Annotated in this window: 52 protein-coding genes and 1 tRNA gene (2 of these 53 only partly in view); 25 read left to right on the top strand and 28 right to left on the bottom strand. The window is 60.5% G+C overall.

Going from position 1 to position 57,147, the window contains the following annotated elements; all coding sequences use genetic code 11:
• The 6 genes from AC07VV_RS16990 to hutC all read right to left on the bottom strand — a co-directional run.
• Window positions 1–111 carry the beginning of an ABC transporter permease gene (locus AC07VV_RS16990; RefSeq protein ID WP_096819948.1) on the bottom strand. The gene continues 741 nt to the left of window position 1, outside the view, so only the first 111 of its 852 coding nucleotides appear in the window; its start codon is at window positions 109–111; its stop codon lies off the left edge, out of view.
• Between the two features lie 70 nt (window positions 112–181).
• Window positions 182–1,150 carry an ABC transporter substrate-binding protein gene (locus AC07VV_RS16985; RefSeq protein ID WP_495036882.1) on the bottom strand — a complete coding sequence of 323 codons (969 nt, stop codon included), beginning with the start codon at window positions 1,148–1,150 and terminating at the stop codon, window positions 182–184.
• 70 nt (window positions 1,151–1,220) lie between these two features.
• A complete protein-coding gene (locus AC07VV_RS16980; RefSeq protein ID WP_495036881.1) occupies window positions 1,221–2,693 on the bottom strand; it encodes a purine-cytosine permease family protein in 1,473 nt (490 codons plus the stop codon).
• Between the two features lie 81 nt (window positions 2,694–2,774).
• The gene (hutU, locus tag AC07VV_RS16975) at window positions 2,775–4,457 is read right to left on the bottom strand and encodes a urocanate hydratase (RefSeq protein WP_495036880.1); all 1,683 of its coding nucleotides are present in this window, start codon (window positions 4,455–4,457) and stop codon (window positions 2,775–2,777) included.
• A 494-nt stretch (window positions 4,458–4,951) separates the two neighbouring features.
• Entirely contained in the window at window positions 4,952–5,521 is a 570-nt protein-coding gene (locus tag AC07VV_RS16970) for a HutD/Ves family protein (protein ID WP_495036879.1), read from the bottom strand.
• Between the two features lie 22 nt (window positions 5,522–5,543).
• The gene (hutC, locus tag AC07VV_RS16965) at window positions 5,544–6,254 is read right to left on the bottom strand and encodes a histidine utilization transcriptional repressor HutC (protein WP_173861404.1); all 711 of its coding nucleotides are present in this window, start codon (window positions 6,252–6,254) and stop codon (window positions 5,544–5,546) included.
• 145 nt (window positions 6,255–6,399) lie between these two features.
• Between hutC and AC07VV_RS16960 the strand changes: the two genes are divergently transcribed.
• The gene (locus tag AC07VV_RS16960) at window positions 6,400–7,764 is read left to right on the top strand and encodes a formimidoylglutamate deiminase (RefSeq protein WP_495036878.1); all 1,365 of its coding nucleotides are present in this window, start codon (window positions 6,400–6,402) and stop codon (window positions 7,762–7,764) included.
• Between the two features lie 48 nt (window positions 7,765–7,812).
• On the opposite strand, the gene AC07VV_RS16955 is transcribed toward AC07VV_RS16960, so the two are convergent.
• Entirely contained in the window at window positions 7,813–8,382 is a 570-nt protein-coding gene (locus tag AC07VV_RS16955; RefSeq protein ID WP_102622652.1) for a lipocalin family protein, read from the bottom strand.
• A 31-nt stretch (window positions 8,383–8,413) separates the two neighbouring features.
• Window positions 8,414–8,668 (bottom strand): hypothetical protein, encoded by a 255-nt coding sequence (locus AC07VV_RS16950; protein WP_007952486.1) that lies wholly within the window; start codon window positions 8,666–8,668, stop codon window positions 8,414–8,416.
• Between the two features lie 282 nt (window positions 8,669–8,950).
• On the opposite strand from AC07VV_RS16950, the gene AC07VV_RS16945 reads away from it, so the two are divergent.
• Together AC07VV_RS16945 and AC07VV_RS16940 are read left to right on the top strand one after the other, a co-directional pair.
• Window positions 8,951–10,843, top strand: coding sequence for a methyl-accepting chemotaxis protein (locus AC07VV_RS16945; protein ID WP_495036877.1), 1,893 nt, complete (start codon window positions 8,951–8,953; stop codon window positions 10,841–10,843).
• 184 nt (window positions 10,844–11,027) lie between these two features.
• The gene (locus AC07VV_RS16940; protein ID WP_493065859.1) at window positions 11,028–11,183 is read left to right on the top strand and encodes a hypothetical protein; all 156 of its coding nucleotides are present in this window, start codon (window positions 11,028–11,030) and stop codon (window positions 11,181–11,183) included.
• Here AC07VV_RS16940 and AC07VV_RS16935 read toward each other — a convergent pair.
• From AC07VV_RS16935 to AC07VV_RS16915, 5 genes are all read right to left on the bottom strand, one after another.
• Complete coding sequence (locus AC07VV_RS16935; RefSeq protein WP_495036876.1) at window positions 11,172–11,774, bottom strand: DUF924 family protein; 603 nt, start codon at window positions 11,772–11,774, stop codon at window positions 11,172–11,174. The genes AC07VV_RS16940 and AC07VV_RS16935 overlap by 12 nt on opposite strands.
• Before the next feature lie 3 nt (window positions 11,775–11,777).
• Complete coding sequence (locus AC07VV_RS16930; RefSeq protein WP_495036875.1) at window positions 11,778–12,788, bottom strand: class 1 fructose-bisphosphatase; 1,011 nt, start codon at window positions 12,786–12,788, stop codon at window positions 11,778–11,780.
• 195 nt (window positions 12,789–12,983) lie between these two features.
• On the bottom strand, window positions 12,984–14,348 hold the full coding sequence (locus tag AC07VV_RS16925) for a DUF3999 domain-containing protein (RefSeq protein WP_495036874.1): 1,365 nt from the start codon (window positions 14,346–14,348) through the stop codon (window positions 12,984–12,986).
• On the bottom strand, window positions 14,345–17,938 hold the full coding sequence (locus tag AC07VV_RS16920; protein ID WP_495036873.1) for a DUF2339 domain-containing protein: 3,594 nt from the start codon (window positions 17,936–17,938) through the stop codon (window positions 14,345–14,347). The genes AC07VV_RS16925 and AC07VV_RS16920 overlap by 4 nt, the downstream gene beginning before the upstream one ends.
• 103 nt (window positions 17,939–18,041) lie before the next feature.
• Window positions 18,042–20,492 (bottom strand): glycogen/starch/alpha-glucan phosphorylase, encoded by a 2,451-nt coding sequence (locus AC07VV_RS16915; RefSeq protein WP_495036872.1) that lies wholly within the window; start codon window positions 20,490–20,492, stop codon window positions 18,042–18,044.
• Between the two features lie 258 nt (window positions 20,493–20,750).
• On the opposite strand from AC07VV_RS16915, the gene AC07VV_RS16910 reads away from it, so the two are divergent.
• Window positions 20,751–21,188, top strand: coding sequence for a YkgJ family cysteine cluster protein (locus AC07VV_RS16910; protein WP_025110918.1), 438 nt, complete (start codon window positions 20,751–20,753; stop codon window positions 21,186–21,188).
• Between the two features lie 113 nt (window positions 21,189–21,301).
• Here the strand turns inward: AC07VV_RS16910 and typA are convergent, their stop codons facing one another.
• Together typA and thiI are read right to left on the bottom strand one after the other, a co-directional pair.
• Window positions 21,302–23,122 (bottom strand): translational GTPase TypA, encoded by a 1,821-nt coding sequence (typA, locus tag AC07VV_RS16905; RefSeq protein ID WP_096821971.1) that lies wholly within the window; start codon window positions 23,120–23,122, stop codon window positions 21,302–21,304.
• 139 nt (window positions 23,123–23,261) lie between these two features.
• On the bottom strand, window positions 23,262–24,716 hold the full coding sequence (gene thiI / locus AC07VV_RS16900) for a tRNA uracil 4-sulfurtransferase ThiI (protein WP_096821970.1): 1,455 nt from the start codon (window positions 24,714–24,716) through the stop codon (window positions 23,262–23,264).
• Window positions 24,717–25,044: 328 nt separating this feature from the next.
• Here thiI and glnA point away from each other — a divergent pair, with 328 nt between their 5' ends.
• From glnA to ntrC, 6 genes are all read left to right on the top strand, one after another.
• A complete protein-coding gene (gene glnA, locus AC07VV_RS16895; RefSeq protein WP_085712782.1) occupies window positions 25,045–26,451 on the top strand; it encodes a glutamate--ammonia ligase in 1,407 nt (468 codons plus the stop codon).
• Window positions 26,452–26,526: 75 nt separating this feature from the next.
• On the top strand, window positions 26,527–28,641 hold the full coding sequence (locus AC07VV_RS16890) for a toxin-antitoxin system YwqK family antitoxin (protein ID WP_495036871.1): 2,115 nt from the start codon (window positions 26,527–26,529) through the stop codon (window positions 28,639–28,641).
• Between the two features lie 109 nt (window positions 28,642–28,750).
• Entirely contained in the window at window positions 28,751–29,260 is a 510-nt protein-coding gene (locus AC07VV_RS16885) for a DUF4124 domain-containing protein (RefSeq protein ID WP_495036870.1), read from the top strand.
• Window positions 29,257–29,880: a DUF4124 domain-containing protein gene (locus tag AC07VV_RS16880; protein WP_495036869.1), complete on the top strand. Its 624-nt coding sequence runs from the start codon at window positions 29,257–29,259 to the stop codon at window positions 29,878–29,880. Before AC07VV_RS16885 ends, AC07VV_RS16880 begins: the two co-directional genes overlap by 4 nt.
• Window positions 29,881–30,111: 231 nt before the next feature.
• Complete coding sequence (gene glnL, locus AC07VV_RS16875) at window positions 30,112–31,197, top strand: nitrogen regulation protein NR(II) (protein ID WP_096821967.1); 1,086 nt, start codon at window positions 30,112–30,114, stop codon at window positions 31,195–31,197.
• Window positions 31,194–32,630 carry a nitrogen regulation protein NR(I) gene (gene ntrC, locus AC07VV_RS16870; RefSeq protein ID WP_096821966.1) on the top strand — a complete coding sequence of 479 codons (1,437 nt, stop codon included), beginning with the start codon at window positions 31,194–31,196 and terminating at the stop codon, window positions 32,628–32,630. The genes glnL and ntrC overlap by 4 nt, the downstream gene beginning before the upstream one ends.
• 409 nt (window positions 32,631–33,039) lie before the next feature.
• Here the strand turns inward: ntrC and AC07VV_RS16865 are convergent, their stop codons facing one another.
• Complete coding sequence (locus AC07VV_RS16865) at window positions 33,040–33,480, bottom strand: hypothetical protein (protein WP_457380955.1); 441 nt, start codon at window positions 33,478–33,480, stop codon at window positions 33,040–33,042.
• Here AC07VV_RS16865 and trmL point away from each other — a divergent pair.
• A complete protein-coding gene (gene trmL, locus AC07VV_RS16860) occupies window positions 33,479–33,934 on the top strand; it encodes a tRNA (uridine(34)/cytosine(34)/5-carboxymethylaminomethyluridine(34)-2'-O)-methyltransferase TrmL (RefSeq protein ID WP_027611265.1) in 456 nt (151 codons plus the stop codon). The genes AC07VV_RS16865 and trmL overlap by 2 nt on opposite strands.
• Window positions 33,935–33,999: 65 nt before the next feature.
• Here the strand turns inward: trmL and secB are convergent, their stop codons facing one another.
• Genes secB through AC07VV_RS16845 form a run of 3 tightly spaced genes read right to left on the bottom strand, consistent with a single transcriptional unit; the run spans window position 34,000 to window position 35,212 of the window.
• Window positions 34,000–34,485 (bottom strand): protein-export chaperone SecB, encoded by a 486-nt coding sequence (gene secB / locus AC07VV_RS16855; RefSeq protein WP_085733279.1) that lies wholly within the window; start codon window positions 34,483–34,485, stop codon window positions 34,000–34,002.
• Window positions 34,486–34,542: 57 nt separating this feature from the next.
• A complete protein-coding gene (gene grxC, locus AC07VV_RS16850; protein WP_096821963.1) occupies window positions 34,543–34,797 on the bottom strand; it encodes a glutaredoxin 3 in 255 nt (84 codons plus the stop codon).
• Window position 34,798: 1 nt separating this feature from the next.
• Entirely contained in the window at window positions 34,799–35,212 is a 414-nt protein-coding gene (locus AC07VV_RS16845; RefSeq protein ID WP_096821962.1) for a rhodanese-like domain-containing protein, read from the bottom strand.
• Window positions 35,213–35,365: 153 nt separating this feature from the next.
• Here AC07VV_RS16845 and gpmI point away from each other — a divergent pair, with 153 nt between their 5' ends.
• The 5 genes from gpmI (at window position 35,366) to AC07VV_RS16820 (ending at window position 41,981) form a co-directional block, all read left to right on the top strand.
• Window positions 35,366–36,892 (top strand): 2,3-bisphosphoglycerate-independent phosphoglycerate mutase, encoded by a 1,527-nt coding sequence (gene gpmI, locus AC07VV_RS16840; RefSeq protein WP_495036868.1) that lies wholly within the window; start codon window positions 35,366–35,368, stop codon window positions 36,890–36,892.
• A gap of 136 nt (window positions 36,893–37,028) precedes the next feature.
• On the top strand, window positions 37,029–38,333 hold the full coding sequence (locus AC07VV_RS16835; protein ID WP_102622641.1) for a murein hydrolase activator EnvC family protein: 1,305 nt from the start codon (window positions 37,029–37,031) through the stop codon (window positions 38,331–38,333).
• A gap of 34 nt (window positions 38,334–38,367) precedes the next feature.
• The gene (locus AC07VV_RS16830; RefSeq protein ID WP_096821959.1) at window positions 38,368–39,687 is read left to right on the top strand and encodes a S41 family peptidase; all 1,320 of its coding nucleotides are present in this window, start codon (window positions 38,368–38,370) and stop codon (window positions 39,685–39,687) included.
• 2 nt (window positions 39,688–39,689) lie between these two features.
• Window positions 39,690–40,466, top strand: coding sequence for a divergent polysaccharide deacetylase family protein (locus AC07VV_RS16825; RefSeq protein WP_495036867.1), 777 nt, complete (start codon window positions 39,690–39,692; stop codon window positions 40,464–40,466).
• 108 nt (window positions 40,467–40,574) lie between these two features.
• Entirely contained in the window at window positions 40,575–41,981 is a 1,407-nt protein-coding gene (locus AC07VV_RS16820; protein WP_495036866.1) for a Vps62-related protein, read from the top strand.
• On the opposite strand, the gene AC07VV_RS16815 is transcribed toward AC07VV_RS16820, so the two are convergent.
• The 7 genes from AC07VV_RS16815 to AC07VV_RS16785 all read right to left on the bottom strand — a co-directional run bounded on the left by AC07VV_RS16815 (window position 41,962) and on the right by AC07VV_RS16785 (window position 47,774).
• On the bottom strand, window positions 41,962–42,717 hold the full coding sequence (locus tag AC07VV_RS16815) for a substrate-binding periplasmic protein (protein ID WP_495036865.1): 756 nt from the start codon (window positions 42,715–42,717) through the stop codon (window positions 41,962–41,964). The genes AC07VV_RS16820 and AC07VV_RS16815 overlap by 20 nt on opposite strands.
• A gap of 76 nt (window positions 42,718–42,793) precedes the next feature.
• The gene (gene hisF, locus AC07VV_RS16810; protein WP_007909211.1) at window positions 42,794–43,564 is read right to left on the bottom strand and encodes an imidazole glycerol phosphate synthase subunit HisF; all 771 of its coding nucleotides are present in this window, start codon (window positions 43,562–43,564) and stop codon (window positions 42,794–42,796) included.
• A 9-nt stretch (window positions 43,565–43,573) separates the two neighbouring features.
• A complete protein-coding gene (gene hisA, locus AC07VV_RS16805) occupies window positions 43,574–44,311 on the bottom strand; it encodes a 1-(5-phosphoribosyl)-5-[(5-phosphoribosylamino)methylideneamino]imidazole-4-carboxamide isomerase (RefSeq protein ID WP_003220753.1) in 738 nt (245 codons plus the stop codon).
• Between the two features lie 42 nt (window positions 44,312–44,353).
• A complete protein-coding gene (locus AC07VV_RS16800) occupies window positions 44,354–44,614 on the bottom strand; it encodes a DUF2164 domain-containing protein (RefSeq protein ID WP_096821955.1) in 261 nt (86 codons plus the stop codon).
• On the bottom strand, window positions 44,615–45,253 hold the full coding sequence (hisH, locus tag AC07VV_RS16795; protein WP_495036864.1) for an imidazole glycerol phosphate synthase subunit HisH: 639 nt from the start codon (window positions 45,251–45,253) through the stop codon (window positions 44,615–44,617).
• Complete coding sequence (gene hisB, locus AC07VV_RS16790; RefSeq protein WP_192563168.1) at window positions 45,253–45,846, bottom strand: imidazoleglycerol-phosphate dehydratase HisB; 594 nt, start codon at window positions 45,844–45,846, stop codon at window positions 45,253–45,255. Before hisB ends, hisH begins: the two co-directional genes overlap by 1 nt.
• 263 nt (window positions 45,847–46,109) lie before the next feature.
• Complete coding sequence (locus AC07VV_RS16785) at window positions 46,110–47,774, bottom strand: OFA family MFS transporter (protein WP_495036863.1); 1,665 nt, start codon at window positions 47,772–47,774, stop codon at window positions 46,110–46,112.
• Between the two features lie 353 nt (window positions 47,775–48,127).
• On the opposite strand from AC07VV_RS16785, the gene AC07VV_RS16780 reads away from it, so the two are divergent.
• The 5 genes from AC07VV_RS16780 to AC07VV_RS16760 all read left to right on the top strand — a co-directional run bounded on the left by AC07VV_RS16780 (window position 48,128) and on the right by AC07VV_RS16760 (window position 52,319).
• Window positions 48,128–50,359, top strand: a complete 2,232-nt coding sequence (locus tag AC07VV_RS16780) for an AsmA family protein (RefSeq protein ID WP_495036862.1) — start codon at window positions 48,128–48,130, stop codon at window positions 50,357–50,359.
• On the top strand, window positions 50,356–51,423 hold the full coding sequence (gene mutY / locus AC07VV_RS16775; RefSeq protein ID WP_007952550.1) for an A/G-specific adenine glycosylase: 1,068 nt from the start codon (window positions 50,356–50,358) through the stop codon (window positions 51,421–51,423). The genes AC07VV_RS16780 and mutY overlap by 4 nt, the downstream gene beginning before the upstream one ends.
• On the top strand, window positions 51,420–51,692 hold the full coding sequence (locus tag AC07VV_RS16770) for an oxidative damage protection protein (RefSeq protein ID WP_007952551.1): 273 nt from the start codon (window positions 51,420–51,422) through the stop codon (window positions 51,690–51,692). The genes mutY and AC07VV_RS16770 overlap by 4 nt, the downstream gene beginning before the upstream one ends.
• Before the next feature lie 103 nt (window positions 51,693–51,795).
• Window positions 51,796–51,871: transfer RNA gene (locus AC07VV_RS16765), tRNA-Phe, on the top strand.
• Window positions 51,872–52,007: 136 nt separating this feature from the next.
• Entirely contained in the window at window positions 52,008–52,319 is a 312-nt protein-coding gene (locus tag AC07VV_RS16760; RefSeq protein WP_495036861.1) for a hypothetical protein, read from the top strand.
• A gap of 43 nt (window positions 52,320–52,362) precedes the next feature.
• Here the strand turns inward: AC07VV_RS16760 and AC07VV_RS16755 are convergent, their stop codons facing one another.
• Window positions 52,363–52,812: a carboxypeptidase regulatory-like domain-containing protein gene (locus AC07VV_RS16755; protein ID WP_495036860.1), complete on the bottom strand. Its 450-nt coding sequence runs from the start codon at window positions 52,810–52,812 to the stop codon at window positions 52,363–52,365.
• A gap of 261 nt (window positions 52,813–53,073) precedes the next feature.
• On the opposite strand from AC07VV_RS16755, the gene AC07VV_RS16750 reads away from it, so the two are divergent.
• From AC07VV_RS16750 to AC07VV_RS16735, 4 genes are all read left to right on the top strand, one after another.
• On the top strand, window positions 53,074–54,132 hold the full coding sequence (locus AC07VV_RS16750; protein ID WP_495036859.1) for a PDDEXK nuclease domain-containing protein: 1,059 nt from the start codon (window positions 53,074–53,076) through the stop codon (window positions 54,130–54,132).
• A gap of 69 nt (window positions 54,133–54,201) precedes the next feature.
• Window positions 54,202–55,185 (top strand): alpha/beta hydrolase family protein, encoded by a 984-nt coding sequence (locus AC07VV_RS16745; protein ID WP_495036858.1) that lies wholly within the window; start codon window positions 54,202–54,204, stop codon window positions 55,183–55,185.
• A gap of 20 nt (window positions 55,186–55,205) precedes the next feature.
• Window positions 55,206–55,619 carry a hypothetical protein gene (locus AC07VV_RS16740; protein ID WP_495036857.1) on the top strand — a complete coding sequence of 138 codons (414 nt, stop codon included), beginning with the start codon at window positions 55,206–55,208 and terminating at the stop codon, window positions 55,617–55,619.
• Window positions 55,620–55,625: 6 nt separating this feature from the next.
• Window positions 55,626–56,078, top strand: a complete 453-nt coding sequence (locus tag AC07VV_RS16735; protein WP_495036856.1) for a hypothetical protein — start codon at window positions 55,626–55,628, stop codon at window positions 56,076–56,078.
• A 70-nt stretch (window positions 56,079–56,148) separates the two neighbouring features.
• Here the strand turns inward: AC07VV_RS16735 and gabP are convergent, their stop codons facing one another.
• Window positions 56,149–57,147: the 3' portion of a GABA permease gene (gabP, locus tag AC07VV_RS16730; RefSeq protein ID WP_495036855.1), read on the bottom strand. The gene runs 393 nt beyond the window's last position; the window shows 999 of its 1,392 coding nt (coding positions 394–1,392); its start codon lies beyond the right edge, outside the window — the gene reads right to left on this strand; it ends in the stop codon at window positions 56,149–56,151.

Below are 57,147 nucleotides of genomic sequence, written 5' to 3'. Positions count from 1 at the left end.
CAGCAGGGTGTCGGAGATATGGCGGAACACGTCGCCGTAGTTGGTGACCAGTGCATCGACCCAACCGTTGACCCAGTCGGCGATGGAAAACGTAAAGCGTTCGGGAAACATAAGAGACTCTCAATCAAGGGGTTGCGATCAAGCGTCCGACTGCCGTTGCCGGCAGCCGGTGAAGCTCGACCTACAAGGCCGCGTCGATTTTCTTGGCTGCGTCGTCGCTCACCCATGCGTGCCAGACTTCAGGATGTTCCTTGAGGAAGATTTTCGCCAGCTTCGGCGACTCGATCCGCTCCTTGGTCATGCGACCCAGGTTCTGGTTCAACAGGTCGATCGGCAGGTTGACCTTTTCCAGCACGGCCACCAGCTCCGGCGCTTCCTCGTGGAACGTCTTGGACAGGCCGACCTTGATGGTCACGCGCTTGTCGACGCCCGGTTTCTCTTCCAGTTTGACCGCGTCGATCTGGCCCATCAGCGGGGTTGGCGACCAGTAGTAGAACAGGATCGGCTCGCCACGCTTGTAGCTCGACAGCACCGCCGCATCCAGCGCCGGGCCGGTGCCCGGGCGGAAGTTGGTGTAGGTGCTTTCCAGGCCGTAGCTTTTCAGCATTTCGCTGTTGTCCAGCTCGCAGGTCCAGCCGGCCGGGCAGTTGTAGAAACGGCCTTTGGACGGCTCCTCGGCATCCTTGAAGATTGCCGAGTATTTGCCCAGATCAGCGATGTTTTTCAGGTCCGGCGCCTTGGCTTCGATCTTGCGTTTGGCATCGCCTTCGATCACGTAGCGCGGCACGTACCAGCCTTCAATCGCACCGACGACCGGCGCGCCGACACCGACGACCTTGCCGGCCTTCTCGGCCTTGTTCCAGACCTCGCTGCGGCCGACCCACTCTTCGGCGAACACTTGAATATCGTTGCTGCTCAGGGCGTTTTCCATGGTGATGGAGTTGCCCGGCAGGCTGTCGGTCTTGCAGTCGTAACCTTTCTCCAGCACGACTTGCAGCACGTCGGTCAGCAACATCGCGCTTTCCCAGTTCAGGCCGGCGAATTTCACCGGTTTGCCGGATTCGCACCAGCCGGCAGCCTGGGTGGCGCCGGCACTGGCCAGCAGGCCCATGGACAGCAATGTGGTCAGCAGGGTCTTGTTCGATTTCATTGTTGTGACGCTCCTAATCATGAGTTGGCTTACGGCAGTCAAGAGGCATCCAGCCCTGTCCACGTCCAAATCAGGCCTGCGCCGCAGCGCGACCGGCCCCGCTTGCTTTAGGTTGTACAACGCTGTTCTGCTCGACCGGCAGAATCAGTTGATCGGGCACGCTGCCGTGCCATTTCTTTGCGCACACGTAGTACAGCGCGGCGGGCAGCACCAGACCGATGATCCACGAGATATCCACATCACCCAGCGCGGCCACCAGCGGACCGGTATAGAACTTGGTGGAAATGAACGGCAGCTGCACCAGCACACCGAACACGTAGACGCTGATACCGAGGAGGTTCCAGCGGCCGTAGCGACCGTTCGGATCGGCCAGCGCCGGTACGTCATAGCGCTCGCGGGTGATGCAGTAGTAGTCCACCAGGTTGATCGCGCTCCACGGCGTGAAGAACGCCAGCAGGAACAGGATGAAAGACTTGAACGCCCCGAGGAACGAGTGCTGGCCGAGCAGCGCCATCAGCGTCGCCGCACCCACGATGACCAGCACGAACACCAGACGCTGCATGCGCGTTACTTTCAAGTCACCACGGAAACCGCTGATGATGGTCGCAATGCACATGAAGCTGCCGTAGGAGTTCAGGGTCGAGATGGTCACCTTGCCGAACGCGATGCTGAAATACAGCAGCGCCGCGGTGGCACCGGTGCCGCCCAGACCGACGATGTAAGCCACTTCATGGCCGGCGAATTGCCCGTTGGCCGAAGCCGCCGCGAACACGCCGAGGATCATCGCCACCTGCGCGCCAATCACCGAACCGGCACCGGCAGCGAAGAAGGTTTTCACCGAAGAGGTCTTGCTCGGCAGGTAACGCGAATAGTCCGCCACGTAAGGGCCGAAGGCGATCTGCCAGGACGCCGCCAGCGATACCGCCAGCAGGAAGCTGCTCCAGCTGAAGTGACGGATTTCCAGAAGTGCGCCGACATCCACCTGACTCATCAGACGGCTGAACAGATAAACAAAAGCAATCACGCCAATGACACTGGCGATACGGCCGATCCAGTGGATCACCCGATAGCCGAGCACCGTGACCACGACGATGACGCTGGCGAAAAGCAGGATGCCGACGGTGTCGCTGACACCAAACAACTGGCCCAGCGCCTGACCCGACAGCACGGTGCCGGTCGCGGTGAAGCCCAGGTACATCAGGCACACCAGCACGATCGGAATCGCCGCGCCATAAACCCCGAACTGCACACGGCTGGAGATCATCTGCGGCAGGCCCAGCTTCGGTCCCTGCGCCGCGTGCAGCGCCATGACGCCACCGCCCAGCAGTTGACCGATCAACAGACCGATCAGCGACCAGAACACGTCACCACCCAGCACCACGGCCAGGGCCCCGGTGACGATTGCGGTGATTTGCAGGTTGGCACCCATCCACAGGGTGAACTGACTGAATAGACGACCGTGTCTTTCCGCTTCCGGGATGTAGTCGATCGAACGCTTTTCGATCAACGGTTTGTTGCTTGCACGATCGGTGTTGCCAGCCATGATTCAACCTCTGTGGATTGTTCTGGGTTTTGTTGTTGTATTGGCTTGAGCGGGAGCGAGCATGCTCGCTCCCGCCGGTTTTTATTTGCCGGTGATCATCGGCAGGTTCAGCCCTTGCTCCTTGGCGCAGTCGATGGCGATCTGGTAACCGGCATCGGCGTGACGCATCACACCAGTGCCCGGGTCGTTGTGCAGGACGCGAGCGATACGCTCGGCCGCTTCATCCGTACCGTCGCAGACAATCACCATGCCCGAGTGCTGGGAGAAACCCATGCCGACGCCGCCGCCGTGGTGCAGCGACACCCAGGTCGCGCCGCTCGCGGTGTTCAACAGCGCGTTGAGCAGTGGCCAGTCGGAGACCGCATCGGAGCCGTCCTGCATCGATTCGGTTTCGCGGTTCGGGCTGGAGACCGAACCGGAGTCGAGGTGGTCACGACCGATCACGATCGGTGCCGACAATTCGCCGCGACGAACCATTTCGTTGAACGCCAGGCCGAGCTTGGCGCGCTGGCCCAGGCCGACCCAGCAGATCCGCGCCGGCAGACCCTGGAAGCTGATGCGCTCGCGGGCCATGTCCAGCCAGTTGTGCAGGTGGGCGTCGTCCGGGATCAGCTCTTTGACCTTGGCGTCGGTCTTGTAGATGTCCTGCGGATCACCCGACAGCGCCGCCCAGCGGAACGGGCCGATGCCACGGCAGAACAGCGGACGGATGTAGGCCGGGACGAAACCCGGGAAGTCGAAAGCGTTTTCCACGCCCTCTTCCTGAGCCATCTGGCGGATGTTGTTGCCGTAGTCGAAGGTCGGGATGCCTTGCTTCTGGAAGTCCAGCATGGCTTTGACGTGCACCGCCATCGACTGCTTGGCGGCTTTGATTACAGCGGCCGGTTCAGTCTTGGCGCGGGCGCGATATTCGTCCCAGGTCCAGCCGGCCGGCAGGTAACCGTTGAGCGGGTCGTGGGCGCTGGTCTGGTCGGTGACCATGTCCGGACGCACGCCGCGACGGACCAGTTCCGGGAGGATTTCCGCGGCGTTGCCCAGCAGGGCGATGGAGATAGCCTTGCCTTCTTTGGTGTACTTCTCGATGCGGGCCAGGGCGTCGTCGAGGTCTTTGGCCTGCTCGTCGACGTAACGGCTTTTCAGGCGGAAATCGATGCTCACCTGCTGGCATTCGATGTTCAGCGAGCAGGCACCGGCCAATGTTGCAGCCAGTGGCTGGGCGCCACCCATGCCGCCGAGGCCGGCGGTCAGGACCCAGCGGCCCTTGAGGTTGGAGTTGTAATGCTGGCGACCGGCCTCGACGAAGGTTTCATAGGTGCCCTGGACGATGCCCTGGCTGCCGATGTAGATCCAGCTGCCAGCGGTCATCTGGCCGTACATGGCCAGGCCCTTGGCGTCGAGTTCGTTGAAGTGTTCCCAGGTCGCCCAGTGCGGCACCAGGTTGGAGTTGGCGATCAGTACGCGCGGCGCATTGCTGTGGGTCTTGAACACGCCGACCGGCTTGCCGGATTGCACCAGCAGGGTCTCGTCGTCGTTCAGGTTGGTCAGGCTTTCGACGATCTTGTCGTAGCACTCCCAGTTACGCGCGGCGCGGCCGATGCCACCGTAAACCACCAGCTCTTTCGGGTTCTCGGCCACTTCCGGGTCGAGGTTGTTCATCAGCATGCGCAGCGGCGCTTCGGTCAGCCAGCTTTTGGCGGTCAGCGTGTTGCCGCGCGATGCACGGATTTCGACGTCACGATATTTTGTAGGCTTATTGTCAGTCACGAAAAAGACTCCTCAGCGATCAATTCAAACCAACCCTGGCGATGGGCAAGCGGCTTGTGCGCTTCAATGCGCGACAAGCGAATCAGGGACGCTGCGGAGAACCTCTAACGACTCATACGCATACGTCTTTACTTGTACATACAAGCATATGCAATCGAGCGGCCAACTTGTTGGAGGGCTGTTCAACAAAAATGCCGGGCACGGCTGGAGGACGCCTGAATCAAGGGTTGTGGCGTGTATGAATTTTTTCGCGAGGTTGGTTTGAGCAAGCAGGAGGCTGGTTCATAAACGTGGTTTTGCGCCACGCTGGGGCGTTCGGTAACAAGTTGGTGCGCTGAGGGAAACAGGACTTGAAATGCGAATGTGGCGAGGGAGCTTGCTCCCGCTGGAGACCGAAGGGCTCCCAGTTCTGGCGAATACCAGCCTGGGGCCGCTTCGCAGCCCAGCGGGAGCAAGCTCCCTCGCCACAATGTGTTTTTACATGCGCAGAAGTATCAGTGTGCAGTCAGTTCGATCACACAGCAGCCCGCGTTGACGGCGATTTCCACCAGACCGGTGTTGCCGTCCAGTTGCAGGCAATCATGCCGGCCAAGTTGCGAAGCGCTGTCACCGACCGTCACTTCCAGCAACTCGCTGACGCTGAAGACGAGAACAGTGGCGGCGGAGCTGAAAAACCGTTGCTCGTCATCCAGCCACTGCAAACGCGCGCTGTAGCGCTGCGGTGCGTAGATCAGGTTGAAATCGCGAATCGCGCCGCCGAGCAAGGTGCAGGACACCTGGCTTTCACCGCTGAAGGCAAACGGGTCGAGGGGTAACAGCGGCCGAGTGTCGTCACCGTCGACACACAAGGTCATGCCATCGCCCTGCAACACCGTGATCACCCGTTGATAACCGGTGAACGTCGAGAAGCCGCCGGATTCGGCGATGTCGGCAATCGACAGACGCCAGCCGAAGCCGTCAAGGCCGGCACCGGCGTCACGGGTGATTTCTTCGGTGCTGCCGCCGCCGTTTTTCCACGGCATGCGCGGGTAACCTTCGGCGCGTAGAACCTTCAACTCGCTCATTTATGCTCTCTATTTATGCTTTTTATTTATGAAACCGACCTTCCAGACGATGACGGGAACCGGGGTGAATCAGACGCGCCGCCGTCACCGGCTGACGGCCCGACCACGTACGGCGACGGATCAGCAGGCACGGCTCGCCTTTTTCGATCTGCAGCAATTTGCATTCGGTCGGCTCGGCGAGGATCGCTTCGACCACATGCTCGCCTTCGGTCAGCGGCGCGACCTGGTTCAGATAGGCGTAAGGCGTTTGCAGGGTGAAGTCCTGCTTGAGGTATTCCGGAGCGACCAGCGCGTTGACGAAACGGTCTTCGATCTGCACCGGAATATCGTTTTCGTAATGCACGATCAGCGAGTGGAACACCTTCTGCCCTTCGCGCATGTCCAGCGCCAGGGCGCGCTCGGAACCGGCGGCCTCTTCTTCCAGGGTGATCACCTGGCAAGTGTGGCGATGGCCACGGGAGGCGATTTCGTCGGCGATGTTGTGCACCTCGAACAGCGCGGACTGGCTCTTCGGCTCGGCGACGAACGTGCCGACGCCCTGCATGCGCACCAGCAAACCGTCGGCGGTCATTTCCCGCAGCGCGCGGTTGATGGTCATGCGGCTGAAGCCCAACTGGCTGACCAGCTCGCTTTCCGACGGCACGCGGTAATGCGGCGGCCAGTTACCACTGTCGATCTGCTGGGTGATCATCTGTTTGACGCGGGCGTACAAGGGCGCCGGACTGTCGCCCATGTTCGCGGCCAACGGAGAGACTGGAGGCGGAGTCGGCACGGTGGATCCCTGTTCATTGGATAAGGTTGCTAGCTTGCCGGAGTTTACCGGGCAGGCAAACGTCTGTATATGTATATACAAATAACACACGATGGGGTGCTGAACCATGTCCGCCTTCTTTGCCGAACGCGCGCTGCTGCCTAACGGATGGGCCAACAATGTACGTCTCGAGGTCAGCGCCGAAGGCGTGTTGACCCGAGTCCAGGCCGATTCCACCGCAGATGGCGCCGAACGGTTGGGCGGCCCGCTGCTGCCGGGGATGCCGAATCTGCACTCCCACGCGTTCCAGAGAGCGATGGCCGGGCTGGCAGAAGTGGCCGGTAATCCCAACGACAGTTTCTGGACCTGGCGCGATCTGATGTACCGGCTCGTCGGAAAAATCAGCCCGGACCAGCTCGGCGTCATCGCCCGTCAGCTGTACATCGAAATGCTCAAGGCCGGTTACACCTCGGTCGCCGAATTCCATTACGTTCACCACGATCACAACGGTCAGCCCTATGCCGATCCGGCCGAACTGGCGTTGCGCATCAGCCAGGCCGCGAGCTCCGCCGGCATCGGCCTGACGCTGTTGCCGGTGCTCTACAGCCACAGCGGTTTCGGTGGCCAGACACCGAACGAAGGCCAGCGCCGCTTCATCAACAGCACCGAAAACTACCTGAAACTGCAATCACGCCTGCAACCGCTGCTGGCTCAAGAAAAGGCTCAGTCGCTGGGATTGTGTTTCCACTCGTTGCGCGCAGTCACGCCGCAGCAGATCAGCGAAGTGCTGGCGGCCAGCGACAAGCAATGCCCGGTGCACATCCACATCGCCGAACAGCAAAAGGAAGTCGACGACTGCCTGAGCTGGAGCGGTCGCCGTCCGCTGCAATGGCTGTACGAAAACACCGAAGTCGATCAGCGCTGGTGCCTGGTGCACGCCACCCACGCCAATCCGGAAGAAGTCACGCTGATGGCCAAGAGCCGCGCCATCGCCGGCCTGTGCCTGACCACCGAAGCCAACCTTGGCGACGGGATTTTCCCGGCGGTGGATTTCCTGGCTCAGGGCGGACGCATGGGTATCGGCTCCGACAGCCACGTGTCGTTGAGCGTGGTGGAGGAACTGCGCTGGCTGGAATACGGCCAGCGTCTGCGTGATCAACGGCGCAACCGCTTGTATGGCGCGGATCAGCCGATGGTCGGCCGTACCTTGTACGACGCGGCACTGGACGGTGGTGCCCAGGCGCTGGGCCAGCCAATCGGCGCGCTGGAAGTCGGCAAACGCGCCGACTGGATTGTGCTCGATGGCAACGATCCATATTTGGCCACGGCCAGCGGTGACGGGATCCTCAATCGCTGGCTGTTTGCCGGTGGCGACCGTCAGGTGCGCGATGTATTGGTCAACGGTCAGTGGGTCGTGCGTGACGGGCGACATGCCGGGGAGGAAGACAGCAATCGCGCCTTCACCCAGGTCCTGCGAGACCTTTTGGGCTGACACAAAAAAACCTGTGGAGGGCAACCTCCACAGGTTTTTTGTTGCGCGTCAGTTGGACGTCTTGGCCATCTGCTGATCCGACGCCCGCCAGATCAATCGCGTGGTGTCGTAACCCTGCTGACGCGCCTTGCTCAGCAGTTCTTCGCGCACCACACCGTTGACGGTCGGCGTGCGGGACAACAGCCACAGGTAACGTCGGCTCGGGTCGCCAACAATGGCGGTCTTGTAGTCGTCACTGACGTACAGCACCCAGTATTGACCCTTCGCCGAACCCGGAATCAAGCGCGAGAACCAGGTATCGAACTCGACCCACAATTTGTCGGTCTTGCCCGGCACCTGTGGATAAGCCGTGCCCTTCACCTCTTCCCACTGCCAGTCCTTGGTCAGGCAACGATTGAACACGCCGAGGTTGCCGTCAGGCTGGAGGCTGTAGCGGGCTTCGGATTGCGCACAGTTGCGCTGGAAATACATCGGCAGCCGCGCCAACTCGTACCAGGTGCCCTGATAACGCTTGAGATTGACGCTGTGGACTGTCTTGGGCGCCAGCGGATCTTCACCGGTCGTGGCGCAGCCGGCCAATACCAGGCCGGCAAAAAGGACAAGCAATAACCGCTTCATTGTTTTTCTCCCGTGGGCGCGTAGCCCCGGTTTACTTCAGGCCTTGGCCGGAAAACATCAACACTTTGTCACCGGCGTACTGCACGCTGATAAAGCTGTTCTTGTCGCCCCAGGTGCAACTGGACATGCCGAGCGCGCCCGAGCAATCGGTGGGCTTGCCGAGCAGCGTCTCCACTTCGGCCTTGGCCATGCCGGCCGAGAGCTTCGAGTAGTTTTCCTGATTGACCTTGCTGCATGCGGCCAACAGCACGCAAAACGACAGAAGGGCGATAGATCGCAGCGACATGGTGTAACTCCTGGAACGGAAGGGGGATGGCATGGCGCCAACCAGAAGCTTAGAAGAGAAAACCCCTGTCTGGTTCCCTGGGCACATGGCTATTTGTTAGCCCGCTCGTCCGGCATTCATCGGCAAATCAGACACTTTGTAGGGCTATTGAGCATTTCGTCGCCTTTCGCAAAAGCCGCCTAATCTTTGGCGCGCCGCGGTCGAAATAAGAGCAGCGCAAAGCCCGATAGTGTGGCAAATTGCCGCCCTTTCTTGACCAGCCCCTTCGCGGTAGCTCACTTAATGACCAGAAACATGAAATTCAGCCACAAGATCTTGTTGGCTGCCGCCCTCGTGGTGGCCGTTGCGTTCGCCTGTTTCATTTTGTTCAACGACTATCGACAACGCGAAGCCCTGCAAAGCAGCACCGAAGCATCAATGCAGGAACTGGGCAGCCTGACCACCAGCAACATCCAGACCTGGCTGGAAAGCCGCATCCAGTTGCTGCAATCGATGTCGCAGCAGGTTGTCGCCGACGGCAATGCCCCGGCGAGCCTGAAACGCATCATCGACCTGCCCGCCTACACCGGCAATTTCCAGCTCAGCTATTTCGGCGGTGCCGACGGCGTAATGTTCTCGGTGCCGGCCGGCAACCGCGCACCGGATTACGACCCGCGCGCCCGTGGCTGGTACAAGGCTGCGAACAGCGCCCAACAGACCATCGTCACCGAACCGTACATCGCCGCTTCGTCGGGCAAACTGGTGATTACCGTTGCCACTCCGGTGCAGCGCCAAGGCCAGATGATTGGTGTGGCCGGTGCCGACATTGATCTGTCGAGTGTCAGCGCAATCATCAACTCATTGAACTTCGGCGGCCATGGCCACGCGTTCATCGTCAGTGCCGACGGCAAGATCCTGATCCACCCGGACAGCAAACTGGTGCTCAAGACGCTGGCCGAGGCCTATCCCAACGGTGCACCAAAAGTCAGCCCGGGCCTGAAGGAAGTCGAGTTCGACGGCAAGACCCAACTGATCTCCTTCACTCGCGTCAACGGCGTACCGTCGGCCGACTGGTACGTGGGCCTGGTGCTGGACAAAGACACCGCGTTCTCGATGCTCAGCGAGTTCCGCACCTCGGCACTGATCGCCATGGTCATCGCCGTCGTCATCATCATCGCCCTGCTCGGCATGCTGATCCGCGTCCTGATGCAACCGCTGCTGACCATGGGTCGCGCCATGCATGACATCGCCGAAGGCGAAGGCGACCTGACCAAACGCCTGACCATCCACGGGCACGACGAATTCGGTGCGCTGGGCTTGTCGTTCAACCGCTTCGTCGAGCGTATCCACACTTCGATCCGCGAAGTGTCGTCGGCCACCGGGCAAGTCAACGAAGTCGCCCTGCGCGTGGTCGCGGCGTCCAACTCGTCGATGTTCAACTCCGACCAGCAAGCCTCGCGCACCAACAGCGTGGCCGCCGCGATCAATCAACTCGGCGCCGCCGCCCAGGAAATCGCCCAGAACGCTGCCCTCGCCTCGCAACATTCCAGCGATGCGCGCAGCCTGGCCGAAGACGGCCAGCAGGTGGTGGATAAAACCATCCACGCCATGCAGCAGCTGTCGGCGAAGATCAGCGATTCCTGCGGCAACATCGAAACCCTGAACAGCAACACCGTGAACATCGGGCAGATTCTGGAAGTGATCACCAGCATCTCCCAACAGACCAACCTGCTGGCGCTCAACGCTGCGATCGAAGCGGCCCGTGCCGGTGAGGCCGGTCGTGGTTTCGCCGTGGTCGCCGACGAAGTACGCAACCTGGCGCACCGCACCCAGGACTCGGCGCAGCAAGTGCAGAAAATGATCGAAGAGCTGCAAATCGGGGCGCGCCAGGCGGTCGGCATCATGACCGAGAGCCAGCGCGAGAGCGAAAGCAGCGTCGGCATCGCCAACCAGGCCGGCGAACGCCTGGAAAGCGTGACCCAGCGCATCGGCGAGATCGACGGCATGAACCAGTCGGTGGCGACGGCGACTGAAGAGCAGACAGCCGTGGTCGAGTCGATCAACGTCGACATCAACGAGATCAACACGCTGAACCAGGAAGGTGTGGAGAACTTGCAGGCGACGTTGCGCGCTTGTGCGGATCTTGAGCAGCAGGCGGCGCGGTTGAAGCAGTTGGTGGGCAGCTTCCGGATCTGAGGCGCGGCTACTGACCTCATCGCTGGCAAGTCGAGTCGTCGCACCGTAGCTCCCACAGGTAATGTGTGTTTACACAATTTGTGTTTCACATCAAACACTGTGGGAGCGGGCTTGCCCGCGATAGCGGTATACATGACGCAGAAGGCCGAAAATGTAATCCGCGATTCGCAAGGAGATGTGGCTAATGAACAAGAAACACGATTGCACGGATTCAGATCAAACTACTTTACTGGCAATCCTTGCATTGGGTGCCGACGAGATTGATCAAGAAAAGTACAGAGACGTTGAAGACTTGTTTCTTGAATTGGATAAAGTGGACGCGGACAAGCTAGAAACTTGACCCAAGCTGTTTGAGAAACGCCAACTCCTGCGCCGTAGACACCCGCCCCAACACCGCATTGCGATGCGGAAACCGCCCAAACCGCGCAATCACCCGCTGATGCCGCTCGGCATAATCCAGGTTGTCGGCAAACACCCCGCGCTCCGCCTCCGGCTGTTCAGCCACCAGTTCGATGAATCGCGAGACGGCTTCATTCTGCACCGCGAGGTTTTCGCAGTGTTCGAAGACGAGGTAGATGAAGAGGCGCTGGATCGGTTTCAACTGCCGATCGAAGTCTGCAGCAATCCCCTGAGCAACCAGCTTCTGTGCCCTTAGATCACCAGAGAAAGCTTTGGGAGTATCGCGAAAGATCATTCGCGGGAGTTGATCGAGCAGCAGCACCACCGCCAACCAACCTTCGGGACGTTGCGTCCACTCGGTCAATTCGCCAGCGAGGGCCTGATCGACAAAGACCCCGAAACGCTCACGCGCTTCGAGGTCCTGGCTGTCTTTCTTGCCAAACCACAACTTGCCCTGTTGCGCCGTCACTTCAGTGGCTGACTCGGAGTGACCGAACCACCAATCGAGCAACGGCTGCCAGGGCGCGGTCATGGTTTATTCCTTGTGGTAAGCCGTGGCGCGAGCAACTTCTTCTTTCGAGCCGAGGAACACCGCTACGCGCTGGTGCAGGCCTTCTGGCTTGATGTCGAGGATGCGCTGGTGACCGTCGGTGGAAGCGCCGCCCGCCTGTTCCACCAGGAACGACATCGGGTTGGCTTCGTACATCAGGCGCAGTTTGCCTGGTTTGGATGGCTCGCGGCTGTCGCGCGGGTACATGAACAGACCGCCACGGGTCAGGATGCGGTGTACGTCGGCAACCATCGCCGCGACCCAGCGCATGTTGTAGTTCTTTTTCAGCGGGCCTTCTTCACCGGCCAGCAGTTCCGAAACGTAGCGCTGTACCGGGGCTTCCCAGTGACGCTGGTTGGACATGTTGATGGCGAATTCCTGGGTGCTTTCAGGAATGGTGATGTCTTCGTGAGTCAGGACGAAGCTGCCCATTTCGCGGTCCAGGGTGAAGCCTTTCACACCGTGGCCCAGGGTCAGCACCAGCATGGTTTGCGGACCGTAGATGGCATAACCGGCAGCCACTTGCTGAGTGCCTGGCTGCAGGAAGGCCTTTTCATTCAAAGGCTCGTTCTGGCTCAGGTATTCGTTCGGGCAACGCAGTACCGAGAAGATGGTGCCGACCGGCGCGTTGATGTCGATGTTCGACGAACCGTCCAGCGGGTCGAAAACCAGCAGGTAGGCGCCTTTCGGGTATTTGCCCGGGATCTGGTAGGCGTTGTCCATTTCCTCGGACGCCATGCCGGCCAGGTGACCGCCCCATTCGTTGGCTTCGAGCAGGATCTCGTTCGACAGCACGTCGAGCTTCTTCTGCACTTCACCTTGCACGTTTTCAGTGCCCATGCTGCCCAGAACGCCGCCCAGGGCGCCTTTGGACACGGCGTGGCTGATCTCCTTACAGGCACGCGCCACCACTTCGATCAGGAAGCGCAGATCGGCAGGAGTGTTGTTGCTGCGGGTCTGCTCAATCAAATAGCGACTCAGGGTAACGCGGGACATGGACGGCTCCGGTGGAATGGGGGGCTAAAAACCCGCGCAGTTTACAGGGAGTCTGAAACCGTAGCGAGCAATGACGCCCGGTAACGTGCGTCGGGTGCAATTCCTGCTATCAGACGTGATCGAACCGAGAGAGTTCATGCACCGGATTCAGCGTAGTTGGAAACCCGACGGGTGTAGAGGCCACACCCGTCATATTCAGGACTTGGCCGGCGGCTTGCGCAGCAGACTGAACGCCATCGCTGCCAGAAACAGCACACTGAGCAGCAACACCGCCCACAGGCCGAATTTCTTCCAGTTGGTGTCGGTTGCAGCCGCCGAGGTGGCCGTCGAAGTCTGGGTCGCCACCGCCTCACCCTGCACCGTCGCCTTGCCAAGTGTGGCCAGTTTCTCCGGTTTGAAGTCGGGGATGAGCGTGGTCAGCGGCAGGTTCGCCGTTCTCACCGTCGGATTGCCCAGCGCCAGGCTGTAAGGCCCGTCGCCGCGTGCGAGGAAGATCACCTGGGTGGCGCGCACCGCGTACTTGACGCTCGGCGCCTGTTCGCCGAGGCCGCCGCCGCGTTCGTCGACCGTCAGTTTCAACTGCTGGACGGTCTGCCCGTAGAGCTGCAATTCGTTCTGCACCACGTCCTGGCCATTCTGGGTCAGGCGATAGAGCAAGCCGCTGCTCAACGGCTGCCACGGCAGACTGGTTTCCCGGCGCCCCGAGAGCGTCACCGGCGCCAGGCTGTTGGGTTGCTTCAGCTCGACCTGGACCCGTTCGACATTCAGCCCCATCGGCAGCTGCCAGGTGTATTCCCCGGCCTTGGTGCTGCTGCCGGCCAGCGCCGGCGACCAGACGAGCGGCAACGGCAGGTTTTGCGGGTCGCTGCTTTTCAACTGCGCCGACGTCAGGGTCGGGGCCGCAGTGGACGAATCCCACAGCAAACGCAGATAACGCGCCGATTGCCCCGGCAACGCGACTTCATGCTGCTCGATGCGCTCATCGGAAAAGGTCAGGCGCGCGACCTGGCCTTCGCCCCAGGCTTGCCAGTGCTGCAAGTCGTCGCTGGCCTCGATGCTGAAACGCTGGAAGCCGTCGCGCTCGCTGGTCCAGTCGAGGATCAGTTGCTGCAACGGTGCCTTGATCGCACTGGCATCGAGCAGCCAGCCGCGCAGCACTTCTTCACCGGCTTCAAGCTGACTGGACGGCTGCACCTCCACCAGCGTGCCGGTGGTGGTGGACTGCACGCGCACGCTCGGTGCGCGCTCAGTGGCATCCGCCGAGTTGTACAGCGGGAACCACTTCACCGTGCTCAACTGACCGTCGTCGCGAGTCTGCGCCGATTCCCGGGCCAGCGCATAGGCCTGTGGCTCTCCGGCGGCGTTGAATACCCGCAGGTCGCTGAGATCAGTCTGACGCGCCTGCAACTGCACGCTCAGCGGCAGTTCGAGGCGATACCACGGGCCTGCGCCACTGACCGACAACGGCACCTGCGCGGCGAAGTCCGCCGGTTTTTCCTGGGCGCCGGCCGTCATGGCCACGCCCAGCAACAGCCACCCCAGATTAAGCTTGCGACTCAAGACGACACTCCTTCGGTTTCCGGGGCCGGTTTGTCCGCCTCCGGTGCAGCTTCGACGCGTTTGGGCGGCAGCGGCGCGAAGTAGCCCACCACCAGCAGCAACACGCCGACGCCGATAAACGAAACGATCCGGGCCAGCCCGCCACGGTTGCTCAATTCGACAAAAATCAGTTTGGCCACCACCAGCGCGATCAGCGCCGCACCGATCAGCCACACTTCGCGGCGATGACGCAGATGCCCGCCGATCATCAGCCCGAGCGCCATCAGCGTCCAGACGATGGACAACCCGGCCTGCACCAGCATCGATTCGAGCAACAGATCGAGCTCGAACGGAATCCCCGCCCAATGGTGCGCGGCGCGGGTCACCAACGCGGTCCAGAAGGCGAACAGCGAAACACCGGCGATCAGTTGCGAGGCGTGAGCGGCGTAATCCTTGCGGATCGACAACTCGGTTACCGCGTTGCGCGACCAGACATAAACGCTGAACAACGCGATCAACAGGCCCAGCTCCAATGGGTTGATCAGCGGCACGTAAGGCAGCGGTTCGGCGTTGCCGTCGCTCACTCCGTTCGCCAGCCAGAACCAGACGAGCATCAACACCGCCAGCGGCGCCGCCGCGTACAAGCGGTACTCGCGAGGGAAAGCCGCCACCGGCCACGGCCAGTTGCGCGGCGCGGCCATCAGCAACAGATACACGCTCGGCAGAATCGCCCAGCCCAGCCAGCGCCAGGCGTTGTATTGCTCGGACAACAGCAGCAGGCCGTAGCGCAGCTCCAGCGCCAGCACGCCGATCAGCAGCCAGCAACCGAGCACATGCGCCGTGCTCAAGGCCCGCGCCGGCAACATCGGCGCCAGACGCCGCAGGCTGAAGAAATGCACCGCGAACACTGCTACCCACGCCAGCCAGCCGACGTTGGCCGCCGGGTGATAACGCGAGTGCCACGCGGCCAGCAACACCAGCCCCGCTGCCGGAATCAGCAAGGTGCAGAGCAGACCGAGCGACGGCCATTTCAGGCGCAACGCCAACAGCGTCCACAACGCGACGCTCAGCGCGGCGGCCAGCAGCAACAGCGTTGCCTGCAGATTCAGCGGCGCAAAACGCAGCACTTCGCTGACCCACGCCAGCGCCCACCAACCGGCGCCCCACACCAGCAACACTTCGGACAGTCGCTGCAAACTCAGCACATCGAACGCCGAAGCGTGATTGCCCAGTTGCAGGCGCCACGCCCCGATCATCGCCGCCAGCCCCAGCACCAGCGGCGTCCAGAACCCGCCATGGGCCAGCGGTCGCAGACCTTCGCTGGACAGAGGCCCGAGCAGCTCGGGACCGGCCAGCAAAAACGCCGCGCCGCCGATCAGTTGCAGCAGCAGACCGAAGACAAAACTCACGCGCTGCTTGAGGTACAGGCTGAGCCAGATAATCAGCAACCCACTGGCCGCCCACACGGCGCTCGCAGTTTGCCATGGCAGGACGAACAACACCGCCAGATTGATCAGCACCAACCCCGCCAACAGCACCACCGACAAACCGCGCAGCAGACGAACATCGTTGCGCACCATCTCGTCACGCGCCGCCAGCAGCATGCCGGCGATCAGCGCCAGACCGATCAGCGAGGCGCTGAGCAAACCGCTCCAACCGGCGCTGAACACGGCTGCCGAGTCCTCGCCCGCCCCTTGCAGGCGCAACAGGAACAAAGCACCACCCAGCAACTGCACGGCAAATGCGGTGAACAGGAACGTGCGCGATTGCAGGCGCAAGCCGACGAACAAGGTCACCAACCCGGCCAGCGCCCAACTGATCGCAGTGCCGTGGGTGAAGAAAAACAGCGGCGCCAGCAGATAAATGAAGGTCAGGCCCAGACTCGCCAACACGGGCAAACCTTGGCGTTCCCACGCCGAGGTGTGTTCCGCCGGGGCTTTGCGCAGTTGATAGAAACTGAACAGCAACGCAATGCCGAGCATCAGCGCGCCCAGCGGTGCACCGTCGAGCAGGCTGCTTTCGCCGACACGCAACTGGCTGAGAAACGCCAGCGCCGAACCGAGTTGCAGCAGCAACGCGAAGGCGCGGGCAAACGGCCGGTGCTGACGCAGACCAAGCCAGAAAATCCCCGCGCCCTCCACCGCCCAGGCGGCGGACGTCCAGCGTGCATCCAGCCCCAGCGGTATCGCCAGGCTGGCGAAAATCACGCCGAGCGCCAGGCAAGTCTCGCCCAGCAACAACGCCCGGCCGCCCATCAGCACCCGAGCGAGCGTCATGTAAATCATGCCCAGTGCCAACGCGCTGAACGCGGCGGCAAATTCCAGATGCTGCACCAACGCGAATTGCAGGCCGAAACCCACCAACGGCGGACCGAACAGCATCGTGCCGTCGACGTAATCACCCTTGCGCGCCGACCAATTCAGCAGCGCCTCACGATCGCCCTCCGCCGGGGCATCCGGCATGTCCAGCAACTTGCGTCGGGCGAACAGCAGGCCGATGGCCAGGTACATCAGGAAGAACAGAATCAGGAACGGCTCGGTGCTCCACAGCAGTTCCGGCGCATACGAACGCACACCCCAGGCGAAACCGATGCCGAAGGTACCGGCGAAACCGATCAGGTTGAGCAGGCGCCAGGCCTTGAACCAGGCGATGGCCAGAATGCCGGCGTTGAGCAGCGCGAAATAGCTGAACAGCGCGACATGGTTACCGGCGCCGGTGGACGTCAGGATCGGCGCGGCGAAACCGCCCAATGCGGCGACGCAGGCCAGGGCAAGGGAATCCTGGGTGATCGCCAGAATGGCCGAGAACACCGTGACCGCCACCAGCAATCCCAGCGCAGCGGACGGATCGAGCAGCGGGTGCAGACGCATCGCCGCAAACACCGTCAGGTACAACACCGCGATCCCGGTGCCTTGCAGCATCAATGCGTAGCTGCTGTTGCGATGGCGCAACCACCAGCCCAGCGCCAGCAACCCGAGCGCCGCTGCCGCGACCCCGGCGTAACGCATTTCGATCGGCACCACCATGCCTTCGGTGGCGTAGCGCAGCAGGAAGGCCAGGCCGAAGAACAACAGCACAACGCCCACCCGCAGCACGGTGTTGCCGCCGAACAGCCAGTTGCGCGCAGCGCTGATGCCGCGCTCGATGAAGTTCGGGCCACGGGGTTCGGCTGGCTGTCGGGTTTCCGGGGTTTCAGGGGTAACGGCGTCGAGACGCCAGACATCGGCCGGTAGCGGCTGACTGGCTTCACTGGCGACGGCTGAGAGAGGTTCGAGTTCGGGCGGTAGCTCCCAGACCAGCTCGGGGGCCGACGCTTCTTCGACGATATCGACCGGCTCGACGAAAGGTTCGCTGACCGGCTCTACGCCTGGCGCCGGTACCGCATGCGAGGGCGATCCCTCCAGCAAATACAGACGCTGCGCGACGCCCTGCAAAGCCACCTTCGCCTGTTCAAGTTGCTGCTGTTGCTCCGCCACTTGTGAGCCGAGCCGCATGATGCGGATCGTCTGCCCGATTGCCAGGCCCAGCAACGCGCCCAATAGCGCAGAACTGAACGATTCGTCGAGCAGCCAACCGAGCAGCAGCCCGATCAACATGAACATCCATTGCATGGTCGATATCCCTGAGCAGCCCCGAAGCGGGGCCGAACCAGGGCTCAGTATATCGGCCCGGCCCAACAAGCGTGGGGGCCGGGCGCACATTTGTCGCTAAAAGTTACTCCAATGCCTTCCAGATATCCGTGGCGTACTCGCGAATCGTCCGGTCGGAGGAGAACCAGCCCATCCGCGACGTGTTCAACACCGCCGAGCGCCACCACTTGTTGGAATCGTGCCAGAGCGCATCGACGCGCATTTGCGCCTCCCAGTACGAGTCGAAATCGGCGCAGACCAGGAAGCGGTCGTAATCCACCAGCGAATCGATCAGCCCGGTGTAGCGCGACGTGTCGTCCGGTGAAAACACCCCGCCGCGAATTGCCTGCAATACATCGTTCAAACGATGGGAGGCGGCGATATCCGGCACCGCGCTGAACTCGTGGTTCTGCTTGCGCGCTTCGACCTGCTGGGCACTGAGGCCAAAGATAAACATATGCTCGGCACCGATGCGCTCGCACATTTCCACGTTGGCGCCGTCGAGGGTGCCGATGGTCAGCGCGCCGTTGAGGCCGAACTTCATGTTGCTGGTGCCCGAGGCTTCGAAACCGGCGGTAGAGATCTGCTCCGACAAGTCCGCTGCCGGAATGATGCTTTCCGCCAGGCTGACGTTGTAGTTGGGCAGGAACACCACTTTCAGCAGCCCGCGCACGGTCGGGTCGTTGTTCACCACGCGGGCGATATCGTTGGTCAGTTTGATGATCAGCTTGGCCTGGTGATAGCTCGCCGCCGCTTTGCCGGCGAAGATTTTCACTCGCGGCACCCAGTCGATTTCCGGCTCGGCGCGGATCGCCTGATACAGCGCGACGGTGTGCATCAGGTTGAGCAACTGGCGTTTGTATTCGTGGATCCGCTTGACCTGCACGTCGAACATCGCCGCCGGGTTGACCGCGATCCCCAACCGTTCGTGAATCAAATAGGCGAGGGCCTTTTTGCTGTGCAGCCGTTGCTCGGCGAAGGCTTTGCGGAAGGCGGTTTTCTCGGCGAAAGGCTCGAGATCGAGCAGACGCTGTTCGGGGTTATCCAGAACGTCCGGGCCGAGGGAATCGACCAGCATCGACGTCAGCTCCGGGTTGGCCTGGTACAGCCAGCGGCGGAAGGTGATGCCGTTGGTCTTGTTGTTGATCCGCTCCGGGTAGAGCTTGTGCAGTTCAGCGAACACGGTCTTGCGCATCAGTTGCGTGTGCAGCCCGGATACGCCGTTGACGCTGTGGGAGCCGAGGAATGCGAGGTTGCCCATGCGCACCCGGCGGCCATTGTCCTCTTCGATCAGCGACACCGCGCGCAGCACGTCGAAATCGTGGATGCCCTTGGCCCGCAGCGAATCGATGTGCTGGGCGTTGATCAGGTAAATGATCTGCATGTGCCGGGGCAACATGCGCTCCATCAGCCCCACCGGCCAGGTTTCCAGCGCTTCGGGCAGCAGCGTGTGGTTGGTGTACGAGAGCGTGTCGACAGTGACTTGCCACGCCGCATCCCAGGCAACGTCGTAGACGTCGACCAGTTGGCGCATCAGTTCGGCGACGGCGATCGAGGGGTGCGTGTCGTTGAGCTGGATCGCCGCGTGATCGCCCAGGGTCAGCACCGAGGTGTGCATGTTGCGATGACGGCGCAGCAGATCCTGAAGCGATGCGGCGACGAAGAAGTATTCCTGACGCAGGCGCAATTCCTGTCCGGCCTCGGTGCTGTCCGCCGGATAAAGAACGCGGGAGATACTCTCGGCCCGGGCCACTTCGGCGACCGCTCCTAGGTGGTCACCCGCGTTGAAGCGCTCCAGGTGCAGATCTTCCATCGCCCGGGCCCGCCACAGGCGCAAGGTGTTGACGCTCGCCCCGCGCCAGCCGACCACCGGGGTGTCGTAGGCAATCGCCCGGACGGTTTCTGCCGGGTGCCAGACCTGTTTGCTCTTGCCGCTGACATCGGTGACGGTCTCGACGCTGCCGCCAAACCCGATGGAATACACGACCTCCGGCCGCTCGAACTCCCACGGATTGCCGAAATCCAGCCAGTGTTCGGTCTGCTCCTGCTGCCAGCCATCGACAATGGCCTGACGGAACAACCCGTGTTCGTATCGGATGCCGTAACCATGACCGGCGATGCCGAGGGTCGACATGCTTTCCATGAAGCACGCTGCCAGCCGTCCGAGGCCACCGTTGCCCAGTGCAGCGTCAGGTTCCAGCAGGCGGATGCGCTCCAGATCCACGCCCAGTTCGGTCAATGCTTCACGGGCGACGTCGAGCAGACCGAGGTTGCTCAGGCTGTCGTACAGCAAACGACCGATGAGGAATTCCAGCGAGAGGTAATACACCCGCTTCTGACCTTTGCGGTAGATCTGCCGGGTGTGGTCCATCCAGTGCTCGACCATGTGATCGCGCGCCGCCAGGGCGATGGCTTCGAACCAGTCATGGTCGAAGGCGTGATCCGGGTCTTTGCCCACCGCGTAGGTGAGTTTGGTCAGGACGGCGTCGCGGAATGCGGCCACCTCTGCTTCGCGAACTAGTGGTTCTTGAGTCATCGATAGGACCTCGAGCGAGCGGGGAATTGTCAGAGCCTAGACGGTCTGACCGACGGTGTTGGCTCTGGTTCGGCAGTTTTTCCTGAGAGTGAGCGTTCGTCCGGCAATACCCTGGCGAATGCCTGAATGAATGCAGGGGCCGTGCCGAATTGTCAGCCCTGGTGGCGGCAGGAAGAAAAAATCTGGCGAAAGGTTGTTCAAAAATCCACCAGTCCCGGTATGATCGCGCGCCCTGATGCACATGCCTGGTAAACCCCGATGATGAAGCCCAACCTGATCGCCGCAGCCGAGATCGACCGTCTCGATACCTGGGCCAAATATTCGGCCCCGATGTGCGGTTCGTGCATGTCCAGCTGCTGCACGCTGCCGGTCGAGGTCAAGATCAAGGATCTGGTGCGCATCGGTGTGGTCGACGAGTTCGAACTGGGCGACCCGCCGAAGAACATCGCCAAGCGCCTGCAAAAGGAAGGCCTGGTGGAGCGCTTCAACCAGAAGTCGGGGATCTTCACCCTGCAGCGCATGAGCAACAACGATTGCTACTACCTGGATCGTAAGAGCCGGCTGTGCACCATTTATGACAAGCGCCCGGACACTTGCCGCAACCACCCGAAGATCGGGCCGCGCCCGGGGTATTGCGCGTACAAGCCGAAGGAAGTGGAGCGGGTGCAGAATTTCCGGGCGATCGAGAAGTTCTGATCTGCCCTTGATCGCTCCCACGCCTTGTGTGGGAACGAGACATCAAAAAACCCGGACAAACAAAAACGCCCCCGGTCTCTCGACCGGGGGCGTTTTTTTAAGCCTGGGCTAAATTACGCCTTGGCTTTCTTGGCAGCGCGGGTACGCTCGCTTTCGTCCAGGATCTTCTTGCGAAGACGGATGGACTTAGGAGTGACTTCGCACAGCTCGTCTTCCTGGATGTATTCCAGAGCCTGTTCCAGGGTGAAGCGAACAGGTGGAACCAGAGCGATGGTTTCGTCTTTACCCGAAGCACGCATGTTGTCGAGCTTCTTGCCTTTGGTCGGGTTTACACCCAGGTCGTTGTCGCGGGAGTTCTGACCAACGATCTGACCGTTGTAGATCTCCTGGCCGTGTTCTACGAACAGCTTGCCACGAGCCTGCAGGGTTTCCAGGGAGTAGGTCAGAGCCTTGCCGGTTTCAACCGAAACCAGAACGCCGTTCTGACGGCCAGACATGTGGCCCGACTTCACTGGAGCGTAACGATCGAAGATCGAGGTCAGGATGCCAGCACCGTTGGTCAGGGTCAGGAACTGGTTACGGAAACCGATCAGACCGCGAGCAGGGATGTTGTATTCCAGACGAACACGGCCCTTGCCATCCGGCACCATGTTGCTCAGGTCGCCTTTACGCAGACCCATCTCTTCCATGACCTTGCCCTGCGATTCTTCAGGGATGTCGATGGTTACGTTTTCGAACGGTTCCTGCTTCACGCCGTCAACTTCACGGATGATCACTTCAGGACGGCCCAGGGCCAGCTCGAAGCCTTCGCGACGCATGGTTTCGATCAGTACCGAGAGGTGCAGCTCACCACGGCCGGATACCTTGAACTTGTCAGCCGAGTCGCCTTCTTCAACGCGCAGTGCAACGTTGTACAGCAGCTCTTTGTCCAGACGATCCTTGATGTTACGGGAAGTCACGAACTTGCCTTCTTTACCGCAGAATGGCGAGTCGTTTACCTGGAAGGTCATGGAAACGGTTGGCTCGTCAACGGTCAGAGGCTTCATCGCCTCGACGGTGTTGATGTCGCACAGGGTGTCGGAGATGAACAGCTCGTCGAAACCGCTGATGCAGACGATGTCGCCAGCAGCTGCTTCTTCAACGTCGATGCGGTGCAGACCGTGGTGACCCATCAGCTTCAGGATACGGCCGTTGCGGCGCTTGCCGTTGGCATCGATAGCCACAACCGGAGTGTTCGGCTTGACGCGACCACGAGCGATACGGCCAACACCGATAACACCCAGGAAGCTGTTGTAGTCCAGAGCGGAGATCTGCATCTGGAACGGACCGTCACGGTCAACAGCAGGAGCTGGAACGTGGTCGACAACCGCTTGGTACAGCGGGGTCATGTCTTCCGCCATGGCGGTGTGGTCCAGACCGGCGATGCCGTTCAGGGCCGAGGCGTAAACAACCTGGAAGTCCAGTTGTTCTTCGGTAGCGCCCAGGTTGTCGAACAGATCGAAGATCTGGTCCAGAACCCAGTCAGGACGCGCGCCCGGACGGTCAACCTTGTTGATGACCACGATTGGACGCAGGCCGGCTTCGAAAGCCTTCTTGGTCACGAAACGGGTTTGCGGCATAGGGCCGTCTTGAGCGTCGACCAGCAGCAGCACGGAGTCAACCATGGACATTACGCGCTCAACTTCGCCGCCGAAGTCGGCGTGGCCCGGGGTGTCCACGATGTTGATGTGGTAGCCGTTCCAGTTGATGGCGGTGTTTTTCGCCAGAATGGTAATGCCGCGCTCTTTTTCCTGGTCGTTGGAGTCCATCACGCGCTCGTCGTTGAGCTCGTTGCGCTCCAGAGTGCCGGATTGACGCAGGAGTTTGTCTACCAGGGTGGTTTTACCATGGTCAACGTGGGCGATGATGGCGATGTTGCGTAGATTTTCGATCACTTGTGTATCTCGATCAGAGGATTCGGTTTGCTGACAAGTCTTGGCAGCGATTAGCAGTAGTGTCCGGCATGGCCGTTACAGCTTGACGGCGGTGTCGGGGGGCCGGTGACGCAGGCCACAGGCAAACAGCCCCGGGCACTTAGCTCGGTCGATAAACGCGCACATTGGCATGCCCCTCACTGAGCAAATGGTGAGCATGCAGGCGACTCATCACGCCTTTGTCGCAATACAGCAGGTACTGGCGAGTCGGATCCAGCTCCTTGAAACGAGCGTTCACTGCGTAGAACGGCATCGTCTGTACTTCTATGCCCTCGAGCTCCAGCGGCTCATCCTCGGCGGCATCCGGGTGACGGATGTCGATGACGATCTGGCCGGCCAGTGCTTCGCTGACTTCTTCGATTTGCAAATCCTGGCCCAATTCGTCGATCACCCGATCGATCGGCACCAGTCTGGCGTTTGCGAGCGCACGCTCAAGCACCGCCATGTCGAATTCCTGCTCTTCGTGCTCAACGCGACCACGCTTGGCGGCGGTTTTCGGATTGACCGAAATGACCCCGCAGTATTCCGGCATGTGCCGGGCGAAATCGGCGGTGCCGATCTCGTTGGCCGTGTCGATGATGTCCTGCTTGTGGGCGACGATCAGCGGACGCAGGACCAGTTTGTCGGTCACGCAGTCGATCACCGACAGGTTCGGCAGCGTCTGGCTCGACACCTGGGAGATCGCCTCGCCGGTGACCAGCGCATCAATGTGCAGACGCTCGGCGATGGCCGAGGATGCGCGCAACATCATACGCTTCAATACGACGCCCATATGACTGTTATCGACTTTGCCGAGAATTTCGCCCAACACTTCTTCGAACGGAACACTGACAAATAGCACGCGTTGCGAGCTGCCGTACTTCTTCCAGATGAAATGCGCGACTTCCATCACGCCCAATTCGTGGGCACGACCGCCCAGATTGAAGAAGCAGAAGTGCGCCATCAGGCCGCGACGCATGATCTGGTAGGCGGCAACCGTCGAGTCAAAGCCACCGGACATCAATACCAGCGTCTGTTCCAGCGCACCGAGCGGGTAGCCGCCGATGCCATTGTGCTGGCTGTGGATCACGAACAACCGTTTGTCGCGAACTTCGATGCGGACTTCGATTTCCGGCTGTTTCAAGTCGATTCCGGCGGCACCGCACTCACGGCGCAGCTTGCTGCCGACGTATTTTTCGACGTCCATCGAGCTGAAGGCATGCTTGCCCGCACGCTTGCAGCGCACCGAGAAAATCTTCCCGGCCAGTGCATCGCCGTAGTGCTCTTTGCACTTCTCGGTGATGTCGTCGAAGTCGCCCAGCGGGTACTCGTCGATCTGCAGAAAGTGCGCGATGCCCGGCATGCAGGTCAGGCGCTCGCCCATCTCTTTCAGGGCCTTGGGGTCTGTAACGCGGGTTTCCAGCTCGAGATTGTCCCACACACCGTTCACCACCACGGCCGGGTCCAGGTCGCGGAGCACGGTGCGGATGTTCTTGGCCAGCTGGCGGATGAATTTCGTCCGGACAGGTCGGCTTTTGATGGTGATCTCGGGGAAGACTTTTACGATTAGTTTCATGAAAACAGCGCGCGCAGGGCCAGCCGAAAAAGGGGGGCGCGGATTATAGCGGAAATTGCTCAAGGTTTAACCAGTTAATGTGCAGAAGGTTTTGCATGCACCAAAACGGGTCATTTTCGACTTAAAGCGCTACATTAAAGGGCGAGATTTTCACCCTTTATGCGCTTCGCACCTTTATAAGCGTGAATTTGGGGCAAAAAACCCATGCTGGGGCACTGGCATGCAATTTGCTCCCTTGTGAGGCAGGTTGCCTTGGCAGAGTATTCGCGCCGGCATCACCAACATTTAAGGGCATCCACTACCAGCCCTAAGCCACCCGGAGGACACTATGTCGAAGTCGGTTCAACTCATCAAAGATCATGACGTCAAGTGGATTGATCTGCGCTTCACGGACACCAAAGGCACTCAGCACCACGTGACCATGCCGGCTCGCGATGCGCTGGAAGACGACTTCTTCGAAGTTGGCAAGATGTTCGACGGTTCCTCCATCGCTGGCTGGAAAGGCATCGAAGCCTCCGACATGATCCTGCTGCCGGACGACGAAACCGCCGTTCTCGACCCGTTCACCGAAGAGCCGACCCTGATCCTGGTCTGCGACATCATCGAACCGTCGACCATGCAAGGCTACGATCGCGACCCGCGCGCCATCGCCCACCGTGCCGAGGAATACCTGAAGACCACCGGTATCGGTGACACCGTATTCGCCGGTCCAGAGCCAGAGTTCTTCATCTTCGACGAAGTGAAGTTCAAGTCCGACATCTCCGGTTCGATGTTCAAGATCTACTCCGAGCAAGGCTCGTGGATGTCCGACCAGGACGTGGAAGGCGGCAACAAGGGCCACCGTCCAGGCGTGAAAGGCGGCTACTTCCCGGTTCCGCCGTTCGACCACGACCACGAAATCCGTACCGCCATGTGCAACGCACTGGAAGAGATGGGTCAGACCGTTGAAGTTCACCACCACGAAGTGGCAACTGCCGGTCAAAACGAAATTGGTGTCAAGTTCAACACCCTGGTGAAGAAAGCTGACGAAGTTCAGACTCTGAAATACGTTGTACACAACGTGGCCGATGCCTATGGCCGCACCGCGACCTTCATGCCGAAGCCTCTGTACGGCGATAACGGTTCGGGTATGCACGTTCACATGTCCATCGCCAAAGATGGCAAGAACACCTTCGCTGGCGAAGGCTATGCCGGCCTGTCCGAAACCGCCCTGTACTTCATCGGCGGTATCATCAAGCACGGTAAGGCCCTGAACGGCTTCACCAACCCGGCCACCAACTCCTACAAGCGTCTGGTGCCAGGTTTCGAAGCTCCGGTGATGCTGGCCTACTCGGCTCGCAACCGTTCCGCCTCGATCCGTATTCCTTACGTCAACAGCCCACGCGGCCGTCGTATCGAAGCACGTTTCCCGGATCCGGCTGCCAACCCGTACCTGGCTTTCGCAGCGCTGCTGATGGCTGGTCTGGACGGTATCCAGAACAAGATCCACCCAGGCGATGCGGCTGACAAAAACCTGTACGACCTGCCGCCTGAAGAGGCGAAAGAGATCCCGCAAGTTTGCGGCAGCCTGAAAGAAGCCCTGGAAGAGCTGGACAAGGGCCGCGCGTTCCTGACCAAGGGCGGCGTGTTCTCCGACGACTTCATCGACGCCTACATCGCGCTGAAATCCGAAGAAGAAATCAAGGTTCGCACCTTCGTACACCCACTGGAATATGAGCTGTACTACAGCTGCTGATCCGGTAGCGCTGCGCTACGCGGCGTGACAAAAGAGAGGCCTCCTTCGGGAGGCCTTTTTTGTGCCCGCTCATCCATGGATAATCCGCCGCTTTCGCGCCACGACCGGCGCCTTGACGAAGGGATTCGCATGAAGTGGTTACGGGCTATCGCCCTGATGGCGGGCCTCGCTTGCTCGACAGCCGGCGCTGCCGATTTCTATGAAGACAAGCCACTGGCTCACCCGCTGATTCAGGGCTTGCAAGAAAGCTCGATGACCCTGGCGTTCATCAAGGAAGCGAACGGCGTCAAAGGTTATTACTGCCTTTGTGAGACGCCGGGCGAACGTCCGCAGTTGCTTGATGATTTTGGCCCTGCGACCATCGAATCCGTTTTCCTTATGGCGCTGGACAGCGAAGATCCAACCCGCTTTGTTCTATTCCGGCAAAAAGCTGCGTACCGAATCTACGCTTACAAATACGACATTAACGATCATCTTTATCACCGCGTAACGGCCTTGCAAAAAGGCCTCGACCGCATCACTGCCGGCAAGAAGCAGCTGGATGCGCTAACAGTCAAAAAAGCCCTCAGCCAACTCACGCCTGCCAACTACCGCTTCCACTACGAGCAATCGGGCATTCACGAGTTCGACCAACTCGATCTCACTGCAGGAACACTGGTCGGCTACTTCAATGAGCAAGCCAAGCCTCTCGACATCGACACGCCCGGTGCTGATCAGCACTACTTCAAAAAGACCTATCAGGAAAAAGGCGGGCGCTTTCTCACGGTCACGTTCTGGCGCGGCATCGAAACCCCGCTCAATGACGGCAATCGCATGCTTTACAACTATCAGGTCAGCCGCATGGCCTGGGAAACTGCGCCCGCAATGTTCAATGGCAGCGAAGAAGGTGAATCGATTTCATATAACTACGGTGAGATCGATGGTCGAGGCGCCTACAAAGATGGTTTGCGCGTGGGCGCCTGGTCTTTTGCCAAGGATTTTAAATACTCGGCCAGCGGCAACTATGTGGCGGGCAAGCGACAGGGTGAATGGACCGAAACCGAGTATTCGAAATCCTTCACCGGACAATATGTCGATGACCTGCGCGAGGGACGCTGGGCAATCCTCGACGATGGCGATTCCGATAACACGACGACCGGGTTCCAGACTTACCTGCACGGCGCACTCGACGGCCCGAGCGAAGAAATCACCGGCACCGTCACCGAGCGCGGCAGTTACCGCGACTACAAGCGCGAAGGCCCTTGGGTGACCCAAGAGGGCAGCGGCTCCTTCGAAAACGACCTGAAAAGCGGACCATGGGTTCTCAAGAACGACAAGGGCCACAGCCAGAACGTCAACTTTATAGCCGGCAAAAAAGAAGGAGAGCTGAGAGAAACCGATGCCAGCGGTGTCTTGGTCCTGATCGAGCATTACAAGGCCGATGTGTTGTCTGGCACCCAAGAGTTCTACAGCCCTGACGGCAAACTGCTGAACTTGCGCAATTACGAAAACGGCAAAAAAGAAGGTCGCTCTCTGGATTACAGCAACGATGGCAGCGTACTGATCAACGATTTCTCATGGCACAACGATGAGCGTGAAGGCCCGTACCTGACTTACTTGCACGATGGCACGCCGGCTACGGTCGGTCGCTTCGAACTGGGACGTTTCATCGGCCTGATGAAACGTTACGACCAGGATGAAATGCTGTATGAGGAATCCAACTGGTGCCGTTTCGACAACAATGGCCCAACGATTGACCGATGTGGAAAGTTTCGTTTTTTCAATCGCGGGAGGCTGGAGTGGGAAACCGATTTTCTCTTTGGTAAAAGCCAGGGTTTCGTAAATTACAACTACGAAACAGGTCAGAAAACCAGCGAGAAGATCATTGGCGACAATGACAAGATCACCGAGCGTACGTTCTACGACAACGGTCAGATCGAATGCCAGAAAAACTCGGTGGGCTTCAGTTGGATGACCATCAATCAACAGCAAGTCAAAAGTTACGAGTACGGTGGCGACCTGACCGGAGAGCAACTTTGCTATCACCGCAACGGCGTGGTTAAAAGTCGTGCGTTTTACGACAAGGGACCCGTCGGTTGCACCACGCAGTACGACGAGTCAGGCCAGCAGACCTTTCCCGGCCCTGAAGGCTGCCCGAAACCGGTGCTACCGGTTGGAAAGCAGAAACGCATGCTCAATTTCAGCAGTTAAAGACTGATGAAAATCACCCGGTTTGTGTGAGCGGATGTTGAGCCGACAGAGTCAACCGCCGCTCCCTGGCCTATGCTGCATCCACTCTCATCGTTTATCGGTCGATTTCATGGGTCGTGGTTTTTTGCTCCTGATGCTGCTGATCGCACTGCCCGCCAGCGCGCAGATCTACAAATACACCGACGCCAGCGGCAACACGGTGTACAGCGATCATGCGCCGGACGGCGTGAAGGCGCAGCCGGTGGAGTTGCCGCCGCTCAACAGCGTCCAGCCTCAGGCACCGAGCGCGCCGTCGTCGGACACGGCCAGCCGGGCGCCTGCGCGCAATGCCTATGACGTGCTGGAACTGACCGGCCTGCCCACCGAAGAGGCCCTGCGCGCCAACAACGGCACGTTCACCGTCAGCGTGCTGATCAAGCCGCGCCTGCAACCGCCACATCAATTGCGCCTGCTGCTGGACGACGCGCCTTATGGCCAGCCGAGCAACGTGCCGATCCTGCAACTGGTGAACATTGACCGGGGTGAGCATCGGCTGGCGGTTCAGGTGATCAATGGCGAGGCGATCATTCAGCAGAGTCCGGCAGTGGTCTTCACTGTGCAGCGGGTGCACAAGCCATGACTCGCGGGTTGATCGCTGTGTGTCTGGCTCTGTTCGCGGTTGGTGCATCCGCCGAGGTCTTCACTTATGTCGACTCGCAGGGCAATCGGGTCTACACCGATCAACCGCGCGGCAATGCCAAGCGTGTGCCGCTGGCCACCAGCAATCGCATGGCCTCAAACCCGACCGGTGCGGCGCCCATCACCAAAGCTGAAAAATCACCAGAGCAACCGCTGTTCCGCTACGACATGCTGCGGGTGCTGGTTCCCGAACCGGACGCGACCATTCGCAGCAGCGCCGGCGAATTGATCGTCAGCATCACCAGCGAGCCGGGGCTGCAAAAAGGTCATCGCTATCGCCTGCTGCTGGACGGCCAGGCCACCGGAGAGCCCGGCCTTAGCCCGGTGTTCCCGCTGAGCAATATCGATCGCGGCAGCCATAACCTGTCGGTGGAGATTCTCGACGCGCAGGATCGCATCGTCGAGCGCACCGCCAATCAGCCGTTCCACATGCAGCGCATTTCGCTGGCACAGAAACGCCAGGTCAAACCCTGCACCACCGAAGACTACGGCGTTCGCCCGGAATGCCCGCTGAAAGACAAACCCGTCGAACCGAAAAATCCCTTCCTGCGTTTCTTCTAACGCCGTTCAGCTTTGCGCACTATATTGGTGCAACAGTCTGCACCGTACCCACATTGCAACCCATTTTGGTTCGAAAGTACCCGTCAGGGCCGGCGGATCGCCACGCAAACGAGCGTCAAACGCCCGTTTCAGGGGTCGAACGCTTCTTTTCGGAGCCTTGGTTTGGTTTTTGCATTTTCCTGATATCGGCGCTTGGTTCCTTGCGCACGCCTTGCTCCAAAAGAGGTCCTGATGACCATAAGCGACGCACTCCACCGTTTGCTGCTCGACAACCTGACCACCGCCACCATCCTGCTCGATGCCGAATTGCGCCTCGAGTACATGAACCCGGCGGCGGAGATGCTGCTGGCCATCAGCGGTCAGCGCAGCCATGGCCAGTTCATCAGCGAGCTGTTCACCGAATCTACCGAAGCGCTCAATTCGTTGCGCCAGGCGGTGGAACAGGCGCATCCGTTCACCAAGCGCGAAGCGATGCTCACCGCCCTCACCGGTCAGACCCTGACCGTGGACTACGCGGTGACGCCGATCCTCAGCAACGGCGCGACCCTGCTGTTGCTGGAGGTTCACCCTCGCGACCGCTTGCTGCGGATCACCAAGGAAGAGGCGCAACTGTCCAAGCAGGAAACCAGCAAGATGCTGGTGCGCGGCCTCGCCCACGAGATCAAGAACCCGCTGGGTGGCATTCGTGGCGCCGCGCAATTGCTGGCCCGCGAGCTGCCGGAAGACAGCCTGCGCGACTACACCAACGTGATCATCGAAGAGGCCGACCGCCTGCGCAATCTGGTCGACCGCATGCTCGGCTCGAACAAACTGCCGTCGCTGGCCCTGTGCAACGTCCACGAAGTGCTGGAGCGCGTCTGCCAACTGGTCGAGGCCGAAAGCCAGGGCTGCATCACGCTGGTGCGCGATTACGACCCGAGCATTCCCGACGTATTGATCGACCGCGAGCAAATGATTCAGGCCGTGCTGAACATCGTACGCAACGCGATGCAGGCGATCAGCAGCCAGAACGAACTGCGCCTGGGTCGCATCAGCCTGCGTACCCGCGCCATGCGCCAGTTCACCATCGGCCACATCCGCCATCGCCTGGTGACCAAGATCGAGATCATCGACAACGGCCCGGGGATCCCCGCGGAACTCCAGGAAACCATTTTCTTTCCCATGGTCAGCGGCCGTCCGGACGGTACCGGGCTGGGCCTGGCCATTACCCAGAACATCATCAGCCAGCACCAGGGCCTGATCGAGTGTGACAGCCATCCAGGCCACACCACGTTCTCGATCTTTCTGCCACTGGAACAAGGAGCCACATCGACATGAGCCGTAGTGAAACCGTGTGGATCGTCGATGACGACCGTTCTATCCGTTGGGTCCTGGAAAAAGCCCTGCAACAGGAAGGCATGACCACCCAGAGCTTCGACAGTGCCGATGGCGTGATGAGCCGCCTGGCCCGCCAGCAGCCGGACGTGATCATCTCCGACATCCGCATGCCGGGTGCCAGCGGTCTGGACCTTCTGGCGCGGATTCGCGAGCAACACCCACGACTGCCGGTCATCATCATGACCGCTCACTCCGATCTGGACAGCGCTGTCGCCTCCTATCAGGGCGGCGCCTTCGAGTACCTGCCCAAGCCGTTCGATGTCGACGAAGCCGTGTCGCTGGTCAAACGCGCCAACCAGCACGCCCAGGAACAACAGGGCCTGGAAGTCGCACCGACCCTGACCCGCACCCCGGAAATCATCGGCGAAGCGCCGGCGATGCAGGAAGTGTTTCGCGCCATCGGGCGCTTGAGCCACTCCAACATCACCGTGCTGATCAACGGCGAATCCGGCACCGGTAAAGAACTGGTGGCCCACGCCCTGCACCGCCACAGCCCGCGTGCGGCCTCGCCGTTCATCGCGCTGAACATGGCGGCGATCCCGAAGGATCTGATGGAGTCCGAGCTGTTCGGCCACGAGAAAGGCGCCTTCACCGGCGCGGCCAACCTGCGGCGCGGACGTTTCGAGCAGGCTGATGGCGGCACACTGTTCCTTGATGAAATCGGTGACATGCCGGCGGATACCCAGACCCGGCTGCTGCGGGTACTGGCCGACGGCGAGTTCTATCGCGTCGGCGGGCACGTGCCGGTCAAGGTTGATGTACGAATCATCGCCGCGACTCACCAGAATCTGGAAACCCTGGTTCACGCCGGGAAATTCCGTGAGGACTTGTTCCACCGCCTCAACGTGATCCGCATCCACATCCCGCGCCTGTCGGACCGTCGCGAAGACATCCCGACCCTGGCCAAGCACTTCCTCAGCCGCGCCGCGCAAGAGCTCGCAGTCGAACCAAAGCTGCTGAAAAGCGAGACCGAGGAATACCTGAAAAACCTGCCATGGCCCGGCAACGTGCGTCAGCTGGAAAACACCTGCCGCTGGATCACGGTGATGGCGTCCGGGCGCGAGGTGCACATCAGCGACCTGCCGCCGGAACTGCTGAGCCTGCCGCAGGACTCGGCACCGGTCACCAATTGGGAACAGGCGCTGCGCCAGTGGGCCGATCAGGCTCTGGCACGCGGCCAGTCGAGCCTGCTCGACAGCGCGGTGCCGGCGTTCGAGCGGATCATGATCGAGACCGCGCTGAAGCACACCGCCGGTCGTCGTCGTGATGCTGCCGTGCTGCTGGGCTGGGGCCGCAACACCTTGACCCGCAAGATCAAGGAGCTGGGAATGAAGGTCGATGGCGGGGATGACGACGAAGGCGAAGAAGGCTGACCTTCAGCGCCCGCCTGCACCGCCGCAAGGCACCGTGACCCGTAATCGGGCACGGTCGCTGGCTCATTCCTGCACCGCAACCCGCTGAAAAGCCATCCGATGAAAAGATGAAGGCCCCGTATTACGGGGCCTTCATCATTGTGTCGGGCTTTTTTGTTTCAAAACGATAAAAAGTGGCACGCCCCCTGCAACAACCCAATCAGGTGATTCGTTTCACCAACCCTTTCGGGGGCCTTGGTACAGGCAGGCCGGGGATTCCCCTCTTTACACCGGACTCATCGAGTCCACCCTTTTGGGGCCCTTGATACAGGCAGGTCAGGGGTTCCTTCTTTACACCGCCTCAGTACGCGATGCGATGAGCCCGCCCGTTTCGGGAACCTTGGTACAGGCAGGCCGGGGATTCCCTCTTTTATTGCTCCCGGAGATGGATCTCCAGTCGCCAGCGGTCATCGACCGCCTGGCCGGCCCAGTCGCCCTGCAGCGGCCGCGCCGCCACCAGCGTCAGCAACAGCCCCCCGTCACTCAATCGCGTCCGCCAGTTCACGTCCTTGCCGTTGAGCTTGAGCTGGCCCTTCTGCGCCTTGCCTTCAGCCTCGAACAACAGCGCAACGCTGCCATCGACGATCTCGCCGTGCAGCTTCGGCTCGTTGTTGAACCAGACCGCCAGACCGCCATCGATCACCTCGACCTGCTGCAAGACGCTCGGGTCAGGCGTGGTCAAACGGCCGATCATCATCCCGACCATCACACCGACGATCGCCAGCGACGCCATCACCCGCGGGAATAGTTTCGAACGCGGGTCGGCTTGCGGCGTAGAATGCGCGTCATCTTTACCTTCGGAGCCGTGCATGTTTCACGTCATCCTTTTTCAACCGGAAATTCCACCGAACACCGGTAACGTTATCAGGCTGTGCGCCAACAGCGGCTGCCACCTGCATTTGATCGAACCGCTGGGCTTCGAGATGGACGACAAGCGCCTGCGTCGCGCCGGTCTCGACTACCACGAGTATGCCACTCTGCAGCGCCATGCCGACCTGGCCAGTTGCCTGGAAAGCCTCGGCAACCCTCGGCTGTTCGCCTTCACCACCAAGGGTTCGCGACCGTTTCACGATGCCGCTTTCGTCCCGGGCGATGCGTTCATCTTCGGCCCGGAAAGCCGTGGCCTGCCGGCGGAAGTGCTGGATGCCCTGCCCGCCGAACAGCGTCTGCGCCTGCCGATGCGCGAAGGTTGCCGCAGCCTGAACCTGTCCAACACCGTAGCGGTGGCCGTGTACGAAGCGTGGCGGCAGAACGACTTCAAGTAACGCCATTCGATCGCCCAAGAAAAAAGCGCCTGTAACGGCGCTTTTTTCGTTGTTGCATCGACCGCTTACTGAACGGTCGGGGTCTCGCCAGCTTCCTGCATGCGCTGCAGCTCTTGCGCGTACAGGGCGTCGAAGTTCACCGGAGCCAGCATCAGGGCCGGGAACGAACCACGGGTCACCAGGCTGTCCAGGGTTTCGCGAGCGTACGGGAACAGGATGTTCGGGCAGAACGCACCCAGAGTGTGGCTCATCGAAGCCGCGTCCAGGTTCTTGATCAGGAAGATACCGGCCTGTTGCACTTCAGCGATGAAGGCAACTTCTTCACCGTTTTTCACGGTGACGGACAGGGTCAGCACGACTTCGTAGAAATCGCCTTCCAGCGCCTTCTGACGGGTGTTCAGATCCAGACCGACCGCCGGGTCCCACTGCTGGCGGAAGATCGCCGGGCTTTTCGGGGCTTCGAAGGACAGGTCGCGTACGTAGATGCGCTGCAAGGAGAATTGCGGTGCGGTTTCTTCTTCGCTGGCTGCAGTGTTCTGTTGGTCAGTCATCTCAGATCCTTTCTGATCTTGGGTCTTTTAGGGTTCTTGGTTTGCAGGTGCAGCAGTTCAGGCCTTGAGCAGCGCGTCGAGCTTGCCGGCGCGCTCCAGGGCAAACAAATCGTCACATCCGCCGACGTGGGTGTCGCCGATCCAGATCTGCGGCACGGACGTGCGTCCGGCCTTCTGGGCCATGGCGGCGCGCACTTGCGGCTTGCCATCGACCTTGATCTCTTCGAAGGCCACGCCTTTGTTCGCGAGCAGGTACTTGGCGCGCGAGCAGTAAGGGCAGTAATCGCTGGAGTAGACGATGACTTCGCTCATGTCACTTCACCAGCGGCAGGTTGTCGCCTTTCCAGCTGGAAATCCCGCCGGACAGCTTGGCGGCGGTGAAGCCGGATTTCATCAGCTCGCGGGCGTGGGTGCCGGCGGTCTGGCCCAGGGCGTCGACCAGAATGATGGTCTTGGCCTTGTGTTTTTCCAGCTCGCCGATGCGGGCGGCCAGTTTGTCCTGGGGAATGTTCACCGCGCCAACGATGTGACCGGCGGCGTAATCCTTGCTCGGACGGATGTCCACCACCACGCCGGCTTCCTTGTTGACCAGTGCGGTCAGCTCGCCCGTGCTCAGGCTTTTACCGCCGCCCTGCACTGTGTGCGCCAGCAGCAATGCCAGCAGTACGACGAAGATACCGACAAGAATGTAGTGGTTAGTGGCAAATTCAATCAGGTGAGCAACCATCGAAGGAGGTTCCAGGGCGTTAAAATGTCGGCCAGTATACACAGCCACTATGGTCGGCCAAACCCCGTCCGGCGGTGACGCGGTCGGAACTTCGCTTTAAACTCCAACTCCCTTTTCCATCGCCCTCTTCTTTATTAGCCACGAGTGGATTCCATGACTACCACGCCTAAACCTTTGGTCCTGATGATTCTCGACGGCTTCGGTCACAGCGACAGCCCCGAATCCAACGCCGTCTTTGCGGCCAAGAAGCCCGTGCTGGATCGCCTGTGGGCCACCGTGCCGAACGGCTTGATCTCGGGCAGCGGCATGGACGTCGGCCTGCCGGACGGCCAGATGGGCAACTCCGAAGTCGGCCATATGAACCTCGGCGCTGGCCGCGTGGTGTATCAGGACTTCACGCGCGTGACCAAAGCGATCCGCGACGGCGAGTTCTTCGAGAACCCGACCATCTGCGCCGCCGTGGACAAAGCCGTGGCCGCCGGCAAGGCCGTGCACTTCATGGGCCTGCTGTCGGACGGCGGCGTTCACAGCCACCAGGATCACCTGATCGCCATGGCCGAACTGGCCTTCAAGCGTGGCGCCGAAAAAATCTACCTGCACGCCTTCCTCGATGGCCGTGACACGCCGCCGAAAAGCGCCGCGTCGTCGATCGAGCTGCTCGACGCGACCTTCCAGGCCCTCGGCAAGGGCCGCATCGCCAGCATCATCGGCCGCTACTTCGCCATGGACCGCGATAACCGCTGGGACCGCGTCTCCCAGGCTTACAACCTGATCGTCGACGGCAAGGGCGAATTCAACGCCGCCACCGCCCAGGAAGGCCTGGAAGCCGCTTATGCCCGTGGCGAGAGCGACGAATTCGTCAAGGCCACCAGCATCGGTGAGCCGGTGAAAGTCGATGACGGCGACGCCGTGGTGTTCATGAACTTCCGCGCCGACCGTGCCCGCGAGCTGAGCCGCGTGTTTGTCGAAGACGGTTTCAAGGAATTCGAACGCGCACGCCAGCCAAAAGTGCAGTACGTGGGCCTGACCCAATACGCCGCCAGCATCCCGGCCCCAGCAGCCTTTGCGCCGGGCAGCCTGGAAAACGTGCTCGGCGACTACCTGGCGAAAAACGGCAAAACTCAGCTACGCATCGCCGAAACCGAAAAATACGCCCACGTAACCTTCTTCTTCTCCGGCGGTCGCGAAGAACCGTTCCCGGGTGAAGAGCGCATCCTGATCCCGTCGCCGAAAGTCGCCACTTATGACCTTCAGCCGGAAATGAGCGCGCCGGAAGTCACCGACCGTATCGTTGACGCCATCGAGCACCAGCGCTACGACGTGATCGTGGTCAACTACGCCAACGGCGACATGGTCGGCCATAGCGGCGTGTTCGACGCCGCTGTGAAAGCCGTTGAATGCCTGGACACCTGCGTGGGCCGCATCGTCGAGGCACTGGAAAAGGTCGGCGGCGAAGCGCTGATCACCGCCGACCACGGCAACGTCGAGCAGATGGCCGACGAAGCCACCGGCCAGGCGCACACCGCGCACACCACCGAGCCGGTGCCGTTCATCTATGTCGGCAAACGCGACCTCAAGGTGCGCGAAGGCGGCGTGCTGGCGGACGTGGCGCCGACCATGCTGAAACTGCTGGGGCTGGAAAAACCGGCGGAAATGACTGGCACTTCGATTCTGGTCTGATATCAAAAACGCCCTGTAATCAGCCTGAAACGGCTTTTTATGACGAACGCCTCAAAGCAGTTGGCTTTGAGGCGTTTTTTTTGCCGCGTGGGGCGGGCATACTAGGCCGTCCCTTACCCTGGTGCCGCCCGCCCCTATGCTTCGCGTCCTGATCGCCCTCGCTCTGACATGCCTGCTCCAACCGGCCTTCGCTGACGAGCGTGCGCAAACCCAACAACAGTTGGACGCCACGCGTCAGGACATCGCCGAGCTGAAAAAACTGCTGGGCAAGCTCCAGGAAGAAAAATCCGGCGTACAGAAAGAGCTCAAGGGCACTGAAACCGAGATGGGCAATCTCGAGAAACAGGTCGACGCCCTGCAAAAAGAGCTGAAGAAGAGCGAATCCGAGCTGCAGCGGCTCGATGCGGAGAAAAAAAAACTCCAGAGCGCGCGCACTGAACAGCAACGACTGATCGCCATCCAGGCCCGCGCGGCCTATCAGAACGGCCGGCAGGAATATCTCAAGCTGCTGCTCAACCAGCAGAATCCCGAGAAATTCGCCCGCACCCTCACCTATTACGACTACCTGAGCCAGGCCCGCCTGGAGCAGCTGAAGAATTTCAACGAAACCCTGCGCCAACTGGCCAATGTCGAAAAAGACATCTCCGCCCAGCAAGCCCAGTTGCTGGTGCAGAAAAGCGACCTGGATACCCAGCGCGACGCACTCGACAAGGTTCGCAAGGAGCGCCAGCAGGTGCTGGCCAAGCTCAACGACGACGTGAAAGCGCGCGATCAGAAACTGGCCTCCCGCGAGCAGGATCAGGCAGACCTGTCTAAAGTCCTTAAAACCATTGAAGAAACCCTGGCCCGCCAGGCCCGTGAGGCAGAAGAAGCGCGGCAGAAAGCGCTCATCGCCCAGCAGGAAGCCGAAAAAAAGCGTTTGCGTGAGGCCCAGGCCCGCGCCGATGCGGACTCGGACACCAGCGACGCCCCGCGAAAACAAGCCAGACCCACACCTGGCGCGCTGGTTTCCAGCAGCGGCGAGACGTTCGGCGGCCCTTTTGCCGCCACCCGGGGAAAACTTCCATGGCCGGTTGATGGTCGACTGCTGGCACGCTTCGGTGAAACCCGTGGCGACGATGCCCGCACCAAGTGGGATGGCGTGATGATCAGCGCCTCCGCCGGCAGCCAGGTTCACGCCGTACACGGCGGGCGCGTGGTGTTTGCCGACTGGTTGCGCGGTGCCGGGCTGCTGGTGATCCTCGACCACGGCAACGGTTTTCTGAGCCTTTACGGTCATAACCAGACGCTGCTGAAGTCGGCTGGTGACGTGGTAAAAGCCGGTGAGTCCATCTCCACTGTCGGTAGCAGTGGCGGGCAGGACACACCAGCGCTGTATTTCGCAATTCGTCAGCAGGGTCACCCGAGTGATCCGGCGCAATGGTGCCGCGCGCAAGGATAGGCGTTGAGTCACCAACTTTAGGAGTTCGTTCGACATGCTGCATTTGTCCCGTCTTACCTCGCTGGCCCTGACGATCGCCCTGGTGATCGGCGCGCCTCTGGCGTTCGCCGCTCAACCGGCTCCGGCTGTCGCTCCGGCAGGCACTGCCGCGACGTCCAAGGCCCCGCTGCCGCTGGAAGAGTTGCGCACCTTTGCCGAGGTCATGGACCGGATCAAGGCCGCCTATGTCGAACCGGTGGACGACAAGACACTGCTGGAAAACGCCATCAAGGGCATGCTCAGCAACCTGGACCCGCACTCGGCCTACCTCGGCCCGGAAGACTTCACCGAGCTGCAGGAAAGCACCAGCGGTGAGTTCGGCGGCCTGGGCATCGAAGTCGGCTCGGAAGACGGTTTCATCAAGGTCGTGTCGCCAATCGACGATACGCCAGCATCGAAGGCCGGCATCCAGGCCGGTGACTTCATCGTCAAGATCAACGGCGCGCCGACTCGTGGCCAGACCATGACCGAAGCCGTGGACAAGATGCGCGGCAAGATCGGCCAAAAAATCACCCTGACCCTGGTGCGCGACGGCGGTACACCGTTCGACGTGACCTTGGCCCGTGCGGTAATTCAGGTGAAGAGCGTCAAGGCGCAACTGCTGGAATCGGGTTACGGCCTGATCCGCATCACCCAGTTCCAGGTCAAGACCGGCGAGGAAGTCTCCAAGGCCTTGGCCAAGCTGCGCAAGGACAACGGCAAGAAGCTCAACGGCATCATCCTCGACCTGCGCAACAACCCGGGCGGCGTACTGCAGGCAGCGGTGGAAGTGGTCGACCACTTCATCACCAAAGGCCTGATCGTCTACACCAAGGGCCGGATCGCCAACTCCGAACTGCGCTTCTCCGCCACCGGCAAGGACGAAAGCGAAGCCGTGCCAATGGTCGTGCTGATCAACGGTGGCAGTGCCTCGGCCTCGGAAATCGTCGCCGGCGCCCTGCAAGACCAGAAACGCGCCGTGGTCATGGGCACCACCAGTTTCGGCAAAGGCTCGGTGCAGACCGTGCTGCCGCTGAACAACGACCGCGCGCTGAAGATCACCACCGCACTGTACTTCACGCCGAACGGCCGCTCGATTCAGGCCCAGGGCATCGTCCCGGACATCGAAGTGCGCAAGGCCAAGATCACCAACGAAGCGGACGGCGAATACTTCAAGGAAGCCGACCTGCAGGGTCACCTGGGCAACGGCAACGGCGGCGCAGACAAACCGACCGGCTCCGGCGCGAAACCGAAAGCCATGCCGCAGGATGACGATTACCAGTTGGCCCAGGCCCTGAGCCTGCTCAAAGGCCTGAGCATCACGTCCGGCCGTTGAGGATGTCTTTGCGTTTCGTCTTTGTCCTGCTGTGCTGTCTGGCGGGTGCTGCTCACGCAGAACCGGCCAGACCGACACCTCAAAAAGCCTACCTGACACTGATCATCGACGACCTGGGGCAGAACCTGCCCCGGGATCGCCGCGTGCTGGCCCTGCCCGGGCCAGTCACCACGGCAATCATGCCCGACACCCCGCACGCTACCGAATTTGCCCGCGAAGCCCATCGCGCCGGCAAGATCGTGATCCTGCACATGCCGATGGACCCGGCCACCGGGCCGTTTGCCTGGCATCCCGAACTGCCCATCGAAGAACTTGGGAAACGGCTCGACGCTGCATTCAAAATGGTCCCCTACACCGCCGGCATCAATAACCACATGGGCAGTCGCATGACGGCTCAACCGGTGGCGATGGCGTGGTTGATGGGTGAGTTGCAGCGCCGTCACAAGTTCTTCGTCGACAGCCGCACCAGCGCCCAGACCGTCGCCGCGCAGCAGGCGCAGAAGATCGATCTGGCGAGCGTTTCCCGGGATGTGTTTCTCGATGACGAACGCACCGAAGCAGCCATTTTCACCCAATTGCAGACGGCGATCAGCCTGGCCCGCAAGCAGGGTTCGGCGGTGATGATTGGTCACCCCTACCCACAGACGCTGGCCGTGCTGGAACGTGAACTGCCGAAATTGAAAGCCCAAGGCATCGAGTGGATCGACATCAAGCAGATGATCAGCGTGCGCAGCAATCGCGCCACGGCCGCTCATGGCAAAGACGGCATTTACCGGTAACAAGCCGTCACAAAGCGATAGATAGATACCGCAGGTAACCACCTGCATACCCGGATATTGAGACCCGTCGCGGCGACACCGAGCCGCTTTCTCAATTCGGGATTAATCATGAATACCCAAAACACTCTCACATCGCCTGTCCGGCAAATGGAACCCGTAGCGGTTGAAAACCTGCTGATCAATTTCACCACCGAGTTTCACCGGATCTGGGACAACACGGGCTCGAAGTCAAAACCCGGCAGCTTCTGGCGCCCGACACCGGCCCCCGATCTGCTACCCGGCTACTTTCCCCTGGGCGATCTCGTTGTCTCCGGCCAAGACAATATCAACGACAGGCAGGTGATGGCGGTTGTGCGCGAGGGCGATCCGCAGCAGGCCGAAGCCGGCAAGGGGCCAGCACTGAGCAGGCCCATTGATTACCAATGGGTATGGAGCGATTCAGGTTCGCGAGCCAACGGTGACTGCTCCGTATGGCGGCCGATTGCTCCCGAAGGCTATGTGGCACTCGGAATGGTATGTTCCAACGACCGCAGCAAGCCTTCCTTCAACGCCGTTCGTTGTGTACGCGCCGATCTGGTGGTCGCTTCAAGCGCCAACGCCCTGATCTGGAGCGACAAGGGCAGCGGAGCCGACCGCGATTTCAGCACCTGGAGCGTCAAGCCTCCGACCGCACCCGCCGGAGAGATATTCTTTGCCCCTGGCACCTTTGTCGGCGCCAATGGCTACAGCAAACCTGAAGCGCCCATCACCGCCTACGCCTTGCGAATGCCGATCCCGCTTCAGGTCGATACACCACCGCCCCCCCCTGAATTGACCGGGCTGGATGCCTCTGCCGCCCTGACGCCGTCCAAGATCACACAGGTCGTCCGATTGCCATGGTTCGCGGTAATCGACCCAGTGATGACAAGCCTTGTGCAGCTACGCACTTCACCGTTTTACCGCCTGGAAAGAGCAGATCGCTATCTGCTCGTCGGCGATGGGCAAAACAGCACAGACACGCGCCGATCGCTCAAGTGGAGAGCCCGCCGTACTCAGTCCTGGGACATGTTGCGCAAATTCACCCGCAACACCGGTATCGACATCGGCAGCCAATGGCCATGGGCAATATCGACGTCTCAGTCGGCCATCACTTGCTCAGCCAGATTGGGCGACAGCTTCTGCAACACCGAATCATCACCCTATGAATGGGTGAACTCCTCGGAGGTGGAAGTGATTGCGCTGGTTGCGAAAAAACGGTTCGCAGCGGTTTATCTGATGCAGAGCGACTACCGATTGCTGCGCGAAGATGGCTCCCAAGTAGAAGGCCATCTCAGCTATACCGACATGGATAGCCTGCATCTGGTCGACTACCCTACCGAGCCGGAACCGACAAAGAAGCCGGAACCGAAAACGGAACCAGAACCGCTGCACCCCACCGAGCCGGTGAAGGAGCCTGCAAAGCAGCCGACTGCAGAATCGCAAATTGATCCGCAGGCGCCGGCCGAGTCAGCGGTGGTTACAGATACCGCCCCATGATCTCGTCCACCACGCCGTCCTTGCGCATCTGGTCAAGCGCTGCCTGAAGCTTGGCAACGGCTTCGTCCGGCACGTCTTTGTTCAGCGCCAGATACAGCTCGGCGCTGTTGAAACGCAGCACGGTTTTCAGCCCGGTCACGCCATCCTGCCGCGCCAGATAACGGCCGGCAGGATCGCCGGTGGCCCACAGATCGATCTGACCGCTGACAAGCTTTTTGGCGTTGTCCTGATCGCGCAGCACCACCACCGGTTTCAAGCCCTGTTTGGTCAGGGTCTCGGCAATGGCATCGCCCTTGTAGGCGCCGATCTTGTATTTACGCGCGTCATTGAGGGTTTCGAGGGTGATCTTGCTGTCAGCCTTGGCCAGCATGACCCAGTCATCCGGGCCGATGGGGCCGACCCACTTGAACAGCGTCTCGCGATCCGGCAGGCGCGCCATGACGAATGCACCGTAGCCGGGATTCTCCAGTGCCAGCTTGTAGACCCGCTCCCAAGGGAAGCGCAAGGTCAGGCTGTACGTGATGCCGGCACGCTTGAACATCTCGCGCACGATGTCTGTGGCGATGCCGTTGATGTTTTCGTCTTGAGCGAAATTCTTGCCGTTCTTCGCCATGTTGTACGGCGGGAAGTTTTCGGTGAGGAGCACCAGATCGGTGTCGGGACTTTCTTCGGCGTGGCCAGTGTTGATCAACAACACGGAGGCACTGGCGAGAGCGAGAAGCAGGCGTTTGATCATGTCGGGCTACCGAAATCCATGGCGTGCCCAAGAGTGCCTTGGGTACGCCATGCTGTCCACTGGCCTGTATGGATGTTTAACGCATTACGATGCCGCGTTTGGCCATGTAGGCCTTGGCTTCCTGAACCGTGTATTCGCCGAAGTGGAAAATACTCGCCGCCAGTACGGCGCTGGCGTGGCCTTCGAGGATGCCATCGGCCAGATGCTGCAGGTTGCCGACGCCGCCGGAAGCGATTACCGGAATCCCCAGCGCATCGCTGATGGCACGGGTCACACCCAGGTCGAAACCGTTTTTCATGCCGTCCTGATCCATGCTGGTCAGGAGGATTTCACCGGCACCGAGGCCTTCCATTTTCTTCGCCCACTCGACCGCGTCGAGGCCGGTCGGCTTGCGACCGCCGTGGGTGAAGATTTCCCAGCGCGGGGTTTCGCCCGGGCCGGAAACCTTCTTCGCGTCGATGGCGACGACGATGCACTGCGAGCCGAAATGCTGCGCCGCTTCGCCGACGAATTCCGGGTTGAACACGGCAGCGGTGTTGATCGACACCTTGTCCGCACCGGCATTGAGCAGATTGCGAATGTCCTGCACGGTCCGCACGCCACCGCCGACGGTCAGCGGAATGAACACCTGGCTGGCCATGCGCTCGACGGTGTGCAGCGTAGTGTCACGGCCATCGACGCTGGCGGTGATGTCGAGAAAGGTAATCTCGTCGGCACCCTGCTCGTCGTAGCGACGGGCGATTTCCACCGGGTCACCGGCGTCACGGATGTTCTCGAACTTCACACCTTTGACGACCCGGCCGTTGTCCACGTCCAGGCAAGGGATGATGCGTTTGGCCAGCGCCATGGTCAGTCCTCAGCCTTGGTACGAATCGCAGAAAGCTTGCGCTTCGGCGACGTCGAGGGTGCCTTCGTAGATCGCCCGGCCGGTGATGGCGCCGATGATGCCCGGCGCCTTGGCGTCGAGCAGCGACTTGATGTCACCCAGGTTGTGAATGCCGCCGGAAGCGATCACCGGGATCTTGGTGGCAGCAGCGAGCGCAGCGGTGAACGGTACGTTGCAGCCCTGCATCATGCCGTCTTTGGCGATGTCGGTATAAACGATCGAGGACACGCCGTCGGCTTCAAACTGTTTGGCCAGGTCGATGACCTGCACGGTGCTGATTTCAGCCCAGCCATCGGTGGCGACAAAACCGTCTTTGGCATCCAGACCGACGATGATCTTGCCCGGGAACGCGCGGCAGGCTTCCGCGACGAACGCCGGATCCTTCACCGCTTTGGTGCCGATGATCACGTAGCTGACGCCAGCCTTGACGTAGTGCTCGATGGTTTCCAGCGAACGAATGCCGCCGCCGATCTGGATCGGCAGGGTCGGGTAGCGCTTGGCGATCGCGGTCACCACTTCGCCGTTGACCGGCTGGCCTTCGAAAGCGCCGTTCAGGTCGACCAGATGCAGACGACGGCAACCGCCCTCCACCCACTTGGCAGCCATGCTCACCGGGTCATCGGAGAACACTGTGGAATCTTCCATGCGGCCCTGGCGCAGACGTACGCAGGCACCGTCTTTGAGATCGATAGCGGGAATAATCAGCATCTGGCAAACCTTCAAATTTGAATGTTCAGCTTGGCTCGGAAATCAGTTTTTCTCGAGCGCCCACAGGTCGCTTTCGATGCTTTCAAACCGCTCCTTGAGGTGGGTCTGCACATCGAAAATCGCCCTGTTGTAATAGTGCGGAGCAATTTCGCGGGTAAACAGCTCAAGAATTTCCGCCGCCTCGAACGAACCCAGGTCCAGTTCGAAACGATCCTCCATGAACCGCTGGATCTTGCGATTGGCGTCGCTTTCCTGCTCGGGCGTGAGGGTCAGGATTGGCGGCTTGGATTTCTTGACAGCCATTTACCAGCGACCATCCCACGCAGCGAAGTTCTGCAGCAATTGCAGGCCATGGGTATGGCTCTTCTCCGGGTGGAACTGCACGGCGAAACGCGAACCTTCGGCCAGCGCCGCAGCGAAATCGACACCGTAATGACCGCTGCCGACCACTTGGCGCGGATTACCGGCGGCGATGTAGTAGCTGTGCACGAAGTAGAAACGCGCCAGGTCCGGAATGTTGTGCCACAGCGGGTGATCCACCGACTGCTTCACTTCGTTCCAGCCCATGTGCGGGACTTTCAGGTGCTCGCCGTCTTCATGCAGGTCTTTGCCGAAGAACTTCACCGCGCCCGGGAACAGGCCGATGCAATCGACGCCTTCGTTCTCTTCGCTGGTGTCGAGCAAGGCTTGCATGCCGACGCAGATGCCGAGGAACGGGCGATCCTGGCTGACTTCACGTACCAGCGAGTCGAAACCGAGGCGACGGATCTCCGCCATGCAATCGCGAATCGCGCCGACACCGGGAAAAACCACGCGGTCGGCTTCGCGGATCACGTCCGCATCGCTGGTGATCAGCACCTTGCCGGCGCCAACGTGCTCGAGGGCCTTGGCCACCGAGTGCAGGTTGCCCATGCCGTAATCGATTACCGCAACCGTCTGCATTACAGCACGCCCTTGGTCGAAGGCATCTGGCCGGCCATGCGGTCGTCCAGCTCGACGGCCATGCGCAGTGCGCGGCCGAAAGCCTTGAACACGGTTTCGATCTGGTGGTGGGTGTTGGTGCCGCGCAGGTTGTCGATGTGCAGGCTGACCAGCGCGTGGTTGACGAAGCCCTGGAAGAATTCCTGGAACAGGTCGACGTCGAAACCGCCAACGGTGGCGCGGGTGTACGGCACGTGCATCTGCAGGCCCGGACGGCCGGAGAAGTCGATCACCACGCGCGACAGCGCTTCATCGAGCGGCACGTAGGCGTGGCCGTAGCGACGGATGCCTTTCTTGTCGCCGATGGCTTGCGCGAAGGCCTGGCCGAGGGTGATACCGACGTCTTCCACGGTATGGTGGTCGTCGATATGCAGATCGCCCTTGCATTCGATATCCAGATCGATCAACCCGTGACGGGCAATCTGATCCAGCATGTGCTCAAGAAAAGGAACACCGATATCGAATCGGGCCTTTCCGGTGCCATCAAGGTTGATCGAGGCTTTGATCTGGGTTTCCAGAGTGTCGCGCTCGACAGACGCCTTACGTTCGGCCATCACCAGCTCCGCAAAATCATTGGGCGAAAAAGGCAGCCATTATAGGGGCGCGGGGCCGAAACAGAAACACGAGACGTGATATGGCAGACGGATAGAAGCCCGTACTGTCGGGGATAGACATGTCCATACAAGCCATTTCGGACAGCCCAAAACAACTGTGGGAGCGAGCTTGCTCGCGATGAGGGCCGCACATTCAACATCACTGTCGACTGTCAGACCGCTATCGCGAGCAGGCTCGCTCCCACAGAGTTGAGACGTTTTACTTAGTGGAACAGCACCGCCGTCTTCTGCAGGGTCACCCACACACCCCACGCCAACGGAATCCCGACCACCAGCCACGCAGCAACCGCCAGCGGCTTGCTGCCCGGAGCGGCTTTCCACTCGAGCACAGTGCTGCTGTCAGCACCCTTGTCGTGGCCCAGCGCCTGCTCGGCAGCCAGTTCGGCGTCGGTCATGAAGTACTTGTCTGCCACCGGGCGCACCAGCAGGTTGCACAGGAAACCCAGCACCAGCAGGCCGGCGAGGATGTACAGGGTGATGTCGTAAGCGGCGGCGCGTTCTACGCCGATGCTCAGTTGATACTCACGCAGATAGTTCACCAACACCGGACCCAGCACGCCAGCGGCAGCCCATGCCGTCAGCAGACGACCGTGGATCGCGCCGACCATCTGCGTGCCGAACAGGTCGGCCAGATACGCCGGAACGGTTGCGAAGCCACCGCCATACATCGACAGGATGATGCAGAACGCCGCCACGAACAGCGCAACGTTGCCCAGGTGACCGAGGTTCGGGATCAACGCGTACAGCGCAAAACCCAGCGCGAAGAACACGAAGTAAGTGTTCTTGCGGCCCAGGTAGTCCGAGAACGACGCCCAGAAGAACCGGCCGCCGATATTGAACAGGCTCAGCAGACCGGTGAAGCCCGCCGCGATCGCTGCGATCGAGGCCAGTTGCCCGGCATCCAGTTGACCGAACGGCAGATCGACACCGATCAATTTGCCGCCAAACACTTCCTGCAACAGTGGCGAAGCCATGCCGAGGATGCCGATACCGGCGGACACATTCAGGCACAGCACCAGCCACACCAGACGGAATTGCGGGGTTTTCCACGCCACATTCACGTGAACGTGACGGTGGGTGATCATCGCGTTCGCGGCTTTTTTCGCCGGGGCGGTCCAGCCCTCAGGCTTCCAGCCGGTTGGCGGCACACGGTACGACAGCGCCCCACCGATCATGAACACGAAGTAGATCGCGGCCATCACCAGGAAGCTCTGCCACACGCCGACGCTGGTTGGCGAAGCGAAGTGACCCATCAGCGCTGCGGCCAATGGTGCACCCACCATCGCGCCACCACCGAAGCCCATGATCGCCATGCCGGTCGCCATGCCGCGCTTGTCCGGGAACCACTTGATCAGGGTCGAGACCGGCGAGATATAGCCCAGGCCCAGACCGATACCGCCGATCACGCCGGAGCCGATCCACATCAGCCAGATCTGATGGGTATAGATCCCCAACGCAGAAATCAGCAGACCGCCACACCAGCACAGAGCCGATACCACACCAGCCTTGCGTGGCCCGGCGTGTTCGAGCCAGCCACCCCAGATCGCTGCCGAGCAGCCGAGGAAGATGAAGAACAGGGTGTAGATCCAGCCGAGCATGGAGATCGGCCAGTCGCATTGCGACGAGAAGACTTGTGCGATGAAGCTCATGTCCGGCGCGCAAGCCACCGGAGCGGTGATACCCAGCGCCTTGGACAGCGGCAGCCAGAACACGGAAAAACCGTAGGCCATGCCGATGCACAGGTGAATGGCCAGAGCGGCCGGTGGTACCAGCCAGCGGTTGAAACCGGGCTTGGCGATGATGCGTTCCTTGGACAGGAACGCAGGCTGGTCGGCGCTGAGGCCGTCCGCCGTAATGCTCGTGCTCATTGTGTATCCCCCAATTATTAGTATGGTTCGCCAGCCACTGCTCACCCCCGGCCTTTATGCACGCAGGCATGACCGTGTTGGTGGGTGAAGCTCCTTGAGGCGCGACCAAAAGTCGCAGAAGGGCGGACGAACGGGCGAAGGTTACCATCTGCACGTGACAGAAAAACCAAACTGATATCACCTTTTTTGAGTCATCTGATCTCCTGTGACCGGGGAACCCTCCTGCCGACCGTTGTCGAAGCGCTACACGTCGCGGATCGACAGGTTCCTCAGGACGCCGCACCAGCGCGGGGTTATGCAGCGCTATACTCCCCGGCTAAATTACGAATTCGACTAACTACAAGGACTCGCCCATGAAAGCGTTCGGCAAAATCCTGGGTCTGGTACTTCTCGGGCTGTTGCTGATCATTGTGGCGGCGGGCTTCGCCCTGACCCACCTCTTCGATCCCAACGACTACAAAGACGAGATCCGCCAGATAGCCCGCGACAAGGCCCACATCGAGCTGACGCTCAATGGCGATATCGGCTGGAGCCTGTTCCCGTGGCTCGGCCTGGAATTGCACGAAGCCAGCGTCGCCACCCTGATCAAGCCTGCCGAACCGTTTGCCGATCTGCAGATGCTCGGCCTGTCCGTGCGCGTACTGCCGCTGCTGCGCCGCGAAGTGCAGATGAGCGATGTGCGCGTCGAAGGCCTGAACCTGCGCCTGAACCGTGACAAGAACGGTCACGGCAACTGGGAAGACATCGGCAAGCTGCCTGCTGCTGCTCCTGCGCCGGGCAGCACCCCGCCAGTTGTTGCTGGCGAACCGGTTGCCGAAACGCCTGCCCAGCCGGAAAAACCGCCGCAGCCGATCCGCCTCGACATCGACAGCCTGACCGTCAACAACGCACGGGTTGAATACAACGACGAGCAGACCGGCAAGCAGTTCAGTGCCGAAAGCATCCAACTGAGCACCGGCGCGGTACACGATTCGACCAACATTCCGCTGAAAGCCACGGCGTTCCTCAGCACCAATCAGCCCGTGCTGCGGGTACGCACCGAGCTCAATGGCGAGCTGCGCATCGAGCGCGCCCTGCAGCGCTACAAGTTCGAAGACTTGAAGCTGTCTGGCGAACTGACCGGCGATCCACTGCAAGGCAAGGCCATGACGTTCTCTGCCCAGGGGCAGATGCTGCTGGACAAGGCTGCGAACGTCGCTGAATGGACCGGGATCAAGATTTCCGCCAACCAGTTGCGCGCCCTGGGTGAACTGAAGGCCAACGATCTCGACAAGACCCCGCAGATCACCGGCGGGATTTCCATCGCCCAGTTCGATCTGGCGAAATTCGTCGACAGCATCGGCCAGACCCTGCCGGCCATGGCCGAAGGCAGCCTGAGCAAGGTCGAGCTGGTCAGCCGCGTTGCCGCCACGCCAACCAGCGTGTCCCTGGACAACATCAATCTGAAACTCGACGACAGCAGCTTCAGCGGTCGCATCGCCGTCGAAGACTTCGCCAAACAATCGCTCCGGGCGATCCTCAAGGCCGACACGTTCAATGTCGACCGCTACCTGCCGCCGAAATCGGAAAAGGCCACCAGCGCCACCCAGGCGCGTCAGACCGAAGTCGCCAGCACCGAAGCCGATGCCATGGCCGGTGCCGGCAGCACCCCGCTGCCGGACAAACCGAGCAAAAGCGCGTGGAGTACTGAACGCCTGTTTCCGGTGGAGCGTCTGAGCAAACTGGACGTGAATGCCGACCTGACCTTCGGCCAGTTGACCCTCGACAAGCTGCCGATCCAGAACGCTGCGCTGAAAGCCACCGGCCAGGGCGGCCTGCTGACCCTGGAGAACCTTCGCGGCGAGCTGTACAACGGCGACTTCGAAGCCAAGGGCACTCTCGACGTGCGCCAGACCGCGCCAGTGCTGAATCTGCAAACCCGGATCAACCGAGTGCCGGTGGAAAAAATCCTCGAAAGCCAGGGCAAGAATCCGCCGGTCAAAGGCCTGGTGAACCTCACCAGCACCGTCACCGGTAGCGGCAACAGCCAACAGGCGCTGATCGACACCCTCAACGGCAACGCCAGTTTCGTGATCAACAACGGCGTGCTGCTCAACGCCAACCTTGAGCAGCAACTGTGCAAAGGCATCGCCACCCTCAACCGCAAATCCCTGAGCGGCGAACCGCGCGGCAAGGACACGCCGTTCCAGGAACTCAAGGGCAACCTCACCTTCCGCAACGGCGTCGCCAGCAACCCGGATCTGAAAGTGCGGATCCCGGGCATGACCGTCAACGGTGACGGCGACATCGACCTGAAAGTGCTGGGCATGGACTATCGCGTCGGCATCATCGTCGAAGGCGACACCAGCGCCATGCCGGACCCGGCCTGTCAGGTCGGCGACAAATTCGTCGGAATCGAGTGGCCGCTGCGCTGCCGTGGCCCGCTGGAGCTTGGCGCCAAGGCTTGCCGCCTGGATAACGAACGGCTCGGCCAGGTCGCGACCAAAATGGCCGGCGACAAGCTCAGCGAAAAAATCGACGAAAAACTGGGCGACAAAGTCAGCCCTGAACTGAAAAACGCATTGAAGGGGCTGTTCAAGCGATGAGAGCGGAGCAGTTTTCCACGGCGGTGCTGGAATGGTTCGACCGCCACGGCCGCCATGATTTGCCCTGGCAACAGAACATCAACCCGTATCGGGTGTGGGTGTCGGAAATCATGTTGCAGCAGACCCAGGTCAGCACCGTGCTCAATTACTTCGACCGTTTCATGGCCGCGTTGCCGACGGTCGAAGCCCTGGCCGAAGCGCCGGAGGACGAAGTGCTGCACCTGTGGACGGGTCTGGGTTACTACACTCGCGCACGCAATTTGCAGAAGACCGCGAAGATCGTCGTCAGCCAGTACGGCGGCGAGTTTCCGCGCGATGTCGAAAAGCTCACGGATTTGCCGGGCATCGGCCTGTCCACCGCTGGCGCGATTGCCAGCATCAGCATGGGACTGCGCGCGCCGATCCTCGACGGCAACGTCAAACGGGTGCTGGCGCGCTTTACCGCGCAGGAGGGCTACCCCGGCGAGCCGAAGGTCGCCAAACAGCTGTGGGCCAACGCAGAACGCTTCACGCCGCAGGATCGGGTCAACGCCTACACCCAGGCGATGATGGATCTGGGCGCCACGCTATGCACCCGCAGCAAACCGAGCTGCCTGCTGTGTCCGCTGGAAAAGGGCTGCGAAGCGCACATGCTCGGCCTGGAGACGCGTTATCCGATTCCCAAGCCGCGTAAAGCCATCCCGCAGAAACGCACGCTGATGCCGCTGCTGGCCAACGAGGATGGCGCAATTCTGCTTTATCGCCGCCCGTCCAGCGGATTGTGGGGCGGTTTGTGGAGCCTGCCGGAACTCGACGACCTCGACGACCTGCAACACCTCGCCGCGCAGCACTCGCTGGAACTCGGCGAGCAGCAGGCGCTGCCGAGCCTTGTCCACACGTTCAGTCACTTCCAGCTGTCCATCGAACCCTGGCTGGTTCAGGTGCAGGAAGCCGGCGGTCACGTGGCCGAGGCCGACTGGCTCTGGTATAACCTCGCCACCCCGCCGCGCCTGGGCCTCGCCGCCCCGGTCAAGACCTTGCTCGAACGCGCGGCCGCCGTCTTGAATGCAGGAGAGTCGACATGACCCGCACCGTAATGTGCCGCAAGTACAAAGAACAACTCGAAGGTCTGGAGCGCCCACCGTACCCGGGCGCCAAGGGCCAGGACATCTTCGAACACGTCTCGGCCAAGGCCTGGGCCGACTGGCAGAAACACCAGACTCTGCTGATCAACGAAAAACGTCTGAACATGATGAACGCCGAAGACCGCAAATTTCTTCAGGGCGAAATGGACAAGTACTTCTCCGGCGAGGAATACGCCCAAGCGGAAGGCTACGTACCGCCAGCGGAATAACCCCCGAAAATCGGGGGTCGGATCGTAAGCGACGGAATTAATTTAAGAAATTTTAAAAAAAAGTTTGACGTAAATCCGAAAAACCCTTTTAATGCGCCCCGTTGCCCAGATAGCTCAGTCGGTAGAGCAGGGGATTGAAAATCCCCGTGTCGGCGGTTCGATTCCGTCTCTGGGCACCAAATACCGAAAACCCTGAATCGCAAGATTCAGGGTTTTTTTATGCCTGCGATTTGGTGGCGGCTGGATCCCGCGCTTCTTGCAGGCCGGAATTCGCGATACTTTTCCCAACCCTTACGGAAGAGGGTCATCCAGTCGATGAACCAGAAAAGAACCCGCATCCCCCTGCCCCATCCACCACCCTATCGCCAGAGCCGGACTTCGTTCTGGCTGACGCTTCTTGTCGGGCTGTTGATAACGTTCGCCGTTTGCGCGTCGATTTACATGATCATCGACAGCCTGATCAGTGGCTCGATCACCACAACCAATCGCGGCCCGCGCACAACCTACCTCCGGGATCTGCAACCGCGCAGGTACTGGTTCGAAGTCGTGTGGCAAAGCCTCATCCCCCTGATGCTGGTGAGCGTTGCGCTGTTCGGGTTACGGATCCACCTGAAGGTACGCAAGTGAACGTAATGGACGGGATTCAGCCCGAACCCCGTCCTGGTCGACGTTATTGATGCCAATCCCAATGAAACACCAGGTTACTTGCCCCGCCGCTGCCAACATTGGCAACGTCCCGGCGCACCTCGCCATTGCGCGTGGCAACCACGGTGTATTTGCCTGGCGGCAGTTGCGCATAGACCAGCGGCCCGATCTGACTCAGATTCAGCACCGTTTGTCCTGCGGCTTTCTGGATCACCAGATCGACATCCGAGGTGTACAGGTTTTGTGCACCGACAGAGAAGGTCATGTGCAGGTTGTAGCCGGCGGCTTGTTGAATCGCCCGTGACTCGTCCAGGCCAATCCCTCCGGACAGGTAATTGATACCGTTTTGCTGTTGTTGCTGGACTTGCACACCGGCACTGTCGATCGGCTCGGCGCTGCTCGCCTGCGCCATGAGCGGGAACATCAGAACAGCCACTGCAGCGACCGGCAGCATGAATGAAATGACGCGTTTCATGATGAGTACTCCCGGGTTCTCGCAGAACCCAATCGTTACTCCTGTTTAGATTTTGCTGAGCGGGACGGGTTTTAGATTGATTGGAACTTGGAGCGGGTACGAAAAGGACTACGCGTTGTATTCCTCAATCGCTATCTTCGTCGGTCGTATCTTGCAAACCCCGTCCCCCCTTCCTTCGTTTGAGCCAGACACGGCCGGCATCGCCAGTCCGTGAGTTATTGGCATGCTCTTGCTTCTGTTTCTCCTGAGCCGGAAGACCTGATGAGCCAACTTGAACCTGCTGATACGCAAGATCCAAAATTCGATTCGCTGTTGGGCGATCTGGGTGACCTGATACGCCAGGCGCGGCAGAAAGTGCTGCGAACGGTCGACACGATTCAGGTCCAGACCTGCTGGCAGATCGGGCGACATATTGTCGAGTTCGAACAACAGGGGGCCCGGCGGGCGGGGTATGGAAAGTTTTTGTTGGCCACGTTGGCGAAAGGGCTGACTGCAGACTTCGGAAAAGGCTTTGACGTAACCAATCTTCGAAAAATGCGGCAGTTTTACCAGCTCTTTCCAATTCGAGACGCACTGCGTCTCGAATTGAGCTGGACCCATTACCGCAGGATATTACAGGTCGAAAGCGAATCAGCCCGCCAGTGGTACATGAACGAAGCCGCCACGCAAAACTGGTCAAGCCGCGCCCTGGATCGCCAGATCAACACGCTCTACTACGAACGTCTGTTGATGAGCCGAGACAGAACCGACGTCTATGCAGAGGCAGCGACCAACATTGCCGCGATGAAAAGCAATCCCCGGGAATTCATCCGCGACCCCGTCCTTCTGGAGTTTCTCGGCCTGCCATCACCGGGCAAGCTTCAGGAATCAGAACTGGAACAGGCCTTGATCGATCAGCTCCAGGGTTTTCTCCTCGAACTGGGCAAGGGCTTCGCTTTTGTCGGCCGTCAGCAACGCATCAGCGCTGGAGACGATGATTTTTACATCGACCTGGTGTTCTACAACTATCTGCTCAAATGCTTCGTCATCCTGGATCTGAAGCGCGGCAAACTCAGCGCTCGGGACGTGGGACAGATGGACATGTACATACGCATGTACGACGACCTGAAACGCAGTGAGGGCGACGGGCCTACGGTGGGGATCATTCTCTGTGCACAACAAAATGAATCGGTTGCGCGCTACACAATCCTCAAGGGCAATGAACAACTGTTCGCCAGCAGCTACAAACTGGTGCTGCCGAGCGAAGAGGAATTACGAGCGGAGCTAAACCGGGAACACACGCTGCTGGAAGAACGCTTGATTGATCAGCCGGATGATTAACCGACGACGGATTGTTCACCGAGCCGCCTGAGACTATCGTTGGCAGCTACTCCGCGAAGGTCGAGAGCCATGGGTTTTCAAGAGACGCACGCACTGGAAGATGCCCGGAACAGAACCGCGCTCGCAAGCGATGTTCAGGACGCACCCTTTCAGGAGCCCGCCGCCGACGGCTATCGTCTTGGCGGCTTCACTTGGCGCCACGCTTCGCCCGACCCACAGCGCCCGGTGGTGATCATCAACGCCGCCACTTCCGTGCGCTGCCGTCACTATTCGCGCTTCGCGGCATACCTGTTCGCCAACGGCTTCGACGTGATCATTTACGACTACCGGGGCATTGGTGAGTCGCGGCCGAAGTCGATGAGGCATTTGCAGGCTTCTTGGACGGATTGGGGCGCGCTGGATTTCGAGGCGATGCTCAAACGCGCACAGCGGGAGTTTCCCGGTCAGCCGATCGATGTGGTCGGGCACAGCTTTGGTGGTTGCGCAGCGGGGCTGGGGGCCTCCGGGCAGGTAATCCGACGATTGGTTACGGTGGGCGCGCAGTTTGCTTACTGGCGCGATTACGCTCCGGATCACCGCTGGTGGATGTTCGGCAAATGGCATCTGCTGATGCCACTGGTCACGCTGTTCTGTGGCTACTTCCCGGGCAAACGCCTCGGCTGGCTGGAAGACACGCCCGCGGGCGTGGTGCGCGACTGGAGCACGCCTGGCGCACGTTATGAGCAGCGTCCGAGCGGTCGGGCGATGCTGGCGAAGAACGGCTGCCTGCCCTTCTCCAAGGTCCACGCAAACACCCTGGCAATCAGTATCGGTGACGATCCTTACGGGACCATTCCGGCAACCGAACGCCTGCTCGATTACTTCCACAATGCCCGAAAGACCCACCTGCGAATCGAACCCCAGAACATTGGCGAACAAGAAGTCGGACATTTCGCCTTTTTTCGCAGCGCATACCAAGCCACACTATGGCCCATCGCTCTGACCTGGCTGCAAACCGGCGCACTGGCCCCCGACACACCGGGGCGCAAAATCCCACGCAGCCAAACCCTTTAACGCACCACGGAACACACACCATGGCTTCCGCCAACAAGCAGCAAAAACGTGCCGCCCGGGCCAAGACCAAGGCCAAGCAGAACCGCACCAAACGTGCGGAAGCGCCAGTCGAGCTGGACCCGAACGACGACCGCATCGATTTCGAGTCGGTGGACCTGACCGAGCTGTTCAAGAAAATGATCGACGCTGAGAAGATCAGCCAGCAGGCCCTGTGCGCTGCGTTCCTCGAAGACCCGTTGCTGGAGCTGGTGTACGAGCAGGAAGGCGAAGAAGGTGCGATGGACTTCATCCTCGCCGCACTGATCGAGTACCGCCAGTGGTCCACCGAGACCGACGAGGCCGGTGCCCTGGCGTGGATTGAATCGCCCGCCTTCCAGAAAGACTATGTGGCCGCGTCCGACGCAATCGCCGCACAAACCCAACAGAAAAACTGAGTTCCCATGGCATCCCTGAACAAGCAGCAGAAACGCGCCAAACGCGCCAAGGCCAAAGCCAAGCAAATCCGCATGGTCGGCCGCAAACCTCTGGCCCAGGACGATGACCTCGGTCACCTGGCCGAGCCGATCCCGGAATACACCCTGGCGATGTTCAGCAAGATGCGCGACGCCGAAGCCGTCAGCCGCAACGAAATGCTCCTGACGCTGCTGCGGGAGCTGGCGTTCATCATCGTTGATCATCCTGAACTGCTGGACATGGAAAACGCCGACAACGAAGGCATGGCTGCCACCCATTTGGCCGCCGACATGCTGATCGATTACCGCATGTGGGCCGACGGCATGGATCGCGAGACCGCCCAGGCCTGGCTGAGCGAACCACAGTTCATCACCGACTTCGGGATTGCGCTGGACACCTACGGCCAGTCTCTGGATGCGCCGGAAGAGAAGAGCGAATAAACCCCGCTCAGTAACAAAAACGGCCGCTTGTCATCACTGACAGCGGCCGTTTTGCATTACGCGATACGGATCAGTTCAGAACCACCGCACCACGCTTTTCCGTCTTGCGACGGCGAGCCACCAACAGACCGGTGGCGACAACCACCAGACTCAGCAGGCCGGTCGCGAGGATTTCCACACGGTGGGCGTCCTGGAACAGCATGATGGTCAGGGCTGCCACGATGAAGGCGATCACCGCGTAGGTCAGGCCCGGGAACAGCCACATGCTGAAGACGATTTTTTCGCCGCGAGCCATGCGTTGTTTGCGCATGCGTAGTTGCGAAATCGCGATCACCAGGTACACCAGCAGCGCGATGGCGCCGGAGCTGGCCAGCAGGAACTCGAACACCGCAGCCGGGGCCACGTAGTTGGCGAAGGTGCACAGGAACGCCGCGCCAGTGGACAGCATCACTGCCCAGTAAGGGGTGCCGCTTTTGTTGGTGCGGGTTGCCATGGCAGGAGCATCGCCACGCTTGCCGAGGGAGAACAGCATGCGCGAAGAGGTGTACAGCGCCGAGTTCAGGCAGCTGGTCACCGCGACCAGTACCACGATGTCGACGATCATCTTGGCGTTCGGGATGCCCATGCGATCAAGCACAGTCTGGTAGGAGCCGAGGCTGGCCAGAACCGGATCGTTCCATGGCACCAAGGCCACAACGATGAAGATCGATACGAGGTAGAACAGGCCGATCCGCCAGATCACCGAGTTGGTGGCCTTGGAAATCTGCTTGCCAGGGTTCTTCGATTCCGCGGCCGCGATGGTCACGATCTCGGTACCCATGAAGGAGAACATGGTGGTCAGGATTGCGCCCAACACCGCGCCCATGCCGTTTGGCAGGAAGCCCTGGGTGTCGAAGATGTGCGAAACACCGCTGACCTGGCTGTTCGGCAGGAAGCCGAAAATGGCCGCGATGCCGAGGATGATGAAACCGATGATCGCCACGACTTTGAGCAGGGCGAACCAGAATTCGAACTCACCGTAGTTTTTCACGCTGAACAGGTTGGTCACCGTCAGCAGCATGGTGATGAT

It is taken from the genome of Pseudomonas sp. GW821-FHT02C04 (genome assembly GCF_059421845.1).
This window is presented reverse-complemented; position numbering and strand designations above follow the sequence as displayed.

Excerpts from the sequence above, each read along its gene's own strand:
- AC07VV_RS16985 (WP_495036882.1), bottom strand. The coding sequence starts at position 1,150 with ATGAAATCGAACAAGACCCTGCTGACCACATTGCTGTCCATGGGCCTG.
- AC07VV_RS16980 (WP_495036881.1), bottom strand. The coding sequence starts at position 2,693 with ATGGCTGGCAACACCGATCGTGCAAGCAACAAACCGTTGATCGAAAAG.
- AC07VV_RS16970 (WP_495036879.1), bottom strand. The coding sequence starts at position 5,521 with ATGAGCGAGTTGAAGGTTCTACGCGCCGAAGGTTACCCGCGCATGCCG.
- hutC (WP_173861404.1), bottom strand. The coding sequence starts at position 6,254 with ATGGGCGACAGTCCGGCGCCCTTGTACGCCCGCGTCAAACAGATGATC.
- AC07VV_RS16960 (WP_495036878.1), top strand. The coding sequence starts at position 6,400 with ATGTCCGCCTTCTTTGCCGAACGCGCGCTGCTGCCTAACGGATGGGCC.
- AC07VV_RS16955 (WP_102622652.1), bottom strand. The coding sequence starts at position 8,382 with ATGAAGCGGTTATTGCTTGTCCTTTTTGCCGGCCTGGTATTGGCCGGC.
- AC07VV_RS16950 (WP_007952486.1), bottom strand. The coding sequence starts at position 8,668 with ATGTCGCTGCGATCTATCGCCCTTCTGTCGTTTTGCGTGCTGTTGGCC.
- AC07VV_RS16945 (WP_495036877.1), top strand. The coding sequence starts at position 8,951 with ATGACCAGAAACATGAAATTCAGCCACAAGATCTTGTTGGCTGCCGCC.
- AC07VV_RS16940 (WP_493065859.1), top strand. The coding sequence starts at position 11,028 with ATGAACAAGAAACACGATTGCACGGATTCAGATCAAACTACTTTACTG.
- AC07VV_RS16935 (WP_495036876.1), bottom strand. The coding sequence starts at position 11,774 with ATGACCGCGCCCTGGCAGCCGTTGCTCGATTGGTGGTTCGGTCACTCC.
- AC07VV_RS16930 (WP_495036875.1), bottom strand. The coding sequence starts at position 12,788 with ATGTCCCGCGTTACCCTGAGTCGCTATTTGATTGAGCAGACCCGCAGC.
- AC07VV_RS16920 (WP_495036873.1), bottom strand. The coding sequence starts at position 17,938 with ATGCAATGGATGTTCATGTTGATCGGGCTGCTGCTCGGTTGGCTGCTC.
- AC07VV_RS16915 (WP_495036872.1), bottom strand. The coding sequence starts at position 20,492 with ATGACTCAAGAACCACTAGTTCGCGAAGCAGAGGTGGCCGCATTCCGC.
- AC07VV_RS16910 (WP_025110918.1), top strand. The coding sequence starts at position 20,751 with ATGATGAAGCCCAACCTGATCGCCGCAGCCGAGATCGACCGTCTCGAT.
- thiI (WP_096821970.1), bottom strand. The coding sequence starts at position 24,716 with ATGAAACTAATCGTAAAAGTCTTCCCCGAGATCACCATCAAAAGCCGA.
- glnA (WP_085712782.1), top strand. The coding sequence starts at position 25,045 with ATGTCGAAGTCGGTTCAACTCATCAAAGATCATGACGTCAAGTGGATT.
- AC07VV_RS16890 (WP_495036871.1), top strand. The coding sequence starts at position 26,527 with ATGGATAATCCGCCGCTTTCGCGCCACGACCGGCGCCTTGACGAAGGG.
- AC07VV_RS16885 (WP_495036870.1), top strand. The coding sequence starts at position 28,751 with ATGGGTCGTGGTTTTTTGCTCCTGATGCTGCTGATCGCACTGCCCGCC.
- AC07VV_RS16880 (WP_495036869.1), top strand. The coding sequence starts at position 29,257 with ATGACTCGCGGGTTGATCGCTGTGTGTCTGGCTCTGTTCGCGGTTGGT.
- glnL (WP_096821967.1), top strand. The coding sequence starts at position 30,112 with ATGACCATAAGCGACGCACTCCACCGTTTGCTGCTCGACAACCTGACC.
- ntrC (WP_096821966.1), top strand. The coding sequence starts at position 31,194 with ATGAGCCGTAGTGAAACCGTGTGGATCGTCGATGACGACCGTTCTATC.
- trmL (WP_027611265.1), top strand. The coding sequence starts at position 33,479 with ATGTTTCACGTCATCCTTTTTCAACCGGAAATTCCACCGAACACCGGT.
- AC07VV_RS16865 (WP_457380955.1), bottom strand. The coding sequence starts at position 33,480 with ATGCACGGCTCCGAAGGTAAAGATGACGCGCATTCTACGCCGCAAGCC.
- secB (WP_085733279.1), bottom strand. The coding sequence starts at position 34,485 with ATGACTGACCAACAGAACACTGCAGCCAGCGAAGAAGAAACCGCACCG.
- grxC (WP_096821963.1), bottom strand. The coding sequence starts at position 34,797 with ATGAGCGAAGTCATCGTCTACTCCAGCGATTACTGCCCTTACTGCTCG.
- AC07VV_RS16845 (WP_096821962.1), bottom strand. The coding sequence starts at position 35,212 with ATGGTTGCTCACCTGATTGAATTTGCCACTAACCACTACATTCTTGTC.
- gpmI (WP_495036868.1), top strand. The coding sequence starts at position 35,366 with ATGACTACCACGCCTAAACCTTTGGTCCTGATGATTCTCGACGGCTTC.
- AC07VV_RS16835 (WP_102622641.1), top strand. The coding sequence starts at position 37,029 with ATGCTTCGCGTCCTGATCGCCCTCGCTCTGACATGCCTGCTCCAACCG.
- AC07VV_RS16830 (WP_096821959.1), top strand. The coding sequence starts at position 38,368 with ATGCTGCATTTGTCCCGTCTTACCTCGCTGGCCCTGACGATCGCCCTG.
- AC07VV_RS16825 (WP_495036867.1), top strand. The coding sequence starts at position 39,690 with ATGTCTTTGCGTTTCGTCTTTGTCCTGCTGTGCTGTCTGGCGGGTGCT.
- AC07VV_RS16820 (WP_495036866.1), top strand. The coding sequence starts at position 40,575 with ATGAATACCCAAAACACTCTCACATCGCCTGTCCGGCAAATGGAACCC.
- AC07VV_RS16815 (WP_495036865.1), bottom strand. The coding sequence starts at position 42,717 with ATGATCAAACGCCTGCTTCTCGCTCTCGCCAGTGCCTCCGTGTTGTTG.
- hisF (WP_007909211.1), bottom strand. The coding sequence starts at position 43,564 with ATGGCGCTGGCCAAACGCATCATCCCTTGCCTGGACGTGGACAACGGC.
- hisA (WP_003220753.1), bottom strand. The coding sequence starts at position 44,311 with ATGCTGATTATTCCCGCTATCGATCTCAAAGACGGTGCCTGCGTACGT.
- AC07VV_RS16800 (WP_096821955.1), bottom strand. The coding sequence starts at position 44,614 with ATGGCTGTCAAGAAATCCAAGCCGCCAATCCTGACCCTCACGCCCGAG.
- hisH (WP_495036864.1), bottom strand. The coding sequence starts at position 45,253 with ATGCAGACGGTTGCGGTAATCGATTACGGCATGGGCAACCTGCACTCG.
- hisB (WP_192563168.1), bottom strand. The coding sequence starts at position 45,846 with ATGGCCGAACGTAAGGCGTCTGTCGAGCGCGACACTCTGGAAACCCAG.
- AC07VV_RS16785 (WP_495036863.1), bottom strand. The coding sequence starts at position 47,774 with ATGAGCACGAGCATTACGGCGGACGGCCTCAGCGCCGACCAGCCTGCG.
- AC07VV_RS16780 (WP_495036862.1), top strand. The coding sequence starts at position 48,128 with ATGAAAGCGTTCGGCAAAATCCTGGGTCTGGTACTTCTCGGGCTGTTG.
- mutY (WP_007952550.1), top strand. The coding sequence starts at position 50,356 with ATGAGAGCGGAGCAGTTTTCCACGGCGGTGCTGGAATGGTTCGACCGC.
- AC07VV_RS16770 (WP_007952551.1), top strand. The coding sequence starts at position 51,420 with ATGACCCGCACCGTAATGTGCCGCAAGTACAAAGAACAACTCGAAGGT.
- AC07VV_RS16760 (WP_495036861.1), top strand. The coding sequence starts at position 52,008 with ATGAACCAGAAAAGAACCCGCATCCCCCTGCCCCATCCACCACCCTAT.
- AC07VV_RS16755 (WP_495036860.1), bottom strand. The coding sequence starts at position 52,812 with ATGAAACGCGTCATTTCATTCATGCTGCCGGTCGCTGCAGTGGCTGTT.
- AC07VV_RS16750 (WP_495036859.1), top strand. The coding sequence starts at position 53,074 with ATGAGCCAACTTGAACCTGCTGATACGCAAGATCCAAAATTCGATTCG.
- AC07VV_RS16745 (WP_495036858.1), top strand. The coding sequence starts at position 54,202 with ATGGGTTTTCAAGAGACGCACGCACTGGAAGATGCCCGGAACAGAACC.
- AC07VV_RS16740 (WP_495036857.1), top strand. The coding sequence starts at position 55,206 with ATGGCTTCCGCCAACAAGCAGCAAAAACGTGCCGCCCGGGCCAAGACC.
- AC07VV_RS16735 (WP_495036856.1), top strand. The coding sequence starts at position 55,626 with ATGGCATCCCTGAACAAGCAGCAGAAACGCGCCAAACGCGCCAAGGCC.